General features: G+C 68.7%; 56 protein-coding genes (2 of these 56 only partly in view). 35 read left to right on the top strand and 21 right to left on the bottom strand.

Features of this window, described 5'->3' with window-relative positions; translation table 11 throughout:
• The 3 genes in view from QTI45_RS24370 to QTI45_RS24360 are tightly spaced (at most 35 nt apart) and all read right to left on the bottom strand, a layout consistent with a single transcriptional unit that may run on beyond the window.
• A protein-coding gene (locus QTI45_RS24370; RefSeq protein WP_286656128.1) for a PA4824 family protein crosses the window boundary here: on the bottom strand, positions 1-433 show its 5' portion. Its footprint begins 233 nt before the window's first position; only the first 433 of its 666 coding nucleotides appear in the window; the start codon lies at positions 431-433; its stop codon lies off the left edge, out of view.
• A 35-nt stretch (positions 434-468) separates the two neighbouring features.
• Complete coding sequence (locus QTI45_RS24365) at positions 469-1,485, bottom strand: response regulator transcription factor (protein WP_286369832.1); 1,017 nt, start codon at positions 1,483-1,485, stop codon at positions 469-471.
• Positions 1,482-5,060 (bottom strand): hybrid sensor histidine kinase/response regulator, encoded by a 3,579-nt coding sequence (locus QTI45_RS24360; RefSeq protein ID WP_286656159.1) that lies wholly within the window; start codon positions 5,058-5,060, stop codon positions 1,482-1,484. Before QTI45_RS24360 ends, QTI45_RS24365 begins: the two co-directional genes overlap by 4 nt.
• A gap of 77 nt (positions 5,061-5,137) precedes the next feature.
• Here QTI45_RS24360 and QTI45_RS24355 point away from each other — a divergent pair, with 77 nt between their 5' ends.
• The 8 genes from QTI45_RS24355 (at position 5,138) to QTI45_RS24320 (ending at position 10,571) form a co-directional block, all read left to right on the top strand.
• Entirely contained in the window at positions 5,138-5,440 is a 303-nt protein-coding gene (locus QTI45_RS24355; RefSeq protein WP_286369833.1) for an urease subunit gamma, read from the top strand.
• 44 nt (positions 5,441-5,484) lie between these two features.
• Entirely contained in the window at positions 5,485-6,093 is a 609-nt protein-coding gene (locus QTI45_RS24350; RefSeq protein WP_286369834.1) for a HupE/UreJ family protein, read from the top strand.
• A gap of 10 nt (positions 6,094-6,103) precedes the next feature.
• Positions 6,104-6,409: an urease subunit beta gene (locus tag QTI45_RS24345; protein ID WP_286369835.1), complete on the top strand. Its 306-nt coding sequence runs from the start codon at positions 6,104-6,106 to the stop codon at positions 6,407-6,409.
• Positions 6,410-8,128 carry an urease subunit alpha gene (gene ureC / locus QTI45_RS24340; RefSeq protein ID WP_286369836.1) on the top strand — a complete coding sequence of 573 codons (1,719 nt, stop codon included), beginning with the start codon at positions 6,410-6,412 and terminating at the stop codon, positions 8,126-8,128. It begins immediately after the preceding gene.
• A 58-nt stretch (positions 8,129-8,186) separates the two neighbouring features.
• Positions 8,187-8,816: an urease accessory protein UreE gene (gene ureE / locus QTI45_RS24335; protein ID WP_286369837.1), complete on the top strand. Its 630-nt coding sequence runs from the start codon at positions 8,187-8,189 to the stop codon at positions 8,814-8,816.
• A complete protein-coding gene (locus QTI45_RS24330; protein ID WP_286369838.1) occupies positions 8,788-9,498 on the top strand; it encodes an urease accessory protein UreF in 711 nt (236 codons plus the stop codon). The genes ureE and QTI45_RS24330 overlap by 29 nt, the downstream gene beginning before the upstream one ends.
• A gap of 14 nt (positions 9,499-9,512) precedes the next feature.
• Positions 9,513-10,163, top strand: a complete 651-nt coding sequence (ureG, locus tag QTI45_RS24325) for an urease accessory protein UreG (protein WP_286369839.1) — start codon at positions 9,513-9,515, stop codon at positions 10,161-10,163.
• Between the two features lie 144 nt (positions 10,164-10,307).
• Positions 10,308-10,571 (top strand): DUF1488 family protein, encoded by a 264-nt coding sequence (locus tag QTI45_RS24320; RefSeq protein WP_286369840.1) that lies wholly within the window; start codon positions 10,308-10,310, stop codon positions 10,569-10,571.
• 67 nt (positions 10,572-10,638) lie between these two features.
• Here the strand turns inward: QTI45_RS24320 and QTI45_RS24315 are convergent, their stop codons facing one another.
• Positions 10,639-11,016 (bottom strand): HU family DNA-binding protein, encoded by a 378-nt coding sequence (locus QTI45_RS24315; protein ID WP_286370177.1) that lies wholly within the window; start codon positions 11,014-11,016, stop codon positions 10,639-10,641.
• A 270-nt stretch (positions 11,017-11,286) separates the two neighbouring features.
• Between QTI45_RS24315 and QTI45_RS24310 the strand changes: the two genes are divergently transcribed.
• The 3 genes from QTI45_RS24310 to trhA are packed head-to-tail and all read left to right on the top strand — an operon-like array spanning position 11,287 to position 13,318.
• Positions 11,287-11,703, top strand: coding sequence for an NfeD family protein (locus tag QTI45_RS24310; protein ID WP_286369841.1), 417 nt, complete (start codon positions 11,287-11,289; stop codon positions 11,701-11,703).
• 48 nt (positions 11,704-11,751) lie between these two features.
• Positions 11,752-12,663, top strand: coding sequence for an SPFH domain-containing protein (locus QTI45_RS24305; protein WP_286369842.1), 912 nt, complete (start codon positions 11,752-11,754; stop codon positions 12,661-12,663).
• Positions 12,664-12,673: 10 nt separating this feature from the next.
• Complete coding sequence (trhA, locus tag QTI45_RS24300; protein WP_286369843.1) at positions 12,674-13,318, top strand: PAQR family membrane homeostasis protein TrhA; 645 nt, start codon at positions 12,674-12,676, stop codon at positions 13,316-13,318.
• Between the two features lie 16 nt (positions 13,319-13,334).
• Here trhA and QTI45_RS24295 read toward each other — a convergent pair whose 3' ends face one another.
• Genes QTI45_RS24295 through QTI45_RS24285 form a run of 3 tightly spaced genes read right to left on the bottom strand, consistent with a single transcriptional unit; the run spans position 13,335 to position 17,363 of the window.
• On the bottom strand, positions 13,335-15,113 hold the full coding sequence (locus QTI45_RS24295) for an acyl-CoA dehydrogenase C-terminal domain-containing protein (RefSeq protein WP_286369844.1): 1,779 nt from the start codon (positions 15,111-15,113) through the stop codon (positions 13,335-13,337).
• Positions 15,110-16,738: an AMP-binding protein gene (locus QTI45_RS24290; RefSeq protein ID WP_286656127.1), complete on the bottom strand. Its 1,629-nt coding sequence runs from the start codon at positions 16,736-16,738 to the stop codon at positions 15,110-15,112. The genes QTI45_RS24295 and QTI45_RS24290 overlap by 4 nt, the downstream gene beginning before the upstream one ends.
• A 31-nt stretch (positions 16,739-16,769) precedes the next feature.
• Positions 16,770-17,363, bottom strand: a complete 594-nt coding sequence (locus QTI45_RS24285) for a 2-hydroxychromene-2-carboxylate isomerase (RefSeq protein ID WP_286656126.1) — start codon at positions 17,361-17,363, stop codon at positions 16,770-16,772.
• 88 nt (positions 17,364-17,451) lie between these two features.
• On the opposite strand from QTI45_RS24285, the gene QTI45_RS24280 reads away from it, so the two are divergent.
• The 3 genes from QTI45_RS24280 to QTI45_RS24270 all read left to right on the top strand — a co-directional run bounded on the left by QTI45_RS24280 (position 17,452) and on the right by QTI45_RS24270 (position 19,896).
• Positions 17,452-18,048, top strand: coding sequence for a TetR/AcrR family transcriptional regulator (locus QTI45_RS24280; protein WP_286656125.1), 597 nt, complete (start codon positions 17,452-17,454; stop codon positions 18,046-18,048).
• A 99-nt stretch (positions 18,049-18,147) separates the two neighbouring features.
• Positions 18,148-18,888 carry an SDR family oxidoreductase gene (locus QTI45_RS24275; protein WP_286656124.1) on the top strand — a complete coding sequence of 247 codons (741 nt, stop codon included), beginning with the start codon at positions 18,148-18,150 and terminating at the stop codon, positions 18,886-18,888.
• A 21-nt stretch (positions 18,889-18,909) separates the two neighbouring features.
• Positions 18,910-19,896, top strand: coding sequence for an NAD(P)H-dependent flavin oxidoreductase (locus QTI45_RS24270; protein ID WP_286656123.1), 987 nt, complete (start codon positions 18,910-18,912; stop codon positions 19,894-19,896).
• A gap of 23 nt (positions 19,897-19,919) precedes the next feature.
• On the opposite strand, the gene QTI45_RS24265 is transcribed toward QTI45_RS24270, so the two are convergent.
• From QTI45_RS24265 to QTI45_RS24240, 6 genes are all read right to left on the bottom strand, one after another.
• Positions 19,920-21,617: an AMP-dependent synthetase/ligase gene (locus QTI45_RS24265; RefSeq protein WP_286656122.1), complete on the bottom strand. Its 1,698-nt coding sequence runs from the start codon at positions 21,615-21,617 to the stop codon at positions 19,920-19,922.
• Entirely contained in the window at positions 21,614-22,807 is a 1,194-nt protein-coding gene (locus tag QTI45_RS24260) for an ABC transporter substrate-binding protein (protein ID WP_286656121.1), read from the bottom strand. The genes QTI45_RS24265 and QTI45_RS24260 overlap by 4 nt, the downstream gene beginning before the upstream one ends.
• 37 nt (positions 22,808-22,844) lie before the next feature.
• Positions 22,845-23,627, bottom strand: a complete 783-nt coding sequence (locus tag QTI45_RS24255; protein WP_286656120.1) for an ABC transporter ATP-binding protein — start codon at positions 23,625-23,627, stop codon at positions 22,845-22,847.
• 3 nt (positions 23,628-23,630) lie between these two features.
• The gene (locus QTI45_RS24250) at positions 23,631-24,389 is read right to left on the bottom strand and encodes an ABC transporter ATP-binding protein (RefSeq protein ID WP_286369853.1); all 759 of its coding nucleotides are present in this window, start codon (positions 24,387-24,389) and stop codon (positions 23,631-23,633) included.
• Complete coding sequence (locus tag QTI45_RS24245) at positions 24,389-25,465, bottom strand: branched-chain amino acid ABC transporter permease (RefSeq protein WP_286656119.1); 1,077 nt, start codon at positions 25,463-25,465, stop codon at positions 24,389-24,391. The genes QTI45_RS24250 and QTI45_RS24245 overlap by 1 nt, the downstream gene beginning before the upstream one ends.
• 61 nt (positions 25,466-25,526) lie before the next feature.
• Positions 25,527-26,423 carry a branched-chain amino acid ABC transporter permease gene (locus QTI45_RS24240; RefSeq protein ID WP_286369855.1) on the bottom strand — a complete coding sequence of 299 codons (897 nt, stop codon included), beginning with the start codon at positions 26,421-26,423 and terminating at the stop codon, positions 25,527-25,529.
• Positions 26,424-26,671: 248 nt separating this feature from the next.
• On the opposite strand from QTI45_RS24240, the gene QTI45_RS24235 reads away from it, so the two are divergent.
• From QTI45_RS24235 to QTI45_RS24215, 5 genes are all read left to right on the top strand, one after another.
• Positions 26,672-26,863, top strand: a complete 192-nt coding sequence (locus tag QTI45_RS24235; protein WP_286369856.1) for a hypothetical protein — start codon at positions 26,672-26,674, stop codon at positions 26,861-26,863.
• 102 nt (positions 26,864-26,965) lie between these two features.
• Entirely contained in the window at positions 26,966-27,775 is an 810-nt protein-coding gene (locus tag QTI45_RS24230; protein ID WP_286369857.1) for an MlaE family ABC transporter permease, read from the top strand.
• Positions 27,776-27,920: 145 nt separating this feature from the next.
• Positions 27,921-28,703: an ABC transporter ATP-binding protein gene (locus QTI45_RS24225; protein ID WP_286656118.1), complete on the top strand. Its 783-nt coding sequence runs from the start codon at positions 27,921-27,923 to the stop codon at positions 28,701-28,703.
• Positions 28,700-29,686 (top strand): MlaD family protein, encoded by a 987-nt coding sequence (locus tag QTI45_RS24220; RefSeq protein WP_286369859.1) that lies wholly within the window; start codon positions 28,700-28,702, stop codon positions 29,684-29,686. Before QTI45_RS24225 ends, QTI45_RS24220 begins: the two co-directional genes overlap by 4 nt.
• Entirely contained in the window at positions 29,683-30,297 is a 615-nt protein-coding gene (locus QTI45_RS24215; protein WP_286656117.1) for a PqiC family protein, read from the top strand. The genes QTI45_RS24220 and QTI45_RS24215 overlap by 4 nt, the downstream gene beginning before the upstream one ends.
• A 33-nt stretch (positions 30,298-30,330) precedes the next feature.
• Here the strand turns inward: QTI45_RS24215 and QTI45_RS24210 are convergent, their stop codons facing one another.
• Positions 30,331-30,639 (bottom strand): DUF4124 domain-containing protein, encoded by a 309-nt coding sequence (locus QTI45_RS24210; protein WP_286656116.1) that lies wholly within the window; start codon positions 30,637-30,639, stop codon positions 30,331-30,333.
• Positions 30,640-30,857: 218 nt separating this feature from the next.
• Between QTI45_RS24210 and QTI45_RS24205 the strand changes: the two genes are divergently transcribed.
• The 4 genes from QTI45_RS24205 to QTI45_RS24190 all read left to right on the top strand — a co-directional run bounded on the left by QTI45_RS24205 (position 30,858) and on the right by QTI45_RS24190 (position 37,635).
• Positions 30,858-31,673 carry a hypothetical protein gene (locus tag QTI45_RS24205; protein ID WP_286656115.1) on the top strand — a complete coding sequence of 272 codons (816 nt, stop codon included), beginning with the start codon at positions 30,858-30,860 and terminating at the stop codon, positions 31,671-31,673.
• A 70-nt stretch (positions 31,674-31,743) separates the two neighbouring features.
• The gene (locus QTI45_RS24200; protein ID WP_286369863.1) at positions 31,744-32,010 is read left to right on the top strand and encodes a hypothetical protein; all 267 of its coding nucleotides are present in this window, start codon (positions 31,744-31,746) and stop codon (positions 32,008-32,010) included.
• A 187-nt stretch (positions 32,011-32,197) separates the two neighbouring features.
• A complete protein-coding gene (locus tag QTI45_RS24195; protein ID WP_286369864.1) occupies positions 32,198-34,435 on the top strand; it encodes an NADP-dependent isocitrate dehydrogenase in 2,238 nt (745 codons plus the stop codon).
• Positions 34,436-35,058: 623 nt separating this feature from the next.
• Positions 35,059-37,635, top strand: a complete 2,577-nt coding sequence (locus tag QTI45_RS24190) for a non-ribosomal peptide synthetase (protein WP_286656114.1) — start codon at positions 35,059-35,061, stop codon at positions 37,633-37,635.
• Positions 37,636-37,638: 3 nt separating this feature from the next.
• Here QTI45_RS24190 and nadA read toward each other — a convergent pair whose 3' ends face one another.
• A complete protein-coding gene (gene nadA, locus QTI45_RS24185) occupies positions 37,639-38,775 on the bottom strand; it encodes a quinolinate synthase NadA (RefSeq protein ID WP_286656113.1) in 1,137 nt (378 codons plus the stop codon).
• Between the two features lie 3 nt (positions 38,776-38,778).
• Complete coding sequence (gene nadC / locus QTI45_RS24180) at positions 38,779-39,654, bottom strand: carboxylating nicotinate-nucleotide diphosphorylase (protein WP_286656112.1); 876 nt, start codon at positions 39,652-39,654, stop codon at positions 38,779-38,781.
• A 160-nt stretch (positions 39,655-39,814) separates the two neighbouring features.
• Here nadC and nadB point away from each other — a divergent pair, with 160 nt between their 5' ends.
• From nadB to QTI45_RS24160, 4 genes are all read left to right on the top strand, one after another.
• Positions 39,815-41,389 (top strand): L-aspartate oxidase, encoded by a 1,575-nt coding sequence (gene nadB, locus QTI45_RS24175; RefSeq protein ID WP_444813306.1) that lies wholly within the window; start codon positions 39,815-39,817, stop codon positions 41,387-41,389.
• A gap of 48 nt (positions 41,390-41,437) precedes the next feature.
• Positions 41,438-42,322: a 3-methyl-2-oxobutanoate hydroxymethyltransferase gene (gene panB, locus QTI45_RS24170; RefSeq protein ID WP_286656110.1), complete on the top strand. Its 885-nt coding sequence runs from the start codon at positions 41,438-41,440 to the stop codon at positions 42,320-42,322.
• A gap of 11 nt (positions 42,323-42,333) precedes the next feature.
• Positions 42,334-43,170, top strand: coding sequence for a pantoate--beta-alanine ligase (panC, locus tag QTI45_RS24165; protein ID WP_286656109.1), 837 nt, complete (start codon positions 42,334-42,336; stop codon positions 43,168-43,170).
• 105 nt (positions 43,171-43,275) lie between these two features.
• The gene (locus tag QTI45_RS24160; RefSeq protein ID WP_286369871.1) at positions 43,276-44,304 is read left to right on the top strand and encodes an AraC family transcriptional regulator; all 1,029 of its coding nucleotides are present in this window, start codon (positions 43,276-43,278) and stop codon (positions 44,302-44,304) included.
• Here QTI45_RS24160 and QTI45_RS24155 read toward each other — a convergent pair.
• Together QTI45_RS24155 and QTI45_RS24150 are read right to left on the bottom strand one after the other, a co-directional pair.
• Positions 44,301-44,675, bottom strand: a complete 375-nt coding sequence (locus tag QTI45_RS24155) for a LysR family transcriptional regulator (RefSeq protein WP_286656108.1) — start codon at positions 44,673-44,675, stop codon at positions 44,301-44,303. The genes QTI45_RS24160 and QTI45_RS24155 overlap by 4 nt on opposite strands.
• A 127-nt stretch (positions 44,676-44,802) precedes the next feature.
• Positions 44,803-46,098, bottom strand: a complete 1,296-nt coding sequence (locus QTI45_RS24150) for a porin (RefSeq protein WP_286656107.1) — start codon at positions 46,096-46,098, stop codon at positions 44,803-44,805.
• A 467-nt stretch (positions 46,099-46,565) separates the two neighbouring features.
• On the opposite strand from QTI45_RS24150, the gene QTI45_RS24145 reads away from it, so the two are divergent.
• Positions 46,566-46,775, top strand: coding sequence for a hypothetical protein (locus QTI45_RS24145; RefSeq protein WP_286369874.1), 210 nt, complete (start codon positions 46,566-46,568; stop codon positions 46,773-46,775).
• 22 nt (positions 46,776-46,797) lie between these two features.
• On the opposite strand, the gene QTI45_RS24140 is transcribed toward QTI45_RS24145, so the two are convergent.
• Together QTI45_RS24140 and QTI45_RS24135 are read right to left on the bottom strand one after the other, a co-directional pair.
• Positions 46,798-47,259 (bottom strand): guanylate cyclase, encoded by a 462-nt coding sequence (locus QTI45_RS24140; RefSeq protein WP_286369875.1) that lies wholly within the window; start codon positions 47,257-47,259, stop codon positions 46,798-46,800.
• 182 nt (positions 47,260-47,441) lie between these two features.
• Positions 47,442-48,386, bottom strand: coding sequence for a LysR family transcriptional regulator (locus QTI45_RS24135; protein ID WP_286656106.1), 945 nt, complete (start codon positions 48,384-48,386; stop codon positions 47,442-47,444).
• Positions 48,387-48,458: 72 nt separating this feature from the next.
• On the opposite strand from QTI45_RS24135, the gene QTI45_RS24130 reads away from it, so the two are divergent.
• From QTI45_RS24130 to QTI45_RS24100, 7 genes are all read left to right on the top strand, one after another.
• Entirely contained in the window at positions 48,459-49,127 is a 669-nt protein-coding gene (locus QTI45_RS24130; RefSeq protein WP_286656105.1) for an RraA family protein, read from the top strand.
• Positions 49,124-50,515: an amidase gene (locus tag QTI45_RS24125; protein ID WP_286656104.1), complete on the top strand. Its 1,392-nt coding sequence runs from the start codon at positions 49,124-49,126 to the stop codon at positions 50,513-50,515. The genes QTI45_RS24130 and QTI45_RS24125 overlap by 4 nt, the downstream gene beginning before the upstream one ends.
• Complete coding sequence (locus QTI45_RS24120) at positions 50,508-51,464, top strand: Bug family tripartite tricarboxylate transporter substrate binding protein (RefSeq protein WP_286656103.1); 957 nt, start codon at positions 50,508-50,510, stop codon at positions 51,462-51,464. The genes QTI45_RS24125 and QTI45_RS24120 overlap by 8 nt, the downstream gene beginning before the upstream one ends.
• A gap of 129 nt (positions 51,465-51,593) precedes the next feature.
• Positions 51,594-52,571 carry a Bug family tripartite tricarboxylate transporter substrate binding protein gene (locus QTI45_RS24115; protein ID WP_286656102.1) on the top strand — a complete coding sequence of 326 codons (978 nt, stop codon included), beginning with the start codon at positions 51,594-51,596 and terminating at the stop codon, positions 52,569-52,571.
• A gap of 52 nt (positions 52,572-52,623) precedes the next feature.
• Positions 52,624-53,277: an antibiotic biosynthesis monooxygenase family protein gene (locus QTI45_RS24110; RefSeq protein ID WP_286656101.1), complete on the top strand. Its 654-nt coding sequence runs from the start codon at positions 52,624-52,626 to the stop codon at positions 53,275-53,277.
• A 34-nt stretch (positions 53,278-53,311) separates the two neighbouring features.
• Positions 53,312-53,683 carry a hypothetical protein gene (locus QTI45_RS24105; protein ID WP_286369882.1) on the top strand — a complete coding sequence of 124 codons (372 nt, stop codon included), beginning with the start codon at positions 53,312-53,314 and terminating at the stop codon, positions 53,681-53,683.
• A 161-nt stretch (positions 53,684-53,844) separates the two neighbouring features.
• Positions 53,845-54,783: an AraC family transcriptional regulator gene (locus QTI45_RS24100; RefSeq protein WP_286656100.1), complete on the top strand. Its 939-nt coding sequence runs from the start codon at positions 53,845-53,847 to the stop codon at positions 54,781-54,783.
• Between the two features lie 42 nt (positions 54,784-54,825).
• Here QTI45_RS24100 and QTI45_RS24095 read toward each other — a convergent pair whose 3' ends face one another.
• A protein-coding gene (locus tag QTI45_RS24095) for a hypothetical protein (RefSeq protein ID WP_286656099.1) crosses the window boundary here: on the bottom strand, positions 54,826-55,683 show its 3' portion. 276 nt of this gene lie beyond the right edge of the window; 858 of the gene's 1,134 nt are visible here — the last part of the coding sequence; its start codon lies off the right edge, out of view — the gene reads right to left on this strand; its stop codon occupies positions 54,826-54,828.

Here is a 55,683-nt window from a genome sequence, read left to right as displayed (position 1 = left end):
TCCAGTCATAGCCCAGGTTGAGGTTGACGTAGAGGCTGTCGAGAGCGCGCCAGGTCACGGGCACCACGAACTGCCCGCCCGCACGGCCGCCGTGCGTCACGTCCCAGACCGCGCTGAAGAACAGCGCCGCGCTGAGGCGCGCGTCCTCCTGCTGCCCCATGAAGGTCCACTTGAGCTGCGGCCCCGCGCCCCAGGCCCGCTCGCCCGGGACCAGCGCACGATCGATGTTGAAGCCGAGTTCGACCGGCCCGACCCGGCAGGCCGGCCCGAGGTGGTAGTCGGTGACCGGCGCGGCGCCGAAGCGGCCACCCCAGACTTCATACTGGCATTGGCCCGGGTCCAGCGTGCCGGCGTCGTCGATGTCGAAATGGCCGGCCGCCTGAGCCTGCAGCGCAAGAGTGCCGAGCAGCGGGGCAAGAATACGTCGGGCCATGGCCGCGCATTCTAGGAGCCGTGCATGACAAGGCCCTATATCTCGAACTGGGGCTGAAGTTCCCGGATCCGCTTCATGGCAACGCCCGCCGCCGCGGTGCGCGTCTCGACGCCCAGCTTCACGTAGACCCGCTCCAGGTGCTTCTTGGCGGTCGCGGGGCTGCTGCCGAGGATCTCGCCGATGTCCTTGTTGGTCTTGCCCTTGACCACCCAGTACAGCACCTCGGCCTCGCGTGCCGTGAGCTTCAGGCTCAGGCTCATGGCCTCGATCACCGCGGTGTCCGACACCTCGCGCATGATGATCAGCCAGTCGTCGCCATCGTCGTCGTGGCCGGTCTGCTGGTGAAGGCGCAGGCTCAGGCTGGCCGCGCCCTGCGCGATCGCCAGGGCCGGCGGCTCGATCTGCCGCTGCTGCGCATCGGGCAGGTGCCGCTGCAGCCATTCGAGGATCGCAGGCGGCGTCACCGGCGCGCTGGTGCCGCAATAGCGCATCAGCATCTCGCGCGCCAGCGCGGTCTGCCAGATCAGCTTGCCCTCGGGCATGCGCACCGTGATGCTGGCGTAGCCGAAGGCGTCGAGCGCATTGCGCGCCTGGCCCGCCTGCTGCGCCTCCTGCCGCGCGCGCCGGGCGCCCTGCAGGTGGACGTTCATGCGCGCCAGCACTTCCTTGGGCTTGATCGGCTTGGTCACGTAGTCGACGCCGCCGGCCTCCAGTGCGGCGACCAGGTGCTCGGTCTCGGTGAGGCCGGTCATGAAGACGATCGGGATGTGCGCGGTCGCGGCATCGGCCTTGAGCCGGCGCGCGACCTCGAAGCCGTCGATGCCCGGCATCATCGCGTCGAGCAGCACGATGTCGGGGCGCGCCTGCGCCGCGCGCTGCAGCGCCTGCTCGCCGCTGGTGGCGACCAGCACGGTGTAGCCCGATTCGTCGAGCGCGTCGTGCAGCACCGCGAGGTTGTCCGGCACGTCGTCGACGATCAGCACCAGGTCGCTGTTGCCGCCGCTGCCGCGCAGCGTGTCGACCAGCATCGGGGGATTCTTCGCGTCGCTCATGTGCTTCCCACCGCCGCGCTCAGGGCCCGGCTCATCGCCTCGAACTGGAACTGCCGCGCCAGTTCGCGCTGGGCCGCGGTCCAGGCGGCGCACTCGGGCTGGGCCGAGTCGATGTCGTCGAGCTGGTTCATGATGCCTCGAAAATACCCCAGGCCGACCGCCTCCCCGAGCGCGCGCAGGCGTGTGCTCGAGGGCAGCACCGCGGCGGCCTGTCCGGACGCCGGCGGCGCAGCCGGGCTCTCGGTCCAGCGGATGCCCAGGCGGCGCTCGAGCCAGTCGAGCAGTTCGCTGTGCCGCACCGGCTTGACGAAAAAGTCATCGGGCGTGATGCCGACATCGTTGTCCAGCCGCTTGTCGAAGGCGTTGGCCGAGACGATCGCCACCGCGGCGCCGGCCAGGCCGAGAGCGCGCGCGCGGCGGATGGTCTCCCAGCCGTCGATGCCCGGCATGGCGAGGTCGACGAACATCGCGTCCGGGCGCCAGCCGGCCGCGACCAGGTCCAGCGCATCGTGGCCGCTGGCGGCGGTGCGCAGCTCGAAGCCCAGCGGCGCGAGCACCTGCACCAGCAGTTCGCGGTCGGCCTCCTCGTTGTCGACCACCAGCAGGCGGCGGCGCCGGCCCTCGTAGCCGCGCCGCTGGCGCGCCACCGGCGCGGGCAGGCGGCGGCCGGCGCCGGCAGGCACCTCGTGCACGCGCGGCAGGAACAGCCGCACGCTGAACACCGAGCCGACGCCGGGCGTGCTCTGCACGCTCATCTCGCCGCCCATCAGGTCGATCAGCATCTTGGCGATCGTCAGCCCCAGGCCGGCGCCGGGCGCGGCCGGGCCGGCCGTGGCGCCGCGCGCGAAGGGCTCGAAGATGCGGCCGAGCTCCTCGGCCGACATCCCCGGCCCGGTGTCCTCGATCTCGATCGCCGCGAACTCGCGCGCATAGCGCAGCCGCAGCGTGACCTGGCCGGCGGCGGTGAACTTGATCGCGTTGCCGAGCAGGTTGATGAGGATCTGCCGCACGCGCTTCTCGTCGGCCCGCACCAGTTCGGGCAGGCTGCCGCTGGGCTCGAAGCGGAAGGCCAGGCCCTTCTCGGCCGCCTCGAGTTCGAACATGTCGGCCAGCTCGCTCATGAGGTCGGCGAACAGCATGGCCCGGGCATTGAGCGTGAGCTTGCCGGCCTCGATGTGGGCGATGTCGAGCGTGCCTTCGATCAAGGACAGCAGGTGCTCGCCGCCGCGCTTGATCACCGCCACCGCCTGCCGCCGATGCGGCGGCACGGCGGCGTCCTCGCCCATCAGCTGCGCATAGCCCAGGATGCTGTTGAGCGGCGTGCGCAGTTCGTGGCTGATGGCGCTGATGTAGCGGCTCTTGGCCTGGTTGGCCTGGTCGGCCGCCAGCTTCGCTTCCTCGGCGACGGAACGCGCCTGGTCGGCGCTCTGCTTGGCCGCCTGCAGCGCCCGGTCGGTCTTGCGGTGCAGCTCGATCTCGCGCACCAGCAGGTGGGTCTGGCGGTTCGATTCCTCCTGCGCCACCTTGCGGCTCTGGTGTGCCAGCACCAGCCACCAGGCGACGATGCCTGCGATCACCAGCAGCGCCATGTAGGCCTTCAGGAAGCCCGAGCGCAGCGAGTCCGGCTGCACGCCCGGCCGCACGCTGTCGCTGAAGACCGCATCGCCGAGCGCGCGCAACTCCTGCTGGTAGAGCACGCCGAAGACGCCGGCCAAGAGCGGCACCACGATCAGCATCAGCAGCAGGAAATGGCCGAGCCCGGTGTCGAGGTAGGGCCAGACGCGGCGCGGCAGCAGCCAGCGCAGCGTGCCCGACCACTGCGCCGACAAGCTCGCCTGCGGCTTGCAGAGATCGCCGCAGCGGGCGTCCAGGGTGCAGCAGAGCGAGCAGATCGCGCCTTGGTAGGCCGGGCAGTGCGCCATGTCCGGGCCTTCGTATTCGCGCTCGCAGATCACGCAGCGTTGCGTGACCAGCCGACGATAGCTGCCGGCGCCGGACTCGACCCGCGCCCAGCGGATCGCCGAGCGACGCGGCGACGGCGAAAAAGGCGGGGCGCCGTCTTCGTTGGAGAGCCGCGCGATGTAGTACTTGCCGCGCGTGGCCCAGGCGATCAGGGGCGAGGCAACGAAGGCGGTGCCGAGCGCGATCAGCGCCGAGAAGGCCTGCGCCAGCGGCCCGAACACCCCCAGGTGCGCGGTGATCGACAGCACCGAGGCCAGCGCCATCGCGCCGACTCCGACCGGGTTGATGTCCCAGAGATGCGCCCGCTTGAACTCGATGCCCGGCGGCGACAGGCCCAGCGGCTTGTTGATGACCAGGTCGGCCACCACCGCCATCATCCAGGCGATCGCGATGTTGGCGTAGAGGCCCAGCACGTCGCCGAGCGCCTCGAACACGTTCATCTCCATCAGCATGAAGGCGATCAGCGCGTTGAACACCACCCACACCACGCGGCCCGGATGGCTGTGCGTGACGCGCGAGAAGAAGTTGCTCCAGGCCAGCGAGCCGGCATAAGCATTGGTGACGTTGATCTTGAGCTGCGAGATGACGACGAAGATCGCGGTCGCCGCCACCGCCCAGCCGTAGTTCGGGAACACGTACTCGTAGGCCGCCAGGTACATCTGGTTGGGGTCGACCGCGCGCTCGGGCGGCACCATGTGGCTGATCGCCAGGTAGGCCAGCAGGGCGCCGCCGAGCATCTTGAGCACGCCCATCACCACCCAGCCGGGACCGCCCGCCAGCACGCCGGCCCACCAGCGGCCGCGGTTGGCCGCCGTGCGCGCCGGCATGAAGCGCAGGTAGTCGGCCTGCTCGCCCATCTGCGTGATCAGCGCGATGCCGACGGTCAACGCAGCACCGAAAAGGTGCAGATCGAAGCCATCGACCTTGGACTTCGAACCGATGTAGTGCGTGACACCAGCGAACGCACCAGGATCGCGCGCCAGCACATAGCCGAAGGGCACCACCAGCATCAGCAGCCAGACCGGCTGGGTCCAGACCTGCAGCCGGCTGATGGCCGAGATGCCGTGCGTGACCAGCGGGATCACCACCAGCGCGCAGACCAGGTAGCCCCAGACCGGCGGCACGCCGAGCGCGAGCTCGAGCGCATAGGCCATCACCGCGGCCTCGAGGGCGAAGAAGATGAAGGTGAAGGAGGCGTAGATCAGCGAGGTCAGGGTCGAGCCGATGTAGCCGAAGCCGGCGCCGCGCGTGAGCAGGTCCATGTCGACGCCGTAGCGCGCGGCATAGACGCTGATCGGCAGGCCCGCCAGGAAGATGATCAGCCCGGTGACCAGGATGGCCCAGAAGGCGTTGACGAAGCCGTACTGCACCAGCAGCGTGGCGCCGACCGCCTCCAGGATCAGGAAGGAGGCGGCGCCACCGAAAGCCGTACTGGCCACCCGCCACTCGGACATCCGGCGAAAGCGCTGCGGCGTGTAGCGCAGCGCGTAGTCCTCCAGCGTCTCGCGGGCGACCCAGCTGTTGTAGTCGCGCCGGACCTTGACGATGCGCTGCGGCGCTTCGTCGCTCGGAGCGGGGGGAACGGCGATGGAATCCACACCAGATCGGTGCAGGTTCCGTGCCACGGCACGACTGTTGCAACTGGCAAGGACCGCCCAATAATGGCCTGCCTCCAGAAGCCTCCGCACCCATGGAACTCACACCGCGCGAAAAAGACAAGCTGCTGATCTTCACCGCAGCCCTGCTGGCCGAACGGCGCCGGGCCCGCGGGCTCAAGCTCAACTACCCCGAGGCCGTGGCGCTGATCTCGGCCGCCGTGATGGAGGGTGCGCGGGACGGCAAGAGCGTCGCCGCCCTGATGAGCGAAGGCCGCGCGGTGCTGACCCGGGCCGACGTCATGGACGGCATCGCCGAGATGATTCCCGATATCCAGGTCGAGGCGACCTTCCCGGACGGCACCAAGCTGGTGACCGTGCACCAGCCGATCGTCTGACGGCCTCTCTTCGCAGCGTTTCGCACAACAACAAGGACACCATCATGCGCATCACCCGTACTGCACCCGTTCTCGCATTGCTGCTCGCGGCCCTGCCGCTGGCCGCCAGCGCCCACACCGGGGTCGACGCCGGCCTGCACCACGGCTTGCTCGCCGGCTTCATGCATCCGCTGACCGGCGCCGACCACCTGGCGGCGATGGTCGCGGTCGGCCTCTGGAGCGCCCTCACCGCCCGCCGGGCCTGGCCCGACCTGCTGTGGGCGCCGCTGGGCTTCGCCTCGATGCTGCTGGCCGGCGCGCTGGCCGGACTGGCCGGCGTGCAGCTGCCGGCGGTCGAGCCGATGATCGCGGCCTCGCTGCTGGTGCTGGGCCTGCTGGTCCTGACGCAACGGCGCCTGCCGCCGCTCGCGGCCGCCGCGCTGGTCGGCGTCTTCGCAGTCTTCCACGGCATTGCGCACGGCCAGGAGCTGCACGGCGAATCCGGCGCCGCCGCCCTGACCCTTGTGGGCATGCTCGCCGCCACCGTCCTGCTGCACGCGGTCGGCATCGCCGCGGGATGGGCGTTGCGCCACGGCCATCGCTGGCTGCCGCGCATCGCGGGCGCCGCGGTGGCGTTGTTCGGCGTGGCGCTGCTCGGCGGCGCACTGGCCTGAGGCGGCATCGATGATCCCTGGCGAACTCATCACCGACGAGGGCGAGCACGTCCTCAATCCCGGCCGCCGCGCGATCACGCTGGTGGTCCAGAACACCGCCGACCGGCCGATCCAGGTCGGCTCGCACTACCACTTCGCCGAGACCAACGGCGCCCTGGGCTTCGACCGCGAGGCCGCGCGCGGCATGCGGCTGAACATTGCCTCGGGCACGGCGGTGCGCTTCGAGCCGGGCCAGCAGCGCACGGTCGAGCTGGTGGATTTTTCGGGTGACCGCGTGATCTACGGGTTTCGCGGCCTGGTTCAAGGAAAGCTCTAGATGGCAACCATCGGGCGGCGTGCCTACGCCGAAATCTTCGGCCCCACCGTGGGCGACCGCATCCGTCTCGCCGACACCGACCTCGTGATCGAGGTCGAGGAGGACTACACGCTGCACGCCGGCGGCTACGGCGAGGAAGTGAAGTTCGGCGGCGGCAAGACCATCCGCGACGGCATGGCGCAGGGCCAGCGCACGCGCGCCGAAGGCACGGTCGACACCGTGATGACCAATGCGCTGATCCTCGACCACTGGGGCATCGTGAAGGCCGACATCGGCCTGAAGGACGGCCGCATCGTCGCCATCGGCAAGGCCGGCAACCCCGACGTCCAGCCGGGCGTCGACATCGTGATCGGCGCCGGCACCGAGGTGATCAGCTGCGAAGGCAACATCGTCACCGCGGGCGGCATCGACAGCCACATCCATTTCATCTGCCCGCAGCAGATCGAGGAGGCGCTGGCCTCGGGCGTGACCACCATGCTGGGCGGCGGCACCGGCCCGGCGACCGGCACCTTCGCGACCACCGCGACGCCGGGCCCCTGGCACATCGAGCGCATGCTGCAGGCGGCCGACGCCTTCCCGATGAACCTCGGCTTCCTGGGCAAGGGCAACGCCAGCCTGCCGGCTTCGCTGCACGAGCAGATCGATGCCGGCGTGATCGGCCTCAAGCTGCACGAGGACTGGGGCACCACGCCATCGGCGATCAGCAACTGCCTGGACGTGGCCGATGCCACCGACACGCAGGTGGCGATCCACAGCGACACGCTCAACGAATCGGGCTTCGTCGAGAACACCATCGCCGCCGTGAAAGGCCGCGGGATCTGCGCCTTCCATACCGAAGGCGCGGGCGGCGGCCATGCGCCCGACATCCTGCGGGTGGTGGGCGAGGCCAACTTCCTGCCCTCGTCGACCAATCCGACGATGCCCTACACCGTGAACACGCTCGACGAGCACGTCGACATGCTGATGGTGTGCCACCACCTGGACGCCGGCATCCCCGAGGATCTGGCCTTCGCCGAGAGCCGCATCCGCAAGGAGACCATCGCGGCCGAGGACATCCTGCACGACCTCGGCGCGATCAGCATGTTCAGCTCCGACAGCCAGGCCATGGGCCGGGTGGGCGAGATCGTGATCCGCTGCTGGCAGACCGCCCACAAGATGAAGGGCCAGCGCGGCAAGCTGCCCGAGGATGTCGAACGCAACGACAACTTCCGCGCCAAGCGCTATGTCGCCAAGTACACGATCAACCCGGCACTGGCGCACGGCATCGCGCACGAGGTCGGCAGCATCGAGGTCGGCAAGTGGGCCGACCTGGTGGTCTGGAAGCCGGCCTTCTTCGGCGTCAAGCCCTTCACGATCATCAAGGGCGGCACGATCGCGATGGCGGCGATGGGCGACCCCAATGCCTCGATCCCGACGCCGCAGCCGGTGCACTACCGGCCGATGTTCGGCGCCTTCGGCGGCTCGCTCTCGCGCAGCTCGCTGACCTTCGTCTCGCAGGCCGGGCTGGCGGCGGGCATCGGCGAGCGCTACGGCCTCGCCAAGACATTGAGCGCGGTCAAGAACGTCCGCGGCGTGCGCAAGCAGCACATGGTGCACAACGCGCTCACGCCGACGATGGAGATCGACCACCAGACCTACGCGGTGCGCGCCGACGGGCAGCTGCTGGTGTGCGATCCGGCGCAGTCGCTGCCGATGACGCAGCGGTATTTCTTGTTCTAGTCCGGGTTCGGGTGCGCGCGGATCGACAATCCGCCTCATCCGAACTCTCTCGCCTGTCATGCTCACAGCCAACAAACTCATGCCCCAGGGCGGCGGCCTCGCGGCCGTGCTGCTCAAGCGCGCCGCCACGGTCGAACTCGACTGGGACGTGCGCCAGAAGAGCCGCTTCGACGCCACCGATTCGCAAGGCCGCCAGCTCGGCGTCTTCCTGCCGCGCGGCACCGCCGTGCGCGGCGGTGACGTGCTGGTGGCCGAGGACGGCTCGCTGGTCAAGGTCGTGGCCGCGCCGCAGCCGGTGCTGGTCATCACGCACTGCAGCGCGCACGGCACGCCCTTCGACCTGATGCGCGCGGCCTACCACCTGGGCAATCGGCACGTGCCGATCGAGCTCAAGCCCGACCACCTGAAGATCGAGCCCGACCACGTGCTGGCCGGCATGCTGCGCTCGATGCACCTGATCGTGCGCGAAGCCGAGGAAGCCTTCGAACCCGAAGGCGGCGCCTACGGGGCGCACGGCGGCGGTCACGGGCACGGCCATTCGGCACACTCGCATGGCACGGCGCCGGTCGGGCCGGTGCTGCATCCGGACGCGTACTCGGGCTCGCCGGCGCACAGCGGCGGCGGCGGGCACGACCACGCCCACGACCACGGGCACTCGCATGCCCACGGCCCCTCGAACTGTGGATGACGCGCCGGCCGCCCTGCCCGCCAGCAGCCTGCTGCAGCTGATCTGGCTGGCCTCGCCGGCGCTGCCGGTCGGTGGCTTCTCGTACTCGGAAGGCCTCGAAGCCGCGATCGACGGCGCCGGCATCGCCACCGAGCAAGCGGTCTCCGACTGGCTGGCCGACCAGCTGCACCTGGCCCTCGCCCGCGCCGACCTGGCCGTGGTGGCGCAGGCCGTGCCGGCCTGGCGGCGCTCCGACATGGCGCGCATCCAGGCGCTCAACGACTGGATCTTCCAGACTCGGGAATCGGCCGAGTTCCTGCTGCAGACCGAGCAGATGGGCCGCTCCTTCGTCGAATGGCTCAAGCTGCACCATGCCGACGTCGCAAGCAGCTTCGAGTCGCTGCCCGCGAGCTACCCGATCGCCTTCGCCTTCGCCGCCAGCCGCACCGAGGCGCCGGTGCGCGACGCCTGCCTGGCCTTCGCCTTCGGCTGGGCCGAGAACATGATCGGCGCCGCGGTCAAGGCGGTGCCGCTCGGCCAGAGCGCCGGGCAGCGCATCCTGGGTCGTCTGGCGGCGGAAATCCCCGCAGCGGTCGATCATGCGATCACACTCGATGATGGCGAGCGGCAAGCCTTCTCGCCGATGCTTGCCGTGCTGTCGGCCCGCCACGAAACTCAATACTCGCGCCTCTTCAGAAGCTAATGCCAAGGCCCCCCATGTCCTCCGCTCTCCACCACATCCCCCACCGCACCAAGAAACTGCCGCCGCTGCGCGTGGGCATCGGCGGCCCGGTCGGCTCCGGCAAGACCACGCTGCTTGAGATGCTATGCAAGTCGATGCGCGACAAGTACGACCTGATCGCGATCACCAACGACATCTACACCAAGGAAGACCAGCGCCTGCTGACGGTCGCCGGCGCGCTGCCGGCCGAACGCATCATGGGCGTGGAAACCGGCGGTTGCCCGCACACCGCGATCCGCGAAGACGCATCGATCAACCTCGAGGCCATCGACCGCATGCTGGCCCAGTTCCCCGACGCCGACGTGGTGTTCGTCGAATCGGGCGGCGACAACCTGGCGGCCACCTTCAGCCCCGAGCTGTCCGACCTGACGATCTACGTGATCGACGTCGCGGCCGGCGAGAAGATCCCGCGCAAGGGCGGCCCCGGCATCACCAAAAGCGACCTGTTCGTGATCAACAAGACCGACCTGGCGCCCTATGTCGGTGCGGACCTCGGCGTGATGGAAGCCGACACCCGGCGCATGCGCAAGCAGCGCCCCTTCGTGATGACCAACCTCAAGACCCACACCGGTCTGGCCGAGGTGGTGTCGTTCATCGAAGAGCGCGGGATGCTGGTCGAAGCCTGATCCTCCGGATTCCTGTCAATTTGTGACGACGACCGTGAAATGGTCCGCATCTTGCTGCGGACCTAGGCCATCAGGCGTGTATCGCGCTGTCATATGAAGCTGCGATACTGCCACAAACGGTTACAAGTAGCAGCGCGTCCCATCATGGCTTCAGAAGCGATCTTCCATCCGGCGACCGGCAGCGTGCAGTTCGCCATCTATCCCGACGGCTACGACGGCGCCCGCATCATCGCGCGCATCGACGAAGAGGCGCTGCATGCCCGCTTCCACGCGCCCGAGGGCCGCGACGCCGACCTGGTGCAGGCCTATGCGCGCAACGCCGACTCGATCGACGCGCTGGCGACCGCGCGCTACCGGGAGAATCCGACCCGTGCCGTCTGCCTGGGCCGCGAGGATTTCCGAGCCTGACCGGCCACCCCCACGGCAATAAAAAACGGCCCCGAGGGGCCGTTTCGTTTTGCAGAAGCCCAGCGGCTTACTTGCGTGCCTTCTTGGCGGGTGCAGCGGCCTTCTTCGCCGGTGCGGCCTTCTTGGCGGCCGGCTTCGCAGCAGCCTTGTCGGCCTTGCGCTTGGCGGCCTTCGGGTCGACGGCGGCCTTGAAGGCTGCGCCCGGCACGAACTTCGGCACCTTCTGTGCGGCGATCTTGATCGCTGCGCCGGCTTGCGGGTTGAAGCCGGTGCGGGCAGCGCGGGCCACTTGCTTGAACGTGCCGAAGCCGATCAGCTGGACGGGGTCGCCCTTCTTCACTGCAGCGACGATGGAGCCGGTGACGGTTTCAAGGATGCGTGCGGCTTCTGCCTTGCTGACGTTGTGCGTGGTGGCGATCTTCTCGACCAGTTCGATACGGTTCACTTCAAATTTCCTATGGATGGTTTTTTTCGCCATGTTGCCTATGGCGGCGCAGCCTGCGACGCAAGCTGCAAGCGGCGCGGAGTGTAGCTCAGACTGCCACCCTGCTTCCGACGCCACGTGCGACGGGCCCGGCGCCGCCCTGCTCCGCCGCTGCCGCCACTGCAGTGCCTCGGCGCAATACCAGTCCCGCCCGCCTGCCATGCCGGGCGCGTGCGAACGTCGACCGGCTATCCTCGAAGCACCTCGCTCCCGCCGTTTGAAAGGATGAACATGACGGCCCCCACTGTCTGGTGGTTGATGACCTTCGCGCTGGTCGCCCTGGAACTCGTCACGGGCACCATCTATGCCCTGCTGGTGGCGATCGGCTTCGCGGTCGGCGCGCTGGCCGCGCACCTCGGCGCGGCGATGCCGACGCAGATCGTCTGCGCCGCCGTGGCTTGCGTGGCATTCGTCGGCGGCTGGTACCTGCGCTCCTCGCGCCATCCGAAGGCGCGCCTGGCCGACATGCAGATCGATGTCGGCGAGCAGGTCACGGTCGCAGCGTGGAGCCCGGACCGCACCACCGAGGTCCGCTATCGCGGCGCCACCTGGCAGGCCAAGCCGCTGGCCGACGCTCCCACCTTGCCCGGCCTGCACCGGATCGTCGACGTCCAGGGCAACTTCCTGGTCGTCGAGTTCATCGGCTGAAAGCGCCGCCCGGACGCCACCCATCACTGAAGAAAGCTGAAAGCCCTCATGGAAATCTCGCTCGTCCTCCTCGTCGTCGCCATCCTGTTCGTGGCGCGCGCCGTCAAGTTCGTCCCGCAGCAGCACGCCTGGGTGGTCGAGCGCATGGGCAAGTACAACGCCACGCTGCTGCCCGGCGCCAACTTCATCGTCCCCTTCATCGACCGCGTGGCCTACCGCCACAGCCTCAAGGAAGTGCCGCTCGATGTGCCGAGCCAGGTCTGCATCACGCGCGACAACACGCAGCTCACGGTCGACGGCATCCTGTACTTCCAGGTCACCGACCCGATGCGCGCCAGCTACGGCTCGTCGAACTACATCATCGCCGTCACCCAGCTGGCCCAGACCTCGCTGCGCAGCGTGATCGGCAAGCTCGAGCTCGACAAGACCTTCGAGGAGCGCGACATCATCAACGCCCAGGTGGTGGCCGCGATCGACGAGGCCGCGCTCAACTGGGGCGTGAAGGTGCTTCGCTACGAGATCAAGGACCTGACCCCGCCCAACGAGATCCTGCACGCGATGCAGTCGCAGATCACGGCCGAGCGCGAGAAGCGCGCGCTGATCGCCGCCTCCGAGGGGCGCCGCCAGGAGCAGATCAACATCGCCACCGGCGAGCGCGAAGCCGCCATCGCGCGTTCCGAGGGCGAGAAGCAGGCGGTCGTGAACAAGGCGCAGGGCGAGGCCGCGGCGATCAGTGCGGTGGCCGAAGCCACGGCCGGCGCCATCGCGCGCATCGCCGAAGCGATCGAGAAGCCCGGCGGGCAGTCGGCGGTGCAGCTCAAGGTGGCCGAGGAGGCGCTGCAGGCCTACGGCAAGGTGGCCGACAAGTCGAAGACCACGCTGATCGTGCCGAGCAACATGACCGAAGTGTCGACGCTGATCAGCTCGGCGATGGCCATGGTCAAGGGCCCGGCCGCCTGAGGAGCCTGTCATGCGTGTCGCCGAACGCGACCAGACGGTCGCCGAAGAAATCCTGAACGCGCTGAGCCACGGCCTGGGCCTGCTGCTGGCCATCGCCTCGCTGCCGATCCTGGTCTGGAGCGCCTCGCGGCAGAGCGCGGCGGCGGTGGTGGGCGCCAGCCTCTTCGCGGGCACGATGATCCTGCTGTACGGCGTGTCGACCCTGTACCACGCCCTGCCCCTCGGCCGTGCCAAGGACTGGTTCAACCGGCTCGACCACGCGGCCATCTACCTGTTCATCGCCGGCAGCTACATGCCCTTCCTGTTCGGCGTGCTGCGCGGCCCCTGGGGCTGGGCGCTGTTCGGCGCCCTCTGCGGCGCGGCCGTGCTGGGCGTGGCCGCCAAGCTCTTCAACCGGCTGCGGCATCCGCTGTGGTCGACCGGCCTGTATGTCGCGATGGGCTGGATGGCGGTGGCGGCCGCGGTGCCGCTGTACGAGCGCATGTCGGCCGCGGGACTGGCCTGGCTGGTGGCCGGCGGCCTGGCGTACACCGCCGGCGCCGTGGTGTTCCTGTTCGACAGCAAGCTGCGCTTCGCGCATTTCGTCTGGCACCTGTTCGTGATGGCGGGGAGTGCCTGCCATTTCTTCGCGGTGCTGTGGCACGCGCACGGGTAGGGCCGGACGCTCAGCCTCACAGCCAGTCGAGATCGGCGCCCGTCCACGCGGACGCATCCGCACCCAGCACCACCGCCAGCGACTGCGTCTCGGGCAGCAGCCGCTCGAAGTAGAAGCGCGCGGTCGCCAGCTTGGCGCGGTAGATCGGATCGCCGTCGGGCGACTGGCGGGCCCGCGCCAACGCCGCCATGCGTGCCCACATCCAGGCCAGTGCGACATGGCCGATCAAGCGCAGGAACGGCATCGCGGCGGCGCCGGCCGCGTTGGGATCGGCGCCCGCCCGCTCGATCTGATCTCGCGCCGCGCGGCGGGCCAGCGCCACCACGTCGCTCAGGGGCTCGGCGAACTCGCGCAGGCCATCGCCCTGCGCCTGTGCGAACTGCTCGACCGCTTCGAGGAACAGGCCAAGCCCCGCGCCCCCGTCGGCCAGCACCTTGCGACCCAGCAGGTCCATCGCCTGGATGCCGTTGGCGCCTTCGTACAGCGGAATGATCCGGGCATCGCGCAGATGCTGCTCGACGCCGTTGTCGGCGATGAAGCCATGGCCGCCGAAGACCTGCATCGCCATGCTGGTGCATTCGACCGCGAGCTCGCTCGAGAAGGCCTTGACGATCGGCGTCGCCAGCGCCAGCAGGGTCGCAGCCCGCTCGCGCTCCTTCGGGTCGGCGCCGCGATGCTGGACGTCGGCCAGCTGCGAGGCCCAGAGCGCGAAGGCGCGCGTGCCCTCCACGTATGCCTTCTGGGTCAGCAGCATGCGCCGGACGTCGGCGTGCGCAAGGATGGGGTCCGCCGGGCCGCTGCGCGCGGCCAGGGTCGGCGCCCTGCCCTGCGTGCGGTCCCGGGCATAGCCCAGCGCCTTCTGGCAGGCCGCTTCCATCAGGCCGATCGCATTGACGCCGACCACGATGCGGGCGTGGTTCATCATCACGAACATCGCCGCCAGGCCGCGGTTGGCTTCGCCGAGCAGCCAGCCGGTGGCGCCGTCGAAGTTCATGGTGCAGGTGGCGTTGCCGTGGATGCCCATCTTGCGCTCGATCGAGCCGCAGGCCAGCGCATTGCGCTCGCCGATGCCGCCCGCGGCCGTGGGCAGGAACTTCGGCACGATGAACAGCGAGATCCCCTTCACGCCCGGCGGCGCATCCGGCAGCCGCGCCAGCACCAGGTGCACGATGTTGTCCGTCAGGTCCTGCTCGCCGCCCGAGATGAAGATCTTGGTGCCGGTGACCGCGTAGCTGCCGTCGGCCCGCGGCTGGGCCCGCGTGCGCAGCAGGCCCAGGTCGGTGCCCGCATGCGGCTCGGTCAGGCACATGGTGCCGGCCCATTCGCCCGAGGCGATGCGCGGCAGGTAGAGCGCTTGCTGTTCGGCATCGCCGTTGCTCGCGATGCAGGTATAGGCCGCGTGCGACATGCCCGGGTAGGCCGCCCAGCCCATGTTGGCGCCGCAGAACATCTCGTAGAGCGCGTTGTCGAGCACCGAGGGCATGCCCTGCCCGCCGTGCGCGGGGTCGCAGGCCAGCGCGGTCCAGCCGCCGGCGCAGAAGCGGTCGTAGGCCTCGCGGAATCCCGCTGGCGTCTGGACGACGCCCGGGGCCGGCATGCGGCAGCCCTCGCGGTCGCCGCTGCCGTTCAGCGGCGCGATCACCTCCGATGCAAAGCTGCCGGCGGCGTCGAGGATCTGGTCGATGGTCTCGCGGTCGAGCGCTTCGCCGCCGTCGGCAGGCGAAGTGGCAGAAACCTCGAGCAGTTCATGCAGCACGAAGCGCAGGTCGCGCACAGGGGCGATGTAGCCGCTCATGATGGACGCAGCTCGCGACGCAGGATCTTGCCGACGGTCGACTTCGGCAGCGCCTGCAGGAAGCTGATCTGCCGCGGCACCTTGTAGCCCGCCAGGTTGGCGCGGCAATGGGCCTCGACCTCGCCGGCGGTCAGTGCTTCGCTGCGCCGCACCACGAACAGATGCGGCGCCTCGCCCGAGCGCGCGTCGGGCTGGCCGATGCAGGCGCACTCGACCACGCCCTCGTGCATCGCGACCACCGCCTCGATCTCGTTCGGATAGACGTTGAAGCCCGACACCAGGATCATGTCCTTCTTGCGATCGACGATCTTCATCGCGCCGCTGGCATCGGCCACCACCACGTCGCCGGTGCGGAAGAAGCCGTCCTCGGTCAGCGCCTTGCGCGTGTCCTCCTCGCGCTTCCAGTAGCCCGCGAACAGCTGGGGCCCCTTGAGCAGCAGTTCGCCCGGCGTGCGGTCGGGCACCGGGCGGCCGTCGTCGTCGACGATGCGGGCATCGGTCGACGGCACCGGGATGCCGATCGAGCCGTTGCGCCCGGGCGGATTGAAGGTCGCCGAGGGCGAGGTCTCGGTGAGTCCGTAGGCCTCGGTGATCGGCAGGCCGCCGGCCGCATGCCAGCGCTGCGACACCGCCTGCTGGATGGAGGCACCGGCGCCGATCACCAGCCCGGTGCCGCTGAAATCGACGCTCGCCAGCTCGGGCGCGTTGACCAGCGCGTTGAACAGCGTGTTGACGCCGATGAAAACCAGGAAGGGCGCGCGCTTCATCTCGGCGATCACCGCGCCCGGGTCGCGCGGGTTGGAAACCAGCCGCATCACGCCGCCGAGCTGGAAGGTGATCAGCGACACCTGCAGCGGATAGATGTGATAGAGCGGCAGCGGCGCCACCACCGACCACTCGCGGGTGTCGACGGCGAGCCGCATCCAGCTCAGAGACTGCAGCACGCCGGCACCGACGCTGCGATGCGTCAGCACCGCGCCCTTGGACAGGCCGGTGGTGCCGCCCGTGTACTGGAGGAAGGCCGGATCGGCCGGGTCGATCTGCACGACCGGCGCCGGCAGCTCGCCGGCCCGAGCGATCGCGGCGGCCAAGGTCATTCTTTTTGCCGGATCGCCGGTGGCACTGGCAACGGCACCGGCCTCGGCCGCGATCGCGGCCAGCAGCCCCGCGGTAGGCGCCGTGAGGATCTGCCCGACACCGGCTTCGAGGATCACGCCCTCCAGCGCCTCGCGCAGCGACTCGGCCAGCACGATGCAGCGCACGCCCGCATCGGCGAGCTGATGCGCCAGCTCGCGCGGTGTGTAGAGCGGATTCACCGGCACGCCGACCATTCCGCTGCGCAGGATCGCGGCCATCGCGATCGGGAACGCGAGCCCGTTGGGCAGCATCAGTGCGATCCGGTCGCCCTGGCGCAAGCCGGCCTCGGCGAAGTGCGCCGCGAGCCGATCCGACAGCCGGCCAAGCTCGGCATAGCTCAGCGACTCGCTGCCGGCCGTCACCGCGGTGCGTTCGGCGTATGACGCGATCGAGCGCTCGAGCATGGCCGCCAGCGTCTCGCCCGGCGGCAGGTCGATCTCGTTGGCCAGTCCGGGCGGATAGGCGGCATGCCAGCGTCGTGATTCCATGGTGTCTCCTGGTTTTGTGATCGATGCGCGCTCAGCGCGCGAGCTCTTCGCGGATCATGTCCATCCGGTCCTGGCCGAAGAACATCTCGTCGCCGACGAAACTGGTGGGAGCGCCGAAGACCCCGCGCGCCACGGCCTCGTCGGTGGTGGCCTTCAGCGCCGCCTTGACCTCGGGGTCGGCGGCCAGCGCCTGGACGGCTTCGGGCGAGAAGCCCGCGTCCGCCAGCGTCTTCGCCGTGAGTGCCGGCTGGTTGAGGTCCAGCGCGTCGATCCACATCGCCTTGAACACGGCCGCCAGCATTTCCTGCAGGCGCTCCGGCTCCCGCAACTGCACGCCGGTCACGGCCCGCATCAGGAACAGCGTGATGATCGGGAAGTGTGGGTTGTTGAGATAGGGCACGCCGTACTTGCGTGCATGCCGCTCGTAGTCGCGCACCGTGTAGCGGCCCTTGGCCGGAATGGCGCCGGGCGAGGCGTTGCCGGTCGCCTGGTAGACGCCGCCGAGCAGCATCGGCTTGTAGACCAGCTCGGCGCCGGCCGCCGCGCAGAGGGTCGGCAACTGCGTCCACGCCAGGTACGAAGCCGGACTCCCCACATCGAAAAAGAACTCCACCGTCTTGCCCATCGCCGCTCCTTTAATAAACGTTCGTTAACTGAACGGAAGTTATGTTATTGTTTTTTCATTGTCAACAAGGGTTCCCCCGAGGCCTCCGATGCGCTACTCCAGCACCCACAAACAAGAAGTCCGCGACAAGCTGATGGCCAGCAGCCGGGCGATCGCCAAGCGCGGCGGCTTCGAGGCCACCGGCGTCGATGCGCTGATGGGCGCCATCGGCATGACCGGCGGCGCCTTCTACAGCCACTTCCCGTCGAAGCAAGCGCTGTTCGAGGCACTGATCAGCGAAGAGGTGGACAACAGCGCCGACATGCTGGCCGGCAACGAGGATTCGCCGGCCGACCACGTGGCGCGCTGCCTGCGCGGCTACCTGAGCAGCTTCCACGTCGAGAACCCCGCCCAGGGCTGCGCCCTGACCGCCCTGGGCCCAGAGATCGCGCGCGCCGGACCCGAGGTGCGCAAGGCAGTCGAGGCCAGCCTCAAGCGCACGCAGAAGAACTGGAGCGATCGCATCGGTGACTCCGACGCCGCCTGGGCGCTGATCGCGCAGTGCGTCGGCGCGGTGGTGCTGGCACGCGCGGTCGAGAGCGACAAGACGCGCAAGGAACTGCTGGCCGCGAGCCGCCGCTTCATCGACCAGGCGCATGCGCTCGAGCATCCCTGCTCGACCTCGCCGGGCCACAAGAAGACCTGATTCCATCGGCGCGGGCCGCGCGCTTGCTTGACACCGCTCGTGGCTTTGGCTAACGTTCGTTTAGCTAAACGCTCATTCATCAATCCAAAGGAGACAGTCATGGCGGAGTCGCAAGGTCAGGGAAAAGTCGCGCTGGTGATCGGTGCCGGCGATGCAACGGGCGGCGCCATCGCGGCCCGCTTCGCGAAAGAGGGCTACATCGCCTGCCTCACGCGGCGCTCGGCCGACAAGCTGCAGCCCACGGTCGACGCCATCCACGCCGCCGGCGGCCAGGCCTTCGGCTTCAGCAGCGACGCCCGCAAGGAAGAGGACGTGATCGCGCTGATCGAGCAGGTCGAGCGCGAGCACGGACCGATCGAGGTGATGGTCTTCAACATCGGCGCCAACGTGCCCTCCAGCATCCTCGAGGAGACCGCACGCAAGTACTTCAAGATCTGGGAGATGGCCTGCTTCAGCGGCTTCCTCAATGGCCGCGAAGTGGCCAAGCGGATGGTGACGCGCGGCCGCGGCACCATCCTCTTCACGGGCGCCACGGCCGGCCTGCGCGGCGCCGCCAACTTCGCCGCCTTCGCCGGCGCCAAGCATGCGCTGCGGGCGCTGGCGCAGAGCATGGCGCGCGAACTCGGGCCGCGCAACATCCACGTCGCGCACGTCGTGGTCGACGGCGCGATCGACACCGAGTTCATCCGCACCAGCTTCCCCGAACGCTATGCGCTGAAGGAGCAGGACGGCATCCTCAACCCCGAGCACATCGCCGACAACTACTGGCACCTGCACGCCCAGCCGCGCGACGCCTGGACCTTCGAGCTCGACCTGCGGCCCTACATGGAGCGCTGGTAGGCCTTCGAAGGGAACACGAGCATGAAGACACGCATCACCGAACTCTTCGGCATCCAGCACCCGATCATCCAGGGCGGCATGCACTATGTCGGCTTCGCCGAGCTGGCCGCGGCGGTATCGAACGCCGGCGGGCTCGGGCTCATCACGGGCCTGACGCAGAAGACGCCCGAGCTGCTGGCGAAGGAAATCGCCCGCTGCCACGAGATGACCGACAAGCCCTTCGGCGTCAACCTGACCTTCCTGCCGACCTTCTCGGCGCCGCCCTACCCCGAGTACATCGCGGCCATCGCCGAAGGCGGCATCCGCGTGGTCGAGACCGCCGGCCGCAGCCCCGAGGCCCACATGCCGGCGCTCAAGGCGGCCGGCATCAAGGTGATCCACAAGTGCACCTCGGTGCGCCATGCGCTCAAGGCCGAGGCGATCGGCTGCGATGCGGTCAGCGTCGACGGCTTCGAGTGCGGCGGCCATCCGGGCGAGGACGACCTGCCCAACATGATCCTGCTGCCGCGCGCGGCCGAAGAACTGCGCATTCCCTTCGTGGCCTCGGGCGGCATGGCCGACGGACGCAGCCTGGTGGCGGCGCTGGCGCTGGGCGCCGACGGCATGAACATGGGCACGCGCTTCATCGCGACCCAGGAAGCACCGGTGCACGACAACGTCAAGCAGGCGATCGTGAAGGCCAGCGAGCTCGATACCCGCCTGGTGATGCGCCCCTTGCGCAACACCGAGCGGGTGCTGAACAACGCCGGCGTCGAGCGCATCCTGCAGATCGAGCGCGAGAAAGGCGCGGCGCTGCAGATCTCCGATGTCTACGACCAGGTGGCGGGCGTCTATCCGCGCGTGATGGTCGAGGGCGAGATGGACGCCGGCGCCTGGAGCTGCGGCATGGTCGCCGGGCTGATCCGCGACGTGCCGACGGTCAAGGAGCTGATCGACCGCATCATGGCGCAGGCGCACGGCCTGATCCACGCCCGGCTGGCCGGCATGCTGGAAGCGCAGCCGGGCTGAGCCGGCCGCGCCGCCCGCCTTCCTCAGGCGCTGTACAGCGCCTCGATCTGCTCGGAAAAGCGGCGCTCCGCCAGGCGGCGATGAATGCGCAGCGCCGGTGTCATCTCCTCGTCATGCACCGACAGCGCGCGCGGCAGCAGGCCGAAGCGCCGGATCCGATGGCCCTCGGCGAGCGAGGCATTGAGCCGGTCGATCTCGGACTGCACCAGCGCCTGCACCTCGGGCCGCTGCACCAGGTTCCCGTAGTCGGTGAAAGGGATGCCACGGCTCTGCGCATAGGTCAGCACGCTCTCCTCTTCGAGCGACACCAGGCAGGCGCAATGGCCGCGCTGCGCGCCGACCAACATCGCACCGGCGATGAAGGCGCTGGCCTGGAGCGCTGCTTCCATCGCACCCGGCGCCACCCGCGCGCCCGACGCGGTGGCGAACGAATCTGCGAGCCGGCCCACCACGCGCCATCCGCCCGCCGGCTCCCTGAGCGCCAGGTCGCCGGTGTGCAGCCAGCCATCGGCGGTGAGCGGCGCCGGCTGCAACCCGCCGTCGCGCCAGTAGCCCGCCATCAGCGCCGCAGGCTTGACTTGCAGCTCGCCGTCCTGGCTGACGCGCGAGGTCGACGGCAGCAGCGGGCAAGGCCCGCAGGTCTCGGCGCTTTCGTAGAGGTCGACCATCGGCACGCCGATGCCCTGGTACCAGCGGGCGAGGCTGGCCGAGGCCGCCGCCCCGCCGCTGAACACCTGCCGCACGCGAGACAGCCCCAGCGTGCGCCGCACCTGCCATCGCGCCGCACGCTGGAGCCAGCCCGCGGACTGCCCCTCGACGCTGCGGCGGTAGAGCCGCTGCGCGCCGGGTGCGCTGCGCAGCGCCGCGCTCTCGGTGCGGGCCTGCAGCTTCTCCCAGAAGCGCGGCGGCGCGTGCACCCAGTGCGGCTCGACTTCGCGCAGGTCGTTGCCCACGGTGGCCGGACTCTCGGGGAAATGCACCAGGCAGTCGCTCAGCAGCGGCAGCACCGACGCGAGCATGCGCTCGGCCGCATTCGCCAGCGGCACGAAGCACAGGATGCGGTCGCCGTCCGCGACACCGAGGGCGCTGCGCATCCCGGCCGCCTGCCGCAGCGCCGTGGCCTGCGTGAAGGCAGCGATGCGGGGCGCACCGGTGCTGCCGGCGGTGCCGACCAGGAAGCCGATGTCGCCGCCCTGCCCGGCCGCGATGCGCTGCTCGAACAGCGGATCGGTGGACGTCTCGTCCTGCGCCATGAAGGCGCCGAGCCCGATCACCCGCGGGTCGTCGAGTTCGCGCAGTCCGCGCTCCTCGAACGCCACCACGCGCGCCAGGCGCGGGAGCCGCTCGGCCGAGGCCAGCAGCTTGGCCGCCTGCTCGGCGTCCTCGACGAATGCGACGCGCGTGCCGGCCAGGGCCAGATGGCTGCCGATGCGCCGGCCCGAGCAGGTCGGGTAGACCGCGTGGCTCACGAAGCCCATGGACTGCGCCGCCATGTCGGCGAAGAGCCACTCGGGCCGGCTCTCCGACACCACGGTCACGACATCGCCGGGCACCAGGCCGAGGCGGTCGAGCGCCAGGCCGATGGCCCGCGCCGAGGCCAGGTACTCGGACCACGCGAACGGCTGCCAGATGCCGCGCCGCTTGTGCCGCATCGCGACCTGCGCCGGCCGTTCACGGCAGCGCGCCAGCCAGGCCTGCGGCAGCGTGAGCGCGCTGCTCACAGGCTGCTCTTGGCCGGGTCGATGATCTCCGAGCGCGGCGTCCACTGGCCGTTGACCACCTGCTCGACGCGGCACCACTCGGGGTCGATGTGGTTGTCCTTGAATCGCTGGGTGTCGTAGGAGGCCTGGCCATTGAAGCTCGACGCCTGCAGCGTCTTCACCAGGCGGTCGGTGCCCAGGTCCTTGCCGGTGGCCCGCAGGCCCTGCAGGAACCACGAGGCATAGTCGTAGAAGACCAGCGCGACGTCGTCGGGCTCCATGCCGAAGCGCTTGCGGTAGCTGTCGGACCAGCGCTTGAGCGCGGCATCCTGCTCGGCCGCCGGCGTAATGCGCCAGCCGCCGATGCCGTAGAGGCCTTCGACCGAGGCCTTGCCGATGCTCACGGTGGTGCCGGCGCGGCCGGGGCTCGCGGTCAGCACGTTGACGCCAGTCCAGCCGAGCTTCTTGACCTCGGCCGAGACCGCGATGGTCTCGCGCGTGGTGGTGGCACCGACGATCAGGTCGACACCCGCCGCCCTCATCCGCGCCACCTGCGACGAGAAGTCGATGTCGCCCACCTTGTAGCCGGCCTCGGCCGACAGCGTCATGCCCTTGGCCGCCAGCGCCTCCCTGACGCCCTTGCCGACCAGGTCGCCGAAGGGGCCCTCCTGGTAGATGAAACCGACCTTCTTGCTGCCCAGCTTGGCGATCGTCCACTTGAGGCCGGCGGCGGTGGTCGTGTCGTAGTGCAGGTTGGCGGTGAACAAGAGCGGCGAATCGCCCGAGGCCTTGCGGATCAGCGCCGCCGCGCCGTAGGGCGCGAAGCAGATCACGCCCGCATCGACCGTCTTCTTGACCGTCGCCACGCCCGGGCCGGAGCCGAAGGGGCACAGCATCGCGAACACCTCGTCGCGCCGGATCAGCTTGTCGACCGCGCGCACCGCCTGCGGCGGCTGGCTGCCGTTGTCCTCGATCACGAAGCGCAGCTTGCGGCCGTGGATGCCGCCGGCCTCGTTGACTTCGTCGATGCTCATCTGCAGGCCGTTGCGGATCGGCGGCATGGTGATCGCGGCCGGCCCCGAGAGGTCGAGGTGGGTGCCGAGCACGATCTCGGTGCTGCTGACGCCGGCGGCACGGGCGGGCGCAGCGAGGAAGGCGGGCGCGAGCCCGGCCAGGCCGGAACTCAACAGGGTGCGACGGCGAAGGCTCATGGGATGTCTCCTGAAGTGAGAGGGATGAAGGGCGCGGCTAGCGCCAGCTGGCGCGCCGGCGCTGCGGCCGCGCGGCCGCCTGAGCGCCCGCTGCATGGCCGGCAGCGCCGCCGAGATAGAAGTCGCGCACGTCGTCGCGCTCGCGCAGCCTGGCGCAGCTGTCGGCCGCCACGATGCGGCCGAGCTCGACGATGTAGCCGTCGTCGGCCGTGGCCAGCGCGATCGCGGCGTTCTGCTCGACCACCAGCACCGCGGTGCGGGTCTCGCTGCGGATGCGCTGCACGATCGCGAAGATCTCCTTGGTGAACAGCGGCGACAGGCCGAGCGAGGGCTCGTCGAGCAGCAGCAGCCGCGGCCGGCCCATGAAGGCACGGCCGATCGCCACCATCTGCTGCTCGCCGCCCGACAGCAGACCAGCCGCCTGGGCGCGGCGTTCCTTCAGGCGCGGGAACCACTCGAACACGCGCTCGATGTCGCGCGCCACTTCCGGATCCCGGCGACGCGCGAAGGCGCCCATGCGCAGGTTCTCCATCACGCTCAGGAAGGTGAAGACCTGCCGGCCCTCGGGCACCAGCACCACGCCGGCACGCGCCACCTCGTCGGCGTCCCGCCCATCGATGCGCCGGCCCTCGAACTCGATGCTGCCCTTGGCCGGATCGATCACGCCGGCGATGGTGTTCAGCAAGGTGGTCTTGCCGGCGCCGTTGGCCCCCAGCACGCAGACGATGCGGCCGGCCTCGACCTCGAGGCTGACGCCGCGGATCGCATTCACCGGGCCGTACCAGGTCTCGATGTTGCGCACGCTCAGCAAGGCAGTCATGGCTCAGGCTCCCAGGTAGGCCGCGATCACACGGGGGTCGGATTGCACTTCGGCCGGCGTGCCGAGCGCGAGCCGCTGCCCCTGCTCCATCACCAGCACGCGGTCGGCCACCGCCGAGACCAGCGACATGTCGTGCTCGACCATCACCACGGTGATGCCGAGCGCGGCGCGGATGTCGCGGATCCAGTGCGCCAGTTCGTGCGTCTCCTCGGGGTTCAGGCCGGAAGCCGGTTCGTCGAGCAGCAGCAGCCGCGGCCCGGCCACCAGCGCGCGGCCGAGTTCGACGATCTTGCGGATGCCGTAGGGCAGTCCGGCGACCAGGCTCATGCGGTAGGGCGCGAGGTCGAGCAGCGCGATCACGTCCTCCACCACCTCGCGCGTCGCGTTCTCGGCGCGCCGCACCACCGGCAGGTTGAACAGCTGCGCGACGAGGCTGCCGTGCGGCGCCGAGTGGCGGCCCAGCATCAGGTTGTCGAGCACGGTCGCCCCCTCGAACAGCTCGATGTTCTGGAAGGTGCGCGCGATGCCCTGACGCACCACGTCGTGCCGCGCGAGCTTCGTGATCTCCCGTCCGCGCAGCCGCACCGAGCCGCCGCTGGCGTCGAACACCCTCGTGATCAGGTTGAAGACCGAGGTCTTGCCGGCGCCGTTGGGCCCGATGATCGCGAACACCTCGCCCTCGGCCACCTCGAAGCTGAGATCGCGCACCGCGCGAACGCCGCCGAAGGACAGGCTCAGGCCATCGACTTCGAAGAAGGGCATCAGGCACGCTCCGATCGCATGTAGGCCTTCTGGCGCTTGAAGCCGAGCCGCTGTCGCAGCGGGAATTCGTCGAGCGCGCCGCGGATGCGCAGCCAGCGGCCGTTGATGCCGCGCGGCTCGAGCAGCACGAAGAACACCAGCACGGCGCCGTAGACGAACAGTTCGAGCCCGAACTGGCTGCCGATGCGCGCTGGCAGCAGCGGCTTCATGAGCGAGATCAGCGACGGCAGCATGCCGATCAGCAGCGCCCCGAAGATCGCGCCGCGCAGGCTTCCCATGCCGCCGATGAACACCATCAGCACCAGCTGCAGCGAGAGCGCGAGGCCGAAGCCCTCGGGCGTGATGAACTGCGTCTGGTGCGCCAGCAGCGCGCCGGCCACGCCCGACACCGTGGCCGAGACCACGAAGGCAAGCACCTTGGTGCGGGCGACATGGATGCCCAGGCCCTGCGCCGCGGCCTCTGAATCCCGCACGCCGACGAAGGCGCGGCCGGTGGCCGAGCGCATCAGGTTGAGCAGCATCCACAGCACCAGCCCGAGCACCGCCAGGCACAGGAAGTAGAACGGGCGAGGGGCGCCGAGGCTGAGCCCGAACAGCATCGGGTCCGGCACCGCAAGGCCGCCGTGGCCGCCGGTGACGGATTTCCAGCGCCCCATGACATGCTCGGTGACGATCGCGAAGGCCAGCGTCACGACCGCCAGGTGCAGGCCCGAGACGCGGATCGCCGGCAGGCCCACCAGCAGCCCCGCCAGTCCGGCCACGGCACCGGCGGCCAGCAGCGACAGGGGCAGCGGCAGGCCGAGCGTCAGCAGCTGCGCGTGCGTGTAGGCACCGATGCTCAGGAACGCCGCCTGGCCGAGCGACACCTGCCCCGTGAAGCCGGTCAGCGTCATGAGGCCCAGGCTGGCGATGCACATGATGAAGATGAACGCCGCCTCGCCGACATAGAAGGTCGGCAGCACGAAGGGCGCGGCCACCAGCGCGGCGGCGAGCGCTCCGTACAAGAGCCGCTGCTCGCGCGTGCGCAGCAGCGCCCGGCCTTCGGCGTAGCTGGTCTGGTAGCGGCTGCCGCTCACTGGGAAGCCTCCGTGCTTCGCAGTGCGGTGCGAGCCCCCTTCGGAACGGCCGGGCGGGGGCTCATACCCGCCTCCCGTGCGCTTCGCCGATCAGGCCGCGCGGGAAGAACACCAGCACGGCGATCAGCACCAGGTAGGGCATGACGTCCTTGAAGCCGTCGGGCAGGTAGACGCCCGAGAACTGCTCGATCAGCCCGATCAGCAGCCCGCCGAGGATGGCGCCGGGCACGCTGCCGAAGCCGCCGAGCACCAGTGCCGCGAGCGCCTTGAGCATCACGAACCACAGGCCCAGGTCGACCAGCGAGATCGGCGCCAGCAAGACCCCGCAAAGCGCCGCGATCGCCCCCGAGATGGCCCAGACCAGCGAGTTGAGCCGCTTGACCCGCACGCCGCACAGGTAGGAGGCGAGCTGGTTCTGCGACGAGGCCTGGATCGCCACGCCCAAAGCGGTGCGCTGCAGGAAGACGAAGAGCAGCGCGGTCACCGCGAGGGCGGCCGCGATGATCACGAGATTGAGGTCGGCCACCACGGCGCCGGCGATCTGCGTGCTGCGGTCGCTCCACGGCGTCGCGTAGCTGCGCGAATCGGGCCCGAACACCATGCTGGTGCCGCCGCGGATCATGAAGCCGATGCCGATGGTCAGCATGACGCCGGCGAACTGCGGCTGGCCGACGATGGCGCGCATCACCTTCGCCTCCAGCAGCCAGCACAGGGCCGCGGCCAGCACCACCACCAGCGGCAGCGCCAGCCAGAACGACAGGCCGGCCTCGACGATGAAGTACCAGGCCGCGAAGGACGACAGCATCAGCACGTCGCCGTGCGCGAAGTTGAGCACTTCGGTGGCCTTGTAGCCCAGCACCAGGCCGAGCGCGACCAGGCTGTAGATGGCGCCGGTGGAAATGCCCTGGAGGCCGAGCTGGACCAGTTGCGCCAGCGAGGCGGAATCGAATGCGTCCATTTTTTCCTAACGATCGTTAACTAAACGATCGGCAGACTATAAGGAGATGTGGCGCCTTCCGTCTCTAGTGGTAATTCCCGAGTCTTCCCAGGTTTTCCCGGGCTCGCTGCGGCCGGTCCGGTCCAACTCGGCAAGGCCGAACGTGCGATTTGCACGATCCGTCATGCGGTTCGGCCTCGCCGGGCTGTTCAGTCATCAAGCTGAAGCCGATAGTGAGGAGGATTCAAGGCTCACCTCGAGGAAGCACCATGAACAGCCGCATCCGCACGAACCGCGCCGGCCGCACGCCGAAGCCCACGGCGCGGCGCTCCATCGCCGAGGCGCTGGCGCGCAAGCTGGGCAGCCTGGTCGGCGCCGACCGGCGCCGCGAACTGCAGGCCCGCGAACGACTCGACCGGCTGGAGCCCGACCAGCGCCTGCGCGAAGTGGGCGAGTGGTAGCCCGCGCCTCCTGAGCGACCCCGCGAGATCCCGCCGGCATCGGTTTCCGGCATCCCTGGCAAGGCATTCGCTACCATCGACGGACAAACCGCCCGCCGTCGAATGCCGCCGCCCTCCCTTCCCCACCGCCCATCCCTCGACGCCCTGCTGCGATCGGCCATCGGCCCGCTCGAGCGGCCGGTGCGATTCATCGGCGAGGTGCTGCTGTCGGCCGCGGCTGCCCTGGGCGGCCGCTGGAGCTTCCGGCGCGAGGACCTGGGCCGCGTGCTGGCCGACTGCAGCGCCCGCGCGGTGACCATCGTGCTGGTCGTGAACCTGCTGGTGGGCGCCATCCTGGCCTTCGTCGGCGCGGTGCAGCTGGCCAAGTTCGGCGCCGGCATCTTCGTCGCCGACCTGGTGGGCATCGCGGTCGCGCGCGAGATGGCGGCGATCATCACGGCGGTGGTCATCGCCGGGCGCACCGGCGCCGCCTTCGCGGCCGAGATCGCGACCATGCAGGCCAACGAGGAGGTCGACGCGCTCGAGGTGCTGGGCCTCGGCGCGGTCGATTTCCTGGTGCTGCCGCGGGTCGCCTCGCTGCTGCTGATGATGCCCCTGCTCTACATCTTCGCCTGCCTGGCCGGCCTCGTCGGCGGCATGCTGGTGGCCGCCGCCATGCTCGACATCTCGGCCACCGCCTACATGCAGCGCACGGCCGAGGCGCTGACCTGGACCCACCTGGGCCTGGGCATCGGCAAGTCGGTCACCTTCGGCGCCCTGGTCGGCATGGTCGGCTGCTACTACGGCCTGAATGCCAAGCGCAATGCCGCCGGGGTCGGCGTCGCGACCACCGGCGCGGTGGTGACCAGCATCGTCGGCATCATCGTGCTGGACGCCATCTTCGCCATCTGCGCCAACGCCCTGGATATATGAAGCACCCCCGATGCGCCTGCGGCGCCTCCCCCTCAAGGGGGCGATACCAGCGGCCCGGCAAAGCCGGTTCCGCGGTATCCCTGGTGTCGGACTGCGCCTTTTTTCAGGCGACACGAGTCATGCGGCAGCGCGGTGGAGCATTGTCATGAGCCTGCTCGCGGTTGATCAGCTCGTGATGCAGTTCGGCGACCGCCTGATCCAGAAGGACGTGTCGCTGAAGGTCGAGAAGGGCTGCATCTTCGCCGTCATGGGCGGCAGCGGCTGCGGCAAGAGCACGCTGCTCAAGCACCTGGTGGGCCTGCTGCCGCCGGCGGCCGGCAGCGTCACCTACGACGGTGTCGACTTCTGGGCCAGCGACGACGCCGAACGCAGCCGGCTGCGCTCGGGCTTCGGCATGCTGTTCCAGAGTGCCGCGCTGTGGTCGTCGATGACCGTGCTCGAGAACATCTGCCTGCCCCTCTCGCGCCAGACCCGGCTCGATCCGAGGCAGCGCGAAGCCAAGGCCCGCGAGGTGCTCGAATGGGTCGAGCTGGGCGAGTTCGCCGACTTCTATCCGTCGTCGCTGAGCGGCGGCATGAAGAAGCGCGCCGGCCTGGCCCGCGCCATCGCGGCCGAGCCGCCGCTGCTGTTCCTCGACGAGCCCTCGGCCGGCCTGGACCCGATCAGCTCGCGCCGCCTCGACGACCTGATCCTCGACATCCGGCACCGCACCGGCGCGGCCGTGGTCTTCGTCAGCCACGAACTGCCGAGCCTGTTCGCGATCGCCGACGACGGCATCTTCCTCGACGCCGACAGCAAGCAGCCGATCGCCCACGGCTGCCCGCGCGAACTCGCCCGGCAGGATGTGCACCCGACCGTGCATGCCTTCCTCCATCGGGAGGTGCCGCCGCCGGCCGCCGCTCCCGCCACCGCCAAGGCCACCCCATGAAACGCAACGCCCTGCTGATCGGCGCCTTCGTCATCGCCGCCTTCCTGATCACCGTCGCGGCCATCCTCTGGCTCGGCGGCAACGACCTGTTCACCAAGCAGCAGAAGGCCCGCGTGTTCTACCAGGGCAACGTGAGCGGCCTGTCGGTCGGCGCGCCCGTGAACTTCCGCGGCGTGATGATCGGCCAGGTGACCGACATCGGGATCCAGATGGACCCCGCGACGCTCAAGACCACGGTGCCGGTGTCGCTGCGGCTGCAGCCCTCGGCGCTGCGGCTGACCAATGGCGACGAGGAGAAGTCGCTCGACCTGCCGCTGCTGGTGCAGCGCGGACTGCGCGCGCGGCTGGCCTCGCAGAGCGTGGTGACCGGGCAGAAGGCGATCGAACTCGACTTCCTGCCGAACACGCCGGCGACGCTGCTGGGCGGGCCCGGCGCACCCGAGATCCCGACCGTGGCCGACCGCTTCGGCGCCCTGATCGACCAGGTTGCCAACCTGCCGCTGCGCGACACGGTGGCCGACATGCGCGAGGCGATCCAGGAGCTGCGCAGCACGCTGGTGTCGGTGCAGAAGACGCTCGACGGCGCGCAGGGCGTCCTGAGCGGCGCCGGCAAGGAGCTGCAGCTGACCGGCGCCGAGTCGCGCAAGACCCTGGCGGCCGCGACCGAAGCCATCCGGCAGGTGCAGGGCAGCTCGGAGGCGACGCTGCGATCGATCACGCAACTGGCCGACAGCTCGCGCCAGACGGTGCTCTCGGCCCAGCCCGAGCTCCAGCGCACCCTGGTGGGCGCGCGCGAGGCCTCGGAGACCGCCAGACTGTCGATGCAGCGGCTGGCCGACATGGCCTCGCCCGGCGCACCGCTGCGCAGCGACCTCGAGACCGCGGTCCAGGATCTGTCACAAGCGGCGCGCAGCCTGCGCTCCTGGGGCGAGCAGCTCGAGGAGCGGCCCAACGCCATCATCTTCGGGAACCCACGCCAATGACTGCACTGAAACGATGGGCGGCCCGGCCGCTGCACGCCGCACTGATCCTGATGCTGGCGGCCTGCGCGTCGCCGCCGCCGCAGGTGCTGCTGACGCTGCCGCCGGGGGCCAGCGCGGCTGCGGCCGCCGCCGCGCCCACCGCACCGGCGGCCGTCCGCGTGCTGGCGGTGAGCCGGCCCGAGATTCCGGAATACCTGCTGGCCCGCCGGGTGCGCTATCGGGCCGAGACCAGCACGCTGGGCGAATGGCCCGACACCTTCTGGGCCGAGCGCATCGAGATCGGCGTGGCGCGGGAGTTCACGGCCGCGCTGCGCGAGCGGCTGCCCGGCTGGCGCCTGTGCGAAGCCAGCTGCAGCGAGCAATCGCCCGCGGCGTCGCTGCAGGTGGTGCTGACTCGCATGGACTACCTGCGCAGCGAACGCCGCCTGAAGGCCAGCGCACGCATCACGGTGTGGAGCACGCAGGGCGCCCGGGTCCCGCTGCGCGCCGGCGACTTCAGCTTCGACATCCCGGGCGATGCCGACACGCCGCAGTCGCAGGCAAGGGCATCGACCGAACTGCTGCGGCGCGTGGCGGCCGAGGCGGCGACGCTGGTCGCGGCCGCGCCCTGAGCGGCGGGCCGATCCGGCGCCCTGCCTGGCGCCCTACTTGAGCGCCTGCTTCTCGGTGTAGCGCTCGGCCGGGCGGCTGGCCGGTATGAAGTCGTACTGCCCGCCGCCTTCGCGCACGCGGGCGCTGTGCATCTGGGGCGCGGCGAGCCGGTCGGCACCGCTGCCGAGCGTGTTCGACTGCAGCGCCGGACCCGAGAACGCCGAGCCGCACGGCCGGTCCGAAAGCACCGTCTGGCCGCGCTCGTCCTTGCAGCGGTGGACTTCGGCCGAGGCCATGGCGCTGGCCGCGCAGAGGCCCAGGAGAACGATCGTTCGGGACAGGTGCAAGAACCGGAGTTGCATGGGTCGCTTTCGATGTTTGAGGCGATCCTAGGGGCGGGCCGTGAATTCGTGAAGCAAATTGTCACAACTTCGACCGCGGTTCGTGAAATAGCTCTCAGCTCGGAGCGTGTCGAGGATTCGGCGGCACAAATTCGAGGTGCCGTCTTACACTCGGCGCTGCGTACTCATAAGACAAAAGCTCTCTTTATGGAGCCCGTCGCCGGGTCCTGAAAGCCATGATGTCCTTCCGTACCCGCGCGATGCCCGAGAGCTTCACGTGGCCGCCAAGGCCTCGGGCCATCGCTTTCGTGCAGGTCGGCGACCTGGTCGAGATGCTGCTCCACAGCAAGAAGGCCCAGTTCGCGACCTGCGAGTTCTGCCAGAGCGTCAACCACCTGAGCGATGTGCGCTGCCGGACTTGCGGCGGCGCCCTGCCGCCGCGTGCCGAGCCCGACGTCGCCCCCGTGGAGCCCGAAACGGCCGACGAGCCAAGCGCCATCTCCGAAGCACGCTCGTTGCGCAACGTCATGCAGCTGGCGCTGCTGCCGCCGCTGCTGCTGTTCGCAGGCTTCGTGGCCTGGAACGCGTTGCGTGCGCCGCCGGCCCCGCAGCCCGCTGCCGCAGCCAGCAGGCTCTACGCGCAGCCGAAAGCGCTGCAAACCGCACCGCGCGTGGCGGCCGCTCGCTCGCGCACCGCGCCGGTCGAACTCGGCCTGGGCCCGAACGAGGTGCTGCTGTCTTCGGCCCACGCCGCCACGCCCCCGGCCTGGAGTGGTGCGGCCGGGAACGCCTTCGACCCCGCAGCATCCGAGCCGCTGCTCGCGCCCGCCGACGCCCCGCCGGCGTCGAAAACGCGCAAGGCGACCGCCACCGCATCGGTGCGCCTGGGCCGAGACCCGCTGGCGGACTGCAACGGGAGCAACTTCTTCGCCCGTGCCATCTGCATCAACACCCGCTGCGCAGACCCCAAGACCGCCCAGCTCGGGCAATGCCGCGAGGCGATCCGCCAGCGCCGGATCGACGAGGCGCGACGCAATCCGAGCCTGATGGGCTGAAAAAAAAAGCGCAGCCGATCCAGGGCGTGTTCCCTATGATGCGGTCCTACCTCTTGAGGAAGGCCACGTCATGAGCACGCTCGCGCCCAAGATCACCGCCGCCTGGCTCCTGTTCGCCCTGTCGGGGCTCGCCTCGGCCCAGGGCGATGGCGGCAGCCAGACCCGCTGCGAACTCCAGTTCAGCACCTGCAAGCAGACCGCCAACGCCGACTACCAGTTCTGCAAGAACGCCTCCGAGAAGAACTGCCGGGCCCGCCTGAACAAGGCGCTCCAGAGCTGCAACAGCAACCAGAACCGGTGCCAGAACTCGACCCAGGGAATCCAGTTCAGCAGCTGAGCTCCGGCCGGCAGACACCGGCACGATCCATGCAGCGACCCGGCGGGCGCCCGGGTCCCGGCCCTTAGACCCTCTACCACGAGGCGAAACACCCCTCAAGTAGACTTACGCGCGTCAAAAACGACTGCCCGCGGCCGGCCGCTCGCCGTGGGCACCCGCACATCCGCCAAGCACCAGAGGTCACACAATGGCTACCGCTAAATCCAAGATCATCTACACCCTCACCGACGAGGCGCCGCTGCTGGCAACGGCCTCGCTGCTGCCCGTCATCCAGGCGTTCGCCGCGCCGGCGGGGATCGACGTCGCCACCAGCGACATCTCGGTGGCAGCCCGCGTCCTGGCCGAGTTCCCCGAGTTCCTGACGCCCGAGCAGCAGGTGCCCGACAACCTGGCCGAACTCGGCCGCCTGACCCAGTCGCCCGACACCAACATCATCAAGCTGCCCAACATCAGTGCCTCGGTGCCCCAATTGCTGGCGGCCATCAAGGAACTGCAGGCCCGCGGCTACAAGATCCCCGACTATCCCGAAGACCCCAAGACCGACGAACAGAAGGCGCTGCTCGCGCGCTATTCCAAGGCGCTGGGCAGCGCGGTCAACCCGGTGCTGCGCGAAGGCAACTCCGACCGCCGCGCACCGGCCGCGGTCAAGCGCAACGCACGCAAGAACCCGCACTCGATGAGCAAGTGGAGCCCGGCATCGCGCACCCACGTCTCGCACATGCACGGCGGCGACTTCTATGCCGGCGAGAAGAGCATGACGCTCGCCAAGGCCCGCGACGTCCAGATGGACCTGGTCACCAAGAGCGGCAAGACCATCGTGCTCAAGAAGAAGGTCGCGCTGCTCGAAGGCGAGATCATCGACAGCATGTTCATGAGCAAGAAGGCACTGCTCAAGTTCTACGAGGACGAGATGGAAGACGCGCGCGAGACCGGCGTGATGTTCTCGCTGCACGTCAAGGCGACCATGATGAAGGTCTCGCACCCGATCGTCTTCGGCCACGCGGTCAAGGTCTTCTACAAGGACGCCTTCGCCAAGCACGGCAAGCTGTTCGAAGAACTCGGTGTCAACGTCAACAACGGCCTGTCGAGCGTCTACGACAAGATCGCCGACCTGCCGACCTCGCAGCGCGACCAGATCATCAAGGACCTGCACGCCTGCCACGAGCACCGCCCCGAGCTGGCGATGGTCGACTCGGCCAAGGGCATCACCAACCTGCACGCGCCCAACGACGTGATCGTCGACGCCTCGATGCCCGCGATGATCCGCCTGGGCGGCAAGATGTGGGGCCCGGACGGCCGTCCGAAGGACACCAAGGCCGTGATGCCCGAGAGCACTTTCGCCCGCATCTACCAGGAGATGATCAACTTCTGCAAGACCAACGGCGCCTTCAACCCCGTGACCATGGGCACCGTGCCCAACGTCGGCCTGATGGCGCAGAAGGCCGAAGAGTACGGCTCGCACGACAAGACCTTCGAGGTGCCCGAGGACGGCGTGGCCCGCATCGTCGACATCGCGACCGGCGAAGTGCTGCTCGAGCAGAACGTCGAGACCGGCGACATCTGGCGCATGTGCCAGACCAAGGACGCGGCGATCCGCGACTGGGTCAAGCTGGCCGTGAACCGCGCGCGCCTGTCGGGCATGCCGGCCGTGTTCTGGCTCGACGAGTACCGCCCGCATGAAGCCGAGCTCATCAAGAAGGTCCACACCTACCTGAAGGACCACGACACCAAGGGCCTGGACATCCAGATCATGTCGCAGGTGCGCGCCATGCGCTACACGCTCGAGCGCGTGATCCGCGGCAAGGACACCATCTCGGTCACCGGCAACATCCTGCGCGACTACCTGACCGACCTGTTCCCGATCATGGAACTCGGCACCAGCGCCAAGATGCTGTCGATCGTCCCGCTGATGGCCGGCGGCGCGATGTTCGAGACCGGCGCCGGCGGCTCGGCGCCGAAGCACGTCAAGCAGCTGGTCGAGGAGAACCACCTGCGCTGGGATTCGCTCGGCGAGTTCCTGGCCCTGGCCGTGTCGCTCGAGGACCTGGGCCAGAAGACCGGCAACAAGAAGGCCAAGATCCTGGCCGAAACGCTGGACGCCGCCACCGGCATGCTGCTCGACAACAACAAGGGCCCGTCGACCAAGACCGGCGAGCTCGACAACCGCGGCAGCCACTTCTACCTGGCGCTGTACTGGGCCCAGGCCCTGGCGGCCCAGACCGAAGACAAGGAACTGCAGGCGCACTTCGCGCCGCTGGCCAAGTCGCTGACCGACAGCGAGCAGAAGATCGTGCAGGAGCTGAAGGTGGTGCAGGGCCAGCCGGCCGACATCGGCGGCTACTACAAGCCCGACCTGGACAAGACGGCCGCCGTGATGCGTCCGAGCGCGACCTTCAACGCAGCACTGGAGGCATCGGGCGCCTGAGCACCCTGCCGCCAACGCATCAAGGCCCGCTTCGGCGGGCCTTTTTCATGGCGCCGCGGCTATTTGGAGAACGAGGGGGGCTGGGCCGCGACGACCGGCATCTCGAGCCCCAGGGCACGGCCCATGCGCTGCAATTCACCGGAGAGCCGGCGGACCTCCGCCAGCGCGGCCCTGTCCCCGGCTTGAAGGCGCTTGAACTCCCTGGCAAAGGCATCTGTGACCTCAGTCCATCGGTGGAATGTGGCGTGATCTGCGGGGAGTGGAGATTCCATTGGGTTGCTCTAAGCCGGCAATTGCCTAATGGGCCGCAATAATGAACGAAATCGAAACTTAAGTACACAAGAATCTACAAATTGTTGTGTCATCCCTCCGACAGGCGATGTGGAGGGTGCGTGACGGCGCTATGGTGAAGGCGCTGTCACCTCAACGCATGAAGGCGCCCCCCACCCCGGGGCGCCTTCCTTGACTCATGGCATCGCCACCGACTCCGAGGCATCGCCCTACGGACGTCGGCGATGCCGGCCCACTCGAATTCTTCGGCAACGCCAGCAGCCTCGGTCTCGCCGTGGACACGGCCGACGCACCGCGCGCCCTGTGCAAAACCCAACCGAAGCCGTGACGCCATGAGTTCTGCCTCGCACCAGACAGATCACCTCACCTCGATGCATGGGCCCGCCGGCCCCGGGGAGTTCCGGATCCTGACCCTGCCGGCCGACCGCCACCGGGTTCCCCGGCCTGACGGCGCACACGAGAACAAGACGCTTTCGTGCGCCATCGACCCGGCGCTCGCGGCCGCCGTTCGAGCGCTCGCGGCGCGGCACGACGCCAGCCCGTTCATGGCCCTTCTCGCCGCCTTCGAGGTGCTGCTGATGCGCTACAGCGCCGAGACCGACATCGCCGTCGGCGTCATGCTGGACGGCGGAGCCGGAGACACGGTGATGCGCAACCGGCTCGACGGCGAGTCCGCATTCATCGCCCTGTTGAAGCAGGTGCGCGAGACCACCCGCGCCGCGACCGATCGGCTGGCGCAGCAGCCAGCCGCCGGAGACCACAGCCGCCACGATCCGCCCCAGGTGTCGTTCGCGCTGGAGGCGCTGGAGGCGCCGGACGCTCCCGCCGGGACATCGAGCTTCGACCTGTCGCTGAAGATCATCGACACCGGAACCGGAATGGAAGCGGTCTTCGGCTACCGCGACGACCTGTTCGAGCCCCGGACCATCGTCCTGATGGGCGAGCACCTGCTCAACCTCCTGCGGGGGATCGTGGCCGATCCCGAGGGTGCGCTGATCCACTTGCCGCTGATGGGCGCAGCCGAGCAGCACCGGATGCTGTTCGAGTGGAACCGGACGGTGCCTCCGCTCCCGCCCGGGCCGCCGGTCCATGCGCTCTTTCGCGCTCAGGCACGGGCGACGCCCGATGCCGTCGCACTGCGCTACGGACAGCGCGAGCTCAGCTACCGCGAGCTCGACCTCCTGTCGGATCGCCTCGCTCACGCATTGCGCGCGCAGGGTGCCGGACCCGAGCAGGTCGTCGGCCTGTGCATGAGGCGCTGCATCGGCGCCGCCGTCGCGCTGCTAGCGATCTTCAAGGCAGGCGCGGTCCTGCTTCCGCTCGATCCCGCGCATCCGGCCGAGCGCCTGCAAGCCATGCTGGACGATGCCGCGCCCGCCGTGCTGCTGACCCAGGCAGGACTCGCCGACCTGCTGCAGCGGACCGACGCGTCGCTCGCATCGAAGTGCATCGTCGTTCCGGACGACGGGGGCGAGCCTCCACCCGAACCGCTGGCCGAGCTGCCCGATCCGACCCGCCCCGACCAGCTTGCCTACCTGATCTACACCTCGGGTTCGACCGGGACGCCGAAGGCCGCGCAGCTGATGCACCAGGGCCTCAGCAACCATGTGCGCTGGATCAGCGGCGCGCTCGGCCTCGGCCGCGAAGACCGCGTGCTGCAGAAGACCTCGTCCAGCTTCGATGCGTCGCTGTGGGAGTTCTTCTCGCCGCTGTGCTGCGGCGCGACGCTCGTCATCGGGCCGCCCGATGTCCATCAGGACATGCGCCTGCTGGCCGCGGCCATCCGGGACCACGGGATCAGCGTGGTCCAGTTCGTCCCGTCCGAGTTGCGGGTGCTGCTGGACCATCTCGGCAGCCTGGACTTCCCGAAGCTGCGCTACGTGCTGAGCGGCGGCGAAGCGCTGGACCGCGCGCTCGCGTCGGCATTCCAGAAGCGGCTGCCGGGCGTCAGGCTCGGCAACTTCTACGGACCCACCGAGGCGACCGTGGACAGCGCCTGGTACGAAGTCGGCGATCAGTTGCCCGATCGGCCGTTCGTGCCGATCGGCCATCCGATCGCCAACGCGCAGCTCTACGTGCTCGACGCGCAGTGCCAGCCCCAGCCCGTCAATGTTCCCGGCGAGCTCTATGTGGGCGGACTCGGCGTGGGGCGCGGCTACCTCCACCGGCCGGAGCTCAGCGCGGCCCGCTTCCTGCCGAATCCGTTCCGGCCCGGCGAGAAGATGTACCGCACCGGCGACTCGGCGCGCTGGCTGCACGATGGCGTGGTGGAGTTCATCGGCCGCAGCGACGACCAGGTCAAGCTGCGCGGCTTCCGCATCGAGCTCGGCGAGATCGAGGCGCGCCTGCAGGCGCACCCGAATGTCGCGCAGGCCCTGGTCGTGATGCGCGAAGACCGCCTGCTGGCCTACCTCGTGCTGCGCGACGGTGTCCTCGACACCCAGCGCCTCAGGGATCACCTGCGCAGCAGCCTGCCGGACTACATGCTGCCCCATCATTTCATCGCGCTCGACGCGCTGCCCCTGCTGCCCAACGGCAAGGTCGACCGGCACGCGCTGCCCGCCTTCAGCATCGAAGCACGGCCGGACCCCACGGCGGTGGATGCGCCCTCGACGGCAGCCGAGCGGGCACTGGCCGGCATCTGGCACGAACTGCTGGACCTGGGCAGCGACAGCGTCGCGCGCTCCGACAATTTCTTCGACCTGGGTGGCGACTCACTGAAGGTCGGTCAAGCCGTGATCGCCTTCCATCGCAGGAGCGGCGTCCGGCTCGACGGCCCGCGGATGGTCTTCGAATCGCTGGCTCAGCTGGTCCACGGCATCGAGCTGCCCGAGGCCGGACCGTCCCCGCAGCAAGCGCCGGCTGCCGCCACCACGGGATGGCTCAAGCGCCTGTTCAAGCGCGCCTGAGCCTCAGACGGCGCCGATCCCCGCCACCAGGTGATCGACCGGCTGCCCGCCCCGCAGCGCCGCCGTGAAGGCCAGCATGCGGTCGATCGGAACGCGCGCGCGCAACCCGAGCGCCGGATCGACATGCACTTCGCCGGCGCCCGTCTCGAGCACCTGCGCGAGCCCGGCGAGGCCGTTCATGGCCATCCACGGACAGTGGGCGCAGCTCTTGCAGGTCGCCGAGTTGCCGGCGGTCGGCGCCTCGATGAAGGTCTTGCCCGGGTTCAGCGTGCGCAGCTTGTGCAGCATGCCGCTGTCGGTGGCGACGATGAATTCGCTCGCGTCCATGCGCTGCGCCGCGCTCAGGATGGCCGAAGTCGAGCCCACCGCGTCGGCCAGCGCGATGACATCGGCTGGCGCCTCGGGATGCACCAGCACGCGGGCTGCCGGATGCTGCTGCTTCAGCAACTCGAGTTCGAGCGCCTTGAACTCGTCGTGCACGATGCAGGCGCCGCCCCAGCTCACCATGTCGGCGCCGGTCTCGCGGCGGATGTAGTCGCCCAGGTGCCGGTCGGGCGCCCACAGGATCTTCTGGCCCTGCGCGTTCAGCGCCCGCACCACGTCGAGCGCGCAGCTCGAGGTCACCAGCCAGTCGGCGCGCGCCTTCACGGCGGCACTGGTGTTGGCATAGACCACCACCGTGCGATCGGGATGCTGCGCGCAGAAGCGATCGAACTCGTCCGCGGGGCAGCCGAGGTCGAGCGAACAGGTGGCGTCGAGGTCGGGCATCAGCACCCGCTTCTCGGGCGACAGGATCTTGGCGGTCTCGCCCATGAAGCGCACGCCGGAGACCACCAGCGTGCGTGCCGCATGGTCGCGGCCGAAGCGCGCCATCTCGAGCGAATCGCTGACCAGCCCGCCGGTCTCCTCGGCCAGGTCCTGCAGGTCGGGATGCACGTAGTAGTGCGAGACCATCACCGCATCGCGCTCGCGCAGCAGGCGGCGGATGCGCGCCTTGAGCGCCTCGCGCTCCTTCGGGCCCGGCTCGGGCGGCACGCGGGCCCAGGCATGGCGGGTGCTGCAGGCGCTGCTGCCTTCGGCGGCATCCAGCGGCTGCTCGTAGTCGACTTCGATCACCGGGAGCGTCAGTTCGAGGCCCATGGCTCAGGCCTCCCGGAAACGCATCGAGAAATCGATCGCCTTGACGTCCTTGGTCAAGGCGCCGATCGAGATGCGGTCGACGCCGGTCTCGGCCAGGCCGCGCAGTGCGTCCAGGGTGACGCCGCCCGATATCTCGAGCACGGCGCGGCCAGCGCCGGCGGCGTCGTTGCGGCGCACTGCCTCGCGCAGCGTCGGCAGGTCCATGTTGTCCAGCAGCAGCATGCGGGCGCCGTTGGCCAGCGCCTCGTCGAGTTGCGCCAGGGTCTCGACCTCGATCTGCACGAACTTCGCGCGGCCCGCCACTTCGGCCGCGGCACGCAAGGCCGCGCTGACGCCACCGGCCGCGACGATGTGGTTCTCCTTGATCAGCACCGCGTCGTAGAGGCCGATGCGGTGATTGACGCCGCCGCCGATGCGCACCGCGTACTTCTGCGCCAGCCGAAGGCCGGGCAGCGTCTTGCGCGTGTCGACGATCTGCGCCCGCGTGCCGCGCACGGCATCGACATGGGCCGCGGTCTTGGTCGCCACAGCGCTGAGCAGTTGCAGGAAGTTGAGCGCGGTGCGCTCGGCCGTGAGCAGCGCCCTGGCAGTGCCCGAGATCTCGAGCACGGTCTGGTCGGGCGCGCAGCGCTCGCCTTCCGCCACGTGCCACACGATCCGTGCCGCGGGGTCGAGCTGCCGCACCACCGTCTCGACCCAGGGCGCACCGCACAGCACGGCGGCTTCGCGGGCCAGGACTCGCGCCTCGGCACGGCGATCGGAGGCAATCAGCGAGGCAGTGAGATCGCCGCCTGCCACATCTTCATCAAGGGCCCGCAATGCATCGGCACGCACCACGGCGGCCCATTCGGCGGAAGAAAAATCGAGGGTACTGTCCATCTTCGTCATCGGTCGCGAGGCCACGCACATGCAGCGGAATGGGCGCGATCGTAGCAGCCATGCGGAAGCGGGCCGGCTCGCGTAAATGCACGCGGTCGTAGCGCAAGAGTCGGTTATGGTTCGCCCCGTTTGTGATCCGAACCAAGAGCGACGACCTGTGATTTTTCATGAATTCGATGTGCTCATCGTCGGCAGCGGCCTGGCGGGATTGAGCACCGCGCTGCACCTGGCACCCACGCACCGCGTGGCCGTCATCACCAAGCGCGCGCTGCAGGACGGCGCCAGCCAATGGGCACAAGGCGGCATCGCCGCGGTGCTCGCCGATGGCGACAGCGTGCAGTCGCATGTCGACGATACGCTGGTGGCCGGCGCCGGCCTCTGCGACCTCGCCGCCACGCGCTTCGTGGTCGAGCATGCACCCGAGGCCATCGCCTGGCTGCGCGAACTCGGCGTGCCCTTCTCGCTCGAAGACGGCGCGCTGCACCTGACGCGCGAAGGCGGCCACAGCCAGCGGCGCATCGTGCATGCGGCCGACGCCACCGGCGCCGCCGTGCAGCGCACGCTGATCGAGCAGGTGCGGCGCACGCCCAACATCACGCTCTTCGAGCAGCACACGCTGGTCGACCTGATCACCGGGCGCAAGCTCGGCCAGGCCGAGGCCGGCTGCCTCGGCCTCCACGCGCTCGACGAAGCCACCGACGAGGTGCTGACCTTCCGTGCGCCGCACACCGTGCTGGCCACCGGCGGCGCGGGCAAGGTCTATCTCTACACGAGCAACCCCGACACCGCGACCGGCGACGGCATCGCGGCGGCCTGGCGCGCGGGCTGCCGCGTGGCGAACATGGAGTTCATCCAGTTCCATCCGACCTGCCTCTACCACCCCGATGCCAAGTCCTTCCTGATCAGCGAGGCGGTGCGCGGCGAAGGCGGACGGCTGCTGCTTCCGGACGGCACCCGCTTCATGCCCGCGCACGACCCGCGGGCCGAGCTCGCGCCGCGCGACATCGTGGCGCGCGCCATCGACTTCGAGATGAAGAAGCACGGCCTGGACTGCGTGCACCTCGACATCTCGCACCAGAGCCCGGCCTTCCTGCAGGAGCACTTCCCGAACATCCTGGCGCGCTGCGCCGAGCTCGGCATCGACATCACGCGCGAGCCGATCCCGGTGGTGCCGGCCGCGCACTACACCTGCGGCGGCGTGCTCACCGATCTCGCCGGACGCACCGACGTGCCGGGCCTGCACGCCATCGGCGAGACCGCCTGCACCGGCCTGCACGGCGCCAACCGGCTGGCCAGCAACTCGCTGGTCGAATGCATGGTGTTCGCGCGCGCCGCGGCGCGGGCGATCACCGAAGCGCCGCCACGCCCGGGCGCCGAGCTGCCCGCGTGGGACGACAGCCGCGTCACCGATGCCGACGAGACCGTCGTCATCTCGCACAACTGGGACGAGCTCAGGCGCTTCATGTGGGACTACGTGGGCATCGTTCGGACCAACAAGCGGCTGGAGCGGGCGGCGCACCGCATCGCGCTGCTGCGAGGCGAGGTGCAGGAGTTCTACGGCAACTTCCATGTCACGCGCGACCTGCTCGAACTGCGCAACCTGGTGCAGGTGGCCGAGCTGATCGTGCGCTCGGCCCAGGCGCGGCGCGAAAGCCGCGGGCTGCACTTCAGCCGCGACTACCCGGCGCTGGCCGCGCCCGCTGCACCGACCATCCTCGTGCCGCCGGTGGGCTGATACACGCACGCACGCAAGCCATCAAGCAATCAAGCAAGGAAGCACGCCATGTCTTCGCCAGCCGCCGCCGATGCCGCCACCCCCTACGGCACCCTGCCCCCGGCCTCGCCGCCGTCCACGCGCAAGCCGCTGAGCCTGCCGCGCCTGGCCGACATGCATGCGCGCGGCGAGAAGATCGCCATGCTGACCGCCTACGACGCCACCTTCGCGGCGGTGGCCGATGCCGCGGGCGTCGAGTGCCTGCTGGTCGGCGACTCGCTGGGCATGGTCTGCCAGGGGCTGCACAGCACCGTGGGCGTGGCGCTGGAGACCATGCGATATCACACGGAGAGCGTCTTTCGCGGACTGCACCGCGTGCAGGGCACGGCCTGGTTGATCGCCGACCTGCCCTTCGCCAGCTATCAGGAGTCGCGCGAACAGGCCCTGCGCAGCGCCGCCGTGCTGATGCAGGCCGGCGCCCACATGGTCAAGCTCGAAGGCGGCGGCTGGACCACCGAGACCGTGCGCTTCCTGGTCGAGCGCGGCATCCCGGTCTGCGCCCACCTGGGCCTCACGCCGCAGACCGTGCACGCGCTGGGCGGCTACCGCGTGCAGGGCAAGGGCAACGAAGCAGCGGCATTGCTCAAGCAGCAGGCCCATGCACTGCAGGACGCCGGCGCGGCGATGCTGGTGCTCGAGATGGTGCCGGCCGCGCTGGCCGCCGAACTCACGAACGAACTGCGCCACTGCGCCACCATCGGCATCGGTGCTGGCCGCGGCACCGCGGGCCAGGTGCTCGTGCTGCACGACATGCTCGGCGTCGGCCTCGGCAAGATGCCGAAGTTCGTGCGCAACTTCATGGCCGATGCGCCCGGCATCGCGCAAGCCATGCAGGCCTACGTGCGCGCCGTGAAAGACGGCAGCTTCCCCGACGACCAACTCCACGCCTGGTAGGCGCCTCGACCATGCACATCGCCCGCACCATCCCCGAACTGCGCGAGCACCTGGCTCGCTTTCGCCGTCCCGCCTTCGTGCCCACCATGGGCAACCTGCACGAAGGCCACCTGGCGCTGGTGCAAGAGGCCCGGCCGCTCGGCGACGTCACCGTGGCCAGCATCTTCGTCAACCGGCTGCAGTTCCTGCCGCACGAGGATTTCGACACCTACCCGCGCACCTGGGACAGCGACTGCGAGAAGCTGCGCGCGGCCGGCTGCGACGTGCTGTTCGCACCCGACGAGCGCGCGCTCTACCCCGAGCCCCAGACCTGCAAGGTGCATCCCGACGGCGCGCTGGCCGACATCCTCGAAGGCCACTTCAGGCCCGGCTTCTTCATCGGCGTCTGCACCGTCGTGATGAAGCTCTTCGCCTGCGTGCAGCCCGCGGTGGCGGTGTTCGGCAAGAAGGACTACCAGCAGCTGATGGTGATCCGCCACATGGTGCGGCAGTTCGCGCTGCCGATCGATGTCGTGGGCAGCGAGACCCGGCGCGCGGCCGATGGCCTCGCGCTGTCGTCCCGCAACGGCTACCTGAGCGAGACCGAGCGCGCCGAGGCGGTGCAGCTGTCACGCACATTGCAGTCCATGGCAGAGGCAGTGCGTGCGGGCGAGCGCGACTTCGGCGCCATCGAGGCACGCGCGATGCAGGCCCTGGGCGCGCGCGGCTGGCAGCCCGACTACCTGGTGCTGCGCCGGCGATCCGATCTGCAGGCACCGGCCGCCGGCGATCCCCTGGTGGCGGTGGCAGCCGCAAGGCTCGGAAAGACGCGCCTGATCGACAACCTCGAAATCCCGCCAACGGCCTGATCGGAATACTCGGCCGACGCAGAAGAATCTTCGCAGCGATTCTCGGAGTCCGGTCCTGGCACCGGGATGTAGATTGGGCGCGCACCCATTTCATCCCCAGCCACAGTGAGCATCAAGGGCGACATCGCCATTCCCTTCGCGCATCCGGTCTATGTCCGCGGCGTCCTCGACTGCCTCAACAGCCGCGGCGTGCGGCCGTCCGAGGTTCTTGCGAATGCCGGCCTGAGCTGGCAGGCGCTCAGCGACGGACAGCGCATGGTCGACTTCTCCGTCTTTCGCCGCTTCGTGGCGCAGGCCATCCAGAGCAGCGGCGAGCCGGCGCTGGGCCTGATGGCCGGGTCCATGCTCCAGCCGTACCACAGCCCGGTCGGCATCGCGACGGTCAGCAGCGACAACCTCGGCCAGGCCCTGCGGGTCCTGAGCCGGCATGCCAGGCTGATCTTCCGGGGCCTCGAGTTCGAGGTGGACGACGGTGCGCGCTGGAGCGTCCTCAAGGTCAAGCCGGTGCGCCCGCTGGTCGAGACGCATGTATTCGTCATGCAGTCGATCCTGGGCGCGTACTGCCGCTTGCTCGAGGCCATCCTCGGGCGGCCGGCCGACGAGCTCGTCGTGGGGCTGCCCTACGCCCGCCCCGCCGACAACGACGTGCCTTGCCTGCGCTACGTCCGCAAGGTGGAGTTCGGCCAGGAGTGCCTGAGCTTCCAGTTGCCCGTCGAACTGCTTCGCACGCCCTCCATCGCCGCCGACCCGCGGGCATTCTCGGAGGCCGCGCAGGCCTGCCGCAAGATGGAATCGGAGATCGGCAGCGGCGATTTCGTGCAGCAGGTTCGGCATGCGCTGCTCGAGCGGCTGACGCGCAATCCGGACGTCGGCGAACTGGCCGTCGACCTGGGCATCTCCGCCCGGACGCTGGTGCGAAGGCTCGCCGAAGTCGGCGCCACCTACTCGGACATCAAGGACCAGCTGCGCAAGGCGCACGCCGCCTGGTACCTGAAGCACACCGAGCTGTCGATGGAAGCCATCGCATCACAGCTGGGCTACAACGACCCGACCAACTTCAGCCGCAAGTTCAAGAACTGGTATCGGGTGCCGCCGAGCAAGATGCGGCAGACGCTGCGCAGCGGCTTGCACTAGAAGGCCGACAGCCCCCCAAGCACGCGCCGCGGCTTCCGGTCGACCGCCGCCACCAGCTTCGGCCTGGAACGGATCGCGGGCGACGGCCGTGCCGCGAACATCGGGGCCGGATCGACCCTGCCGGCGTAGCCGATCGTCTCGTTGACCCGCGACAGCATCTCGACGCAGCGCTCTTTCAGCTGGATGCCGTGCTCGGTCAGGAGCACCTTGCGGGTGGTGCGATGGATCAAGGATGTCTGCAGCATCTTCTCGAGCCGCGAGATGCTCCGGCTCACGCTCGACTTGTGGATCTGCAAGGCATCCGCCGCCGAAGAGAAGCTGGCGAGCGAAGCGACGTACGCGAAGATGCGCAGATCGTTCAGATCGAGCATTCTTTCTGCAACATGGCTTGATAGGACATTGTTCTGCATTCGAGACTCTCCCTAGTGAAAAAGGCCGCCCGGCAATGACCGGGCGGCCTTCAGGACCTGCCTGCTGGCTCGGGGCTTGCGCCTCGAATCAGAAGGAGTGACGCAGACCGAGGTCGTAGCCGGTCGAGGTCTTCGGAGTCAGCACGCCACCTTCGGTGACGAAGGCCGGGCCACCCACGGTCAGGTCGGCGCCGTTCTTGTTGTTGACGCGAGCCACGGTGGCGTACAGGGCGGTGCGCTTCGACAGGTTGTGGACATAGCCGATGGCGAACTTGTCAGCCTTCGGGTCCGGGCGGAAGCCGAGGCGCTCGCTGATGAGCGTGCCGGTGTTCTTGTAGTCGACCGCCGAGTACGAAGCGCGGATCAGGCCAGGGCCCACCGGAACAGTCACGCCGAGCAGCCAGCCGTCGGCACCGGGGTTGCGGAAGCCGAACGGATTCGTGACGCCGGCAACGAAGTTGCTGGAGGTGTCCTGCTTCAGCTTGGCGTTGGAGTACTCGCCGAACAGCTTGGCGACGCCGAAGTCGTACGAAGCGCCGAGGTTCCAGGTGTCGAGGTTGGTCGTGGTGCCGGCGTAGAAGTTCGAGGCGACGGTGCTTTGCGAGTAAGCCAGCGCGACATCGAGCGGACCGTTGGCGTAGCCGATGCGACCACCGACGTAGCGACCGGCGCGCGAGATGCCCGCCGGGTCAGCATTGGTGTTGGGGTTCGCCAGGAAGGCTTCCGGGCCGGGAGGCGTGCGGGTGCCCGGGTCGAAGCTGGTCTTCTCGTTGAAGGCGTACATGAACTGGCCGTAGACGCCACCCAGGTTCGGCGGCAGGAAGTAGCCGATCGAGTTGCTGGCGCGGGCGTAGGTCGTGTTCTGGATGAAGCCGCCTTGCGAGATCACGCTGCCGGGGTTGTTGTAGCCGTTGGCGGTCGAGATCAGGTTGGTGCCCACGCCATTGGTGCCGAACGGATCGAACACGGTGTCGTTCCAGAAGGTCGGCGTGTAGTCGCGGCCGAGGCGGATTTCACCGAAGTTGCCCGACAGGCTCACGGTCGAGCGGCGTTGCCAGTTCTGGCCACCCGGCGTGCCGTCGTCGTTGCTCAGGGCACCTTCGAGCCAGAAGCTGGCTGCCAGGCCGCCACCGAGGTCTTCGGTGCCGCGGAAACCGAGGCGACTGGAGTTGTAGCCCGAGTTGCGCAGAACCGTCTGGCTGGTCGTGACATCGGCGCGACGCACGAAGGTCGGGTTCTCAAGAGTGGGGCTCCTCTTGTCTTCCGCCTTGTTCGAGAAGCCGCTGATGGTTGCGTCGACCACGCCGAAGAGGGTGACCGACGACTGGGCCGAAGCGATACCGGCCACAGCCAGGGCAGCCAGGGCAACTAGAGATTTTTTCATTGCAAGTTTCTCCAAGGTTAAACATGGGGCTCCGGTGCGAAAGGCTCACCGTGACGGGCAAATTGGTGCGCCACCGGACCCCGGGCCAACCTCCTTTTGGGAAGTTGTGGCTATTGCATCAGAGGCTTTTCCTGGAGACAGAGTCGTTCATGCAAAGTCGAACCGCGACTATGCAAAGTCAACTTCAATTAATTCGAGTCGCGTTGTGGGATTGCGACATGCATCGCGCAGCGCTCGCCACTCGAAAAATCACGCAATTCAATGCGAATGAAGTCACAGCAATTGAATCAACGCGTGACTATAAGACGAGCCCCAATTAGTTAATCGGAATTGGCTGATCAGTGCGATGAAATTTCCGCAGACGCGGCCCCGGGGCGCCGAGGTCGACGGCCCCACGGGTGCGCGCGGCACCGACAAGCACAGGCGGCTCGCCCCCAAAAGTGTGTACTAAAGCGTGCAATTGTTCCTTGGACGCCGCGACCCGAATGCACACAATTGTTTACATGCATGGCCCTTCGACCGACACCCAGAGTTTCAGCAGCTTCGCGTCCTTGAATCGCGCGGATCAAACGCATCCGCCCAGGGAGAAGGCTGTATCCAGAGAGCGGATCACCGGCTTCGTGATCGCCGGGATCGTCATCGTGCTGGCGATCTGCCTGGCCGTCGGAACCTTCTAGCGCCGCCCGCGGCGCCAGGGTCTCAGAGGTTGGAGAGATACGGCGGCAGCAAGGTGGCCGCGTTCTGCAGGAGCTCGAACTCCTCGTCCGCAAGCGGCAGGCTGCGCATGTCGAAATGGGACAGCGTGCCCCAGAGTTCGCCCGAGTGGTGGTCGAGCACAGGCACGCTGTGGTACGAGATCACGATGCCGCGCAGGGCATGACCGACCAGGCGGGAATCGGCGACGGAGTTGTCGGTACGAAACGACCCCTCCTTGACCACGAACTGGCAGAAGCTGCGCGTGAACGGAACCACGGCAAGGAACTCGGGCCGCATGCGGCCGGCCTTGTCGTGCAGCATCACGTTGTGAAGCAGCGGCCCGGCGAAACGGTAGATCGCGCTGAACCGGTGGGGCACGCCTTCGTTGAGGTACGCCAAGGCAGCGGCCGGCCCGCTTGACGCCAGCACCGCAGACACGACCTCCGGAGTTCGCACGCAGTCCATGCGGCATGCTAGCAAGGCTAGCGCGAGCTTGCTGCATTTTTTGATGCACGACCCCAGTCGCCGCGTGGCTTGCGCGAGCCAACCCGCACATTGCTCCCTCCGAGTGGGGTTGACCTGCATCGCACGCGCTGATCCAGCCTGCGTGGAAGGGCCTGCGATGTATCAACTCGTGACCAGATCTCTCAGTCGGCGCCGCGGGCCGGCTCCTCATGGAAGAAGCCCGCCTCCTTGAGATTGCGCAACGCGATCTCGAGGATTCGCGCCGTGGTCTCGCTGCGGTGATGCGCCAGGTAAGAGAAGTAATAGGGCACATGCGGCACGGCCGGCTTGGCGCGCAGAACCTGCAGGGATTTCTCGGCGACCTGCCGGCGCGTGATCGATGCCGGCAGCATGGCGATCGCATGGCCGGCAGCGACCAGCGCCACCATCAGCGACAGCGAATTGCAGCTGCTGTACTCCTCGAAGGCATAGCCGTCGGAGGCCAGCCAGCGCGACGCCGACTCATGCAGCGTCGACGGCGGCGCATTGCAGACGATGCGATGGTTCAGCGCATGGGCCGGCACGAAGTCTTCGTCGGCCACCATCAGGTCGTGCGCCGCCACCCACTGGTGCTGGGTCAGTCCGATGAACTGGCTGGTCACGTCGGGCTGGCTGCTTTGCCCCGTGTGCAGCGCGATGTCGAGCTCGTGGTTGTTGATCTTCTGCAGCAGCTGCGCGCCGCCGCCCACCGTGAGGTCGACGCGCAGCGCCGGATAGCCGTCCTTGATGTCCTTGAGGATCTGCGGCATGCCGATGATGGCGCAGGACTCGTCCACCCCCATGCGCACCAGGCCGGTGATGGTGCGCCGCAGGTCGAGCCGTGCCATCTCCTGCGCCGACGCCAGTACGCGCTCGGCGTACACCAGCACGTTGCGCCCCAGCTCGGTCACCTGCAGGCGCTGGTTCTGGCGCTCGAAGAGCTGCACGCCCAGCTCTTCCTCCAGGTCGCGGATGCGGTGCGAGATCGCGGGTTGGGTCAGGTGCAGGTGCCGGGCCGCCGCGTGCACGGTGCCCAGGCGTGCGGTCCACACGAAGGCCTGCAGCTGGTGCAGGGTGAACCGGGTTGATAAGGAACCTGTATTAACCATCTTGAGAATTGATCAGTATCCGTGGCGCGGGCCTGTACTTACGATGGCCATTCGACAACGACGATATCCCAAATGACTGGCATCCAACTCGGAGAGCTGCCGCCGCCCTGCGCGCCGCAGCTGCTGTCCCTGCTGAAGGAGGCCGAACCGGCCACCATCGGCCATTTTCACGAAAGCGGCTTCCTTCATGGCCGCATCCGGGCCATGGCGGCCGTGGCGCGCAGCGTCGGCACCGCGGTCACCGTGCGCTGCGAAGGCGCCGACGGCTCCATCCTGCACCACGCGCTGGGACAGCTCCGGGCCGGCGACTTCCTGTTCGTCGACCGCGCGGGCGACGAGACGATCGCCTGCATCGGCGGCGCCAGCGTGCTGGCCGCGCGGCTGCGCGGTGTCGCGGGCGTGGTGGTCGACGGCTGCGTCACCGACATCGAGGAGCTGCGCGAGCTCGGCGTGCCGGTGTGGGCGCGCGGCCTGAGCGCCCGCACCACCCGCTCAGGCGGACACACGGGCAGCTTCTGCCTCCCAGTGGACTGCGGCGGCGTGCGCGTGCATCCCGGCGACGCCGTGCTGGCCGACGAGAACGGCATCCTGGTCATGCCGCCCGACGCGGCGCGGGCCCTGGCCGAGCGCGCGATCGGCTTGCAGCAGGCCGAGCAGCAGACGCTGGCGCGGCTGCGCGCCGGCGAGACCTACCCCCAGATCCTGGGCACCCAACTTTTTCTTCAGGAAGCAGCCGCATGACGCACCCCGACCCGACCACCCGCCCTCCCGCCTTCGCTCCGATCGCGCAGCTCGCGCGCGACCTGCGCAGCGGCGCCACCAGCTCGGTCGCGCTGACCCGCGAGTGCCTGCGCCGCATCGCGGCGCACGACGGCCACTTCAAGAGCTTCATCGCGGTCTACGAGCCGGAGGCACTGGCCGCCGCCGCCCTGGCCGACAAGGAGCTGGGCGCAGGCCGCGACCGCGGCCCGCTGCACGGCATCCCGGTGGCGCTGAAGGACCTCGTGAACATCGAGGGCAAGCCGACCACGGCCGGCTCGCCGCTGCTCGCGGACAACATCGCGCGGCAGGACGCCGACATCGTCCGGCGCATCGTCGAGGCCGGCGGCGTCATCGTCGGCAAGACCCACATGGTGCAGCTCGCGCTGGGCGCCTGGGGCACCAACTCCCACATGGACACGCCCCGCAATCCGGCCGGCCGCGCCGCCGACACCCTGGCGCCGGGCGGCTCCAGCAGCGGCTCGGCAGTGGCCGTGGCGGCGCACCTGGTGCCGTGGGCGATCGGCTCCGACACCGGCGGCTCGGTGCGCGTGCCCGCCGCGTTCTGCGGCATCGTGGGCTTCAAGCCGACCATCGATGCGCTGCCGCGCGGCGGTGTCTACCCGCTCAGCGAAAGCCTCGACAGCCTGGGCCTGCTGGTGTCGTCGGTGGAGGATGCGCGGCTGTGCTTCGAGGCGCTGGCCAGCTTGCCCGCCGCGAGCCCCGACGCGAACCCAAAAGCCTCCCGGCGAATCGGAGTGCTCGAAGCGGACGAACTCGCGCCGCTCGCGCCAGCGGTCGCACGCAACCATGCGCTGAGCCTGCAACGGTTGGAAGAAGCGGGCTTCAGCCTGGTGCCGTTCCGTTTCCCGGCGCCGCTGGCGGCCTTCAAGGCGCCGACCAACGCCATCATGATTGCCGAGGGCGCCTGGGTGAACGACCGGCTGCTCGACGACCCCGAGGCGCCGATGGACCCGTCGGTGCGGCCCCGGCTCATCGCGGCCCGCGCGACCACCGCGGTGCAGTACCTCGAGGCCCAGGCCACTGCGGCGCGCTGGCAGCAGGCCTTCGCCGCCGAGATGGACCGGCTCGGCCTGTCCGCCATCGCCATGCCCACCACCGCCATGACCGCGCCGCGGCTCGAGGACATCGACCACGACCTGGCGCCGGTCCACTTCACGCGCCCGATCAACCTGCTCGCGCTGTGCGGCATCGCGCTGCCTGCGGGCCAGGACGAAGACCAGCGGCCGATCGGCCTGCAACTGGTCGGCCGGGCGGGCGACGATCACGCGCTGCTCGGGGTCGCATCCGCAGTCGGCAGCGCGCTGAACGAGTCGCCAGCGCCAGCGCCGGAGCCCTGCAGTGTCTAGGAAGCTGCTCGCCGTGCTGCTGGCGGCCGTGGTCCAGTGCGCGGCCGCCCAGGACTACCCGGTCAAGCCGGTACGGCTGATCGTTCCGTTTCCTCCGGGTGGCAGCGTGGACCTGGTCGCGCGACTGGTCGGCAAGAGCCTGCAGGACGCCCTGCACCAGCCCTTCGTGGTCGACAACAAGCCGGGCGCTTCGGGCAACGTCGGCGCCGCCTATGTCGCCAAGGCGCCGCCGGACGGCTACACGCTGCTGGTCGGCAGCGCCGGCGTCTTCGCCGCCAACCAGTTCCTGTACGCCAATCCGCCCTTCGATCCGCTGCAGGCCTTCGCGCCGATCATGCGGATCGTCGACCAGCCCAACATCCTCGTCGTGGGCCCTCAGTCGCCGGCGCACAGCGTCAAGGAACTGATCGCGATGGCCAGGGCGCATCCGGGCAAGCTGAGCTTCGGCAGCGCGAGCGTGGGTTCGGCCCAGCACTTCTCGACCGAGATCTTCATGCAGCAGGCCGGCATCGAACTGCTGCATGTGCCGTACAAGGGCGGCGCCCCGGCCCTCGTGGATCTCATGGGCGGACAGATCGACCTGCTGTTCGACACCTCGCCGACCGCCTTGCCCTATGCCCGAAGCGGCAAGCTGCGAGCACTCGCCATCACCAGCCCGAATCGCTCGCCGCTGCTGCCCGACGTGCCGACGATGAAGGAGGCGGGCCTGCCCGAGTTCGAAGTCGTCACCTGGACCGGCATCGCCGCGCCAGCCGGAACGCCGCGTGCCGTGATCGACAAGATCAACGCCGCCATCAAGACCGCCTTGCGCGGCGAGTTGCGAAAGCAGCTCGAAGAGACTTCGCTCATTCCGGTCGGTGACTCGCCCGATGCCTTCAGGGAGTTCATCCGCAAGGACGCGGACAACTACGCACGCCTCGTGAAGGCCGCGAAGATCACGCCGCAATGACGGCGCCGAACGCCGCGCGCAACCGCTCGACTTGATAGATTCCTGTCATGTTGCGTGATGCGAATTTCTCGCTATCTCGCGCAGGGTCAAGTCCATACGATGAGTCTTCGTTCTTTTGATTGGATGCATATGAAGATCTCATTGACTCGTGTGGTGTGTGCCCTCTCGCTGGTGATGACCGGCCTTGCATCGGCAGCCGCCGACTACCCCGACAAGCCCATCCGCCTCGTGGTGCCGTACCCGCCCGGCGGTGCATCCGACACGGTGGCGCGACTCATCGGACAGCAGCTGTCGCTGCGGCTCAAGCAGCCGGTGCTGGTGGACAACAAGCCCGGTGCCACCGAACAGATCGGCGCCGGCTTCGTCGCCAAGGCCCCGCCCGACGGCTACACCATCCTGCTGGCCTCTACCGCGGGACTGTCGGTCAACCCGACGCTCTACAAGGGCCGCCTGGCCTACGACCCCGAGAAGGACCTGGCGCCGATCGTGATGGCCGTGACCCTGCCCAGCGTCGTGATGGTCCATCCGTCGATGCCGGTCAATTCGATCGACGAACTCACGGCCTTCGCTAAGACTTCCACCACGCCGATCAACTACGCCTCCAGCGGCGCCGGCAATCCCAGCCACCTGGGCATGGAGCTGTACAAGCGCGTGGCCTCCCTCGACATGACCCATGTGCCCTACAAGGGCGGCGCGCCTGCGCTGCAGGACCTGATGTCGGGCCAGGTGTCGGTGATGATGGCCATCGGCCCCGAGTCGATGCCGATGGCCAAGGCCGGCAAGCTGAAGGCGCTCGCGGTCACCACCGCCAAGAGCTCGCCGGCCTACCCCGGGCTGCCCCCGGTCTCGCAGACCAAGGGCTTCGCCAACTTCGAACTGCTGCACTGGTTTGCGCTGCTGGCACCGGCGCGCACGCCCGAGCCCGTGATCGCGGTACTGAACAAGAACGTGAACGAGATCCTGCAAGACCCGGAGGTGAAGAAGAAGCTGATCGACATGGGCATGGAACTCGAAGGCGGCTCGCCGAAGAAGCTCGCCGACACCATCTCGCGGGACCGCCTCAAGTGGGAGAAGGTGATCGCCGAATCGAACATCCGGATCGACTGATCCACGCGACCGCCCCAATCAAGAAATCAATCAATTCGAGAAGAGAAACGACATGGTCTTCGCCGGAAAAGGAATCCTGATCTCGTCCATGGAAGTGCTGCCGACCGAAGAGGCCGACTTCAATGAATGGTTCGACCGCGAGCATCTGGCCGAACGCGTGGCGATCCCCGGCTTCATCGAGGCCAGGCGCTACGAATCGGTAGGCGCACCGACCCGCTACCTGCAGATCTACAGCGCCACCGACTTCGAGGTGCTCGACAGCCCTGCCTACCGGGCGGCACTGGCGAGCCAGACCGAATGGTCGATGCACCACATCACCCGGTTCATCGAACCGACCCGAGTCGTCGGGCGCCTGGTGCGCAGCGAAGGCGTGGCGCGAGGCGTTGCGCTTGCGCTGCTGCGGCTGCGGCCGTCGGGCGATGCGGCCATGATGCCGGCGCTCGAAGGCGTACTCGATGTGCTGGACAAACCCGGCACGGCGTCGGTCCATTTCGTGGAGGCCGATGCCCAGCTCTCGCGGCCCGTGACCGCGGACGCCGGCTATGTCGGCGGGCAGGACTGCTATGTGATCGTCGAGTGCACCAGCGAGGCCGCCGCCCAGCGCGTCGTGGCCCAGCTGGACGTGCCGGTGCAGAAGTACGGCGAGCTGATCGATGCGCGCGTCTACCGGTATCGCATGGACATCAGCGCGTCCGCGCTGGGGTGATGACTGGCAGGGCGGGGGCGGCGACAATGCGACCATGAAAAAGCAGATCTCCGCACTGTTCCTGGCGATCGCGGCGCTGGCCGGCACCGAGCCCGCGATGGCCCAGTGGCACAACAGCCCCCAGTTCGATCGCGATCTTCATTTCTGCAGTCGCGCCCGCGTCAACTTCGACCGCTGCATGTGGGAGCGGGGCTGGCAGCGCGGCCATGGCCAGCGCTGGAACCGCCACCCGCCCAACCAGCACTGGCACCAGCCCCCGCCGAGCCACTGGCACCAGCCGCCGCCACCGCGGCGCAACCCGCCGAGGCTGAGCGACATGCAGCAGCGCGCGCTGGACAACTGCAACTTCCTGCCGCCGCGGGAGCAGCCGAGGTGCAGGGCGACTGTGATGTCGACGGTGCGGTAGGGGTCCGGGGCGCAGGCCCCGTGAAGGCGCGAAGACTATTCCGCCCGTGACAGGCGAAGCCTCTCACCCGCGTCGCGGACCAAGCTGCACGAAATCCCCCCTAGTGTGTGCCACGCGTCGCGACTGCGACCGGGGCCAGGAACCAGAGGGGATTTGCGCAAATGACCGAGGATCTCTTCTCGCTGATCGTCGACCCGCTTCGCCTGGAGGGCGTATTCGTCAGCGCATGGCGAGCCGCGGGCGAGTGGTGCTTCGAAGGGCCGCACGAGTCTTGTGCGGTCTTCCACTATGTCGAAGAGGGAACGATGGCGATCGACATCGGACACCCGAACGCCATTCCCTTGAACCAGGGCGATCTGGCCATCTTCCCGCATGGCGGTGCTCATCGGATCGGCAGCTCCACACCGGCAGTTTCCGTCCCGCTCGAACAGATTCTTCCGAGTCGGAGCAAAGGAAGATTCGTCAGGGTGGAGATCCCAGGGGCGGATGGATCTGCGTTGTTCCTGTGTGCCGGCCTGCATTGTGGCGGTCGTTCCTCGAGCCCTCTGTACAAGCTGCTGCCGGAAATCATCGTCATCCGGAAGCACCAGATAGAGGGTGAGCCGCTGCTTCAAAGCACGATCCAAGGACTGCTGCGCGAAGTGGCGCGCTTCCAGGAAGGAAGCAGCTTCGCCCTCCTGCGCGGGCTGGAGTTGGTCTACGTGCTCGGCCTTCGGGTCGCGCTCGATGTCGATTCGCCGACGACGTCCGTGGGCCGGGCCCTGCGAGACCCTCGCATCGCGAATGCACTGCTGTACATGCACACGGAATACAAGGAGCGCTCGACGGTCGCGGGCATCGCATCTTCCGCCGGCATGTCGAGGTCGGCCTTCAGCCTTGCGTTCCGTGAGGCGACCGGATGTGCCCCGGCGCGGTATCTCTCCAAGGTGAGGGTGTCGAACGCGCAAGCACTCATGAGAACAACGCGGCTCAGCAGGGAGGAGATCGCGCATCGGGTCGGATATGAAAGCACGGTGGGGTTGTACCTCGCCCTTCGGTCGACCCGAGCGACGCACGGCCTTCACCTGGACGATCCCTATGAAGTTCAAGACACCGGTTAATTGAGCATTTCGGGGGTGGTCTCTAGGCTTGGCTCCAGTTTCTCACTGGAGTTCATCGTGACGCAAATCCTCGATTTCAATCCAAGCTCCTTCTACGAGACAGCCGCGATCCAAGCATCTCACCTCGTCCGAACCGTCGCGCAGGTTCAGCACCGACGCCGACTGGAAGGTCCTGCTGTCCGCCGCGCCGAAGACGAAGCCGATATCACGATCTTCCCTGTAGCCGCTGTCCCAGGTCGTCAGCCCCTTGAGCGACGCCCCCGGCGTGGGATAGATGACGCCGCCATCGTCCGAGCCCAGGTTGTTGATGTAGGTCACCACGGCGGTGACGGGTGCCGCGCTCGCATTGTGGAACACGTCGGTGACGCGACCCCATGGCTGGTCGGGCTGGGCGAAGAAGCTGCGTTGCACCTCGAGCCCCCTCAGCGTGCGAACGCCCGAGCGCACGTTCTGTGACGCCTTCGCATCGCTCATGAGCCAGCCCGAGGCCTGGGCCTCGAAGTCACCGTTGACGACGAATTCCCTGCTGGTCGAATCCTTGACCGACACGTTGTCGATGGCCGAGCCGGTCTTGCCGGTCCGCTGCTCGAACGACAACACCACGACCTGCCCGGCGTAGGCCGTGAGCGAGGCCGACGCCCATGTCCCGGTGGAGCCGGTCAGGTCGGTCCTGTAGAGCATGGCCAGCAACCCGCCCGAGCTATCGCGCAGCACCACCTGGATGAATTGGGAGGGATCGGCGAAATCGCGGAGATCGAGCTGGCCCAGGGAACCGGTCCAGGACAACGAGATTCCTCCAGTCGCGGCGCGAAGGTCGAGCACTTGCTGCAAGCGCACATCGACGCCCGCATGCAGGAAGGCGTAGCGCCCCGTTGCATTGCTGCTTGTCGCGAAGGCAGC

It is taken from the genome of Variovorax saccharolyticus, from assembly GCF_030316765.1.
GTDB lineage: Bacteria > Pseudomonadota > Gammaproteobacteria > Burkholderiales > Burkholderiaceae_C > Variovorax > Variovorax saccharolyticus.
This window is presented reverse-complemented; position numbering and strand designations above follow the sequence as displayed.

Coding starts and splice junctions, on each gene's coding strand:
- QTI45_RS24365 (WP_286369832.1), bottom strand. CDS start 1,485: ATGAGCGACGCGAAGAATCCCCCGATGCTGGTCGACACGCTGCGCGGC.
- QTI45_RS24355 (WP_286369833.1), top strand. CDS start 5,138: ATGGAACTCACACCGCGCGAAAAAGACAAGCTGCTGATCTTCACCGCA.
- QTI45_RS24350 (WP_286369834.1), top strand. CDS start 5,485: ATGCGCATCACCCGTACTGCACCCGTTCTCGCATTGCTGCTCGCGGCC.
- QTI45_RS24345 (WP_286369835.1), top strand. CDS start 6,104: ATGATCCCTGGCGAACTCATCACCGACGAGGGCGAGCACGTCCTCAAT.
- ureC (WP_286369836.1), top strand. CDS start 6,410: ATGGCAACCATCGGGCGGCGTGCCTACGCCGAAATCTTCGGCCCCACC.
- ureE (WP_286369837.1), top strand. CDS start 8,187: ATGCTCACAGCCAACAAACTCATGCCCCAGGGCGGCGGCCTCGCGGCC.
- QTI45_RS24330 (WP_286369838.1), top strand. CDS start 8,788: ATGCCCACGGCCCCTCGAACTGTGGATGACGCGCCGGCCGCCCTGCCC.
- ureG (WP_286369839.1), top strand. CDS start 9,513: ATGTCCTCCGCTCTCCACCACATCCCCCACCGCACCAAGAAACTGCCG.
- QTI45_RS24320 (WP_286369840.1), top strand. CDS start 10,308: ATGGCTTCAGAAGCGATCTTCCATCCGGCGACCGGCAGCGTGCAGTTC.
- QTI45_RS24310 (WP_286369841.1), top strand. CDS start 11,287: ATGACGGCCCCCACTGTCTGGTGGTTGATGACCTTCGCGCTGGTCGCC.
- QTI45_RS24305 (WP_286369842.1), top strand. CDS start 11,752: ATGGAAATCTCGCTCGTCCTCCTCGTCGTCGCCATCCTGTTCGTGGCG.
- trhA (WP_286369843.1), top strand. CDS start 12,674: ATGCGTGTCGCCGAACGCGACCAGACGGTCGCCGAAGAAATCCTGAAC.
- QTI45_RS24295 (WP_286369844.1), bottom strand. CDS start 15,113: ATGAGCGGCTACATCGCCCCTGTGCGCGACCTGCGCTTCGTGCTGCAT.
- QTI45_RS24290 (WP_286656127.1), bottom strand. CDS start 16,738: ATGGAATCACGACGCTGGCATGCCGCCTATCCGCCCGGACTGGCCAAC.
- QTI45_RS24285 (WP_286656126.1), bottom strand. CDS start 17,363: ATGGGCAAGACGGTGGAGTTCTTTTTCGATGTGGGGAGTCCGGCTTCG.
- QTI45_RS24280 (WP_286656125.1), top strand. CDS start 17,452: ATGCGCTACTCCAGCACCCACAAACAAGAAGTCCGCGACAAGCTGATG.
- QTI45_RS24275 (WP_286656124.1), top strand. CDS start 18,148: ATGGCGGAGTCGCAAGGTCAGGGAAAAGTCGCGCTGGTGATCGGTGCC.
- QTI45_RS24270 (WP_286656123.1), top strand. CDS start 18,910: ATGAAGACACGCATCACCGAACTCTTCGGCATCCAGCACCCGATCATC.
- QTI45_RS24260 (WP_286656121.1), bottom strand. CDS start 22,807: ATGAGCCTTCGCCGTCGCACCCTGTTGAGTTCCGGCCTGGCCGGGCTC.
- QTI45_RS24255 (WP_286656120.1), bottom strand. CDS start 23,627: ATGACTGCCTTGCTGAGCGTGCGCAACATCGAGACCTGGTACGGCCCG.
- QTI45_RS24250 (WP_286369853.1), bottom strand. CDS start 24,389: ATGCCCTTCTTCGAAGTCGATGGCCTGAGCCTGTCCTTCGGCGGCGTT.
- QTI45_RS24240 (WP_286369855.1), bottom strand. CDS start 26,423: ATGGACGCATTCGATTCCGCCTCGCTGGCGCAACTGGTCCAGCTCGGC.
- QTI45_RS24235 (WP_286369856.1), top strand. CDS start 26,672: ATGAACAGCCGCATCCGCACGAACCGCGCCGGCCGCACGCCGAAGCCC.
- QTI45_RS24230 (WP_286369857.1), top strand. CDS start 26,966: ATGCCGCCGCCCTCCCTTCCCCACCGCCCATCCCTCGACGCCCTGCTG.
- QTI45_RS24225 (WP_286656118.1), top strand. CDS start 27,921: ATGAGCCTGCTCGCGGTTGATCAGCTCGTGATGCAGTTCGGCGACCGC.
- QTI45_RS24220 (WP_286369859.1), top strand. CDS start 28,700: ATGAAACGCAACGCCCTGCTGATCGGCGCCTTCGTCATCGCCGCCTTC.
- QTI45_RS24215 (WP_286656117.1), top strand. CDS start 29,683: ATGACTGCACTGAAACGATGGGCGGCCCGGCCGCTGCACGCCGCACTG.
- QTI45_RS24210 (WP_286656116.1), bottom strand. CDS start 30,639: ATGCAACTCCGGTTCTTGCACCTGTCCCGAACGATCGTTCTCCTGGGC.
- QTI45_RS24205 (WP_286656115.1), top strand. CDS start 30,858: ATGTCCTTCCGTACCCGCGCGATGCCCGAGAGCTTCACGTGGCCGCCA.
- QTI45_RS24200 (WP_286369863.1), top strand. CDS start 31,744: ATGAGCACGCTCGCGCCCAAGATCACCGCCGCCTGGCTCCTGTTCGCC.
- QTI45_RS24195 (WP_286369864.1), top strand. CDS start 32,198: ATGGCTACCGCTAAATCCAAGATCATCTACACCCTCACCGACGAGGCG.
- QTI45_RS24190 (WP_286656114.1), top strand. CDS start 35,059: ATGAGTTCTGCCTCGCACCAGACAGATCACCTCACCTCGATGCATGGG.
- nadA (WP_286656113.1), bottom strand. CDS start 38,775: ATGGGCCTCGAACTGACGCTCCCGGTGATCGAAGTCGACTACGAGCAG.
- nadC (WP_286656112.1), bottom strand. CDS start 39,654: ATGGACAGTACCCTCGATTTTTCTTCCGCCGAATGGGCCGCCGTGGTG.
- panB (WP_286656110.1), top strand. CDS start 41,438: ATGTCTTCGCCAGCCGCCGCCGATGCCGCCACCCCCTACGGCACCCTG.
- panC (WP_286656109.1), top strand. CDS start 42,334: ATGCACATCGCCCGCACCATCCCCGAACTGCGCGAGCACCTGGCTCGC.
- QTI45_RS24155 (WP_286656108.1), bottom strand. CDS start 44,675: ATGCTCGATCTGAACGATCTGCGCATCTTCGCGTACGTCGCTTCGCTC.
- QTI45_RS24150 (WP_286656107.1), bottom strand. CDS start 46,098: ATGAAAAAATCTCTAGTTGCCCTGGCTGCCCTGGCTGTGGCCGGTATC.
- QTI45_RS24140 (WP_286369875.1), bottom strand. CDS start 47,259: ATGGACTGCGTGCGAACTCCGGAGGTCGTGTCTGCGGTGCTGGCGTCA.
- QTI45_RS24135 (WP_286656106.1), bottom strand. CDS start 48,386: ATGGTTAATACAGGTTCCTTATCAACCCGGTTCACCCTGCACCAGCTG.
- QTI45_RS24130 (WP_286656105.1), top strand. CDS start 48,459: ATGACTGGCATCCAACTCGGAGAGCTGCCGCCGCCCTGCGCGCCGCAG.
- QTI45_RS24125 (WP_286656104.1), top strand. CDS start 49,124: ATGACGCACCCCGACCCGACCACCCGCCCTCCCGCCTTCGCTCCGATC.
- QTI45_RS24115 (WP_286656102.1), top strand. CDS start 51,594: ATGAAGATCTCATTGACTCGTGTGGTGTGTGCCCTCTCGCTGGTGATG.
- QTI45_RS24110 (WP_286656101.1), top strand. CDS start 52,624: ATGGTCTTCGCCGGAAAAGGAATCCTGATCTCGTCCATGGAAGTGCTG.
- QTI45_RS24105 (WP_286369882.1), top strand. CDS start 53,312: ATGAAAAAGCAGATCTCCGCACTGTTCCTGGCGATCGCGGCGCTGGCC.
- QTI45_RS24100 (WP_286656100.1), top strand. CDS start 53,845: ATGACCGAGGATCTCTTCTCGCTGATCGTCGACCCGCTTCGCCTGGAG.